The organism is Mycolicibacterium madagascariense, from assembly GCF_010729665.1.
GTDB lineage: Bacteria > Actinomycetota > Actinomycetes > Mycobacteriales > Mycobacteriaceae > Mycobacterium > Mycobacterium madagascariense.
The window spans coordinates 2,049,776-2,105,829 of the sequence record NZ_AP022610.1 but is presented as its reverse complement, the minus strand read 5'-3'; the positions used below and the strand labels follow the sequence as shown (position 1 = coordinate 2,105,829).

At 69.0% G+C, this 56,054-nt stretch carries 56 protein-coding genes (2 of these 56 running past the window's edge); 25 read left to right on the top strand and 31 right to left on the bottom strand.

What is annotated here, in order from left to right:
- A protein-coding gene (locus tag G6N60_RS09980; RefSeq protein ID WP_163736004.1) for a DMT family transporter crosses the window boundary here: on the bottom strand, positions 1–807 show its 5' portion. 105 nt of this gene lie to the left of the window's left edge; only the first 807 of its 912 coding nucleotides appear in the window; the start codon lies at positions 805–807; the stop codon falls past the left edge of the window.
- 155 nt (positions 808–962) lie between these two features.
- Here G6N60_RS09980 and G6N60_RS09975 point away from each other — a divergent pair, with 155 nt between their 5' ends.
- Complete coding sequence (locus G6N60_RS09975; RefSeq protein WP_163736001.1) at positions 963–1,655, top strand: chymotrypsin family serine protease; 693 nt, start codon at positions 963–965, stop codon at positions 1,653–1,655.
- Between the two features lie 74 nt (positions 1,656–1,729).
- Positions 1,730–2,695 carry an agmatinase gene (speB, locus tag G6N60_RS09970; protein WP_163735998.1) on the top strand — a complete coding sequence of 322 codons (966 nt, stop codon included), beginning with the start codon at positions 1,730–1,732 and terminating at the stop codon, positions 2,693–2,695.
- Here speB and nrdF read toward each other — a convergent pair.
- From nrdF to G6N60_RS09955, 3 genes are all read right to left on the bottom strand, one after another.
- Positions 2,692–3,654 carry a class 1b ribonucleoside-diphosphate reductase subunit beta gene (gene nrdF, locus G6N60_RS09965; RefSeq protein ID WP_163743749.1) on the bottom strand — a complete coding sequence of 321 codons (963 nt, stop codon included), beginning with the start codon at positions 3,652–3,654 and terminating at the stop codon, positions 2,692–2,694. The two genes, speB and nrdF, sit on opposite strands and share 4 nt — an antisense overlap.
- Before the next feature lie 111 nt (positions 3,655–3,765).
- A complete protein-coding gene (locus G6N60_RS09960; protein WP_163735995.1) occupies positions 3,766–5,280 on the bottom strand; it encodes a flavin-containing monooxygenase in 1,515 nt (504 codons plus the stop codon).
- Positions 5,281–5,315: 35 nt separating this feature from the next.
- A complete protein-coding gene (locus tag G6N60_RS09955) occupies positions 5,316–6,056 on the bottom strand; it encodes a TetR/AcrR family transcriptional regulator (RefSeq protein WP_163735992.1) in 741 nt (246 codons plus the stop codon).
- A gap of 130 nt (positions 6,057–6,186) precedes the next feature.
- On the opposite strand from G6N60_RS09955, the gene G6N60_RS09950 reads away from it, so the two are divergent.
- Together G6N60_RS09950 and G6N60_RS09945 are read left to right on the top strand one after the other, a co-directional pair.
- Entirely contained in the window at positions 6,187–7,374 is a 1,188-nt protein-coding gene (locus G6N60_RS09950) for an NAD(P)/FAD-dependent oxidoreductase (protein WP_163735990.1), read from the top strand.
- 346 nt (positions 7,375–7,720) lie between these two features.
- On the top strand, positions 7,721–8,305 hold the full coding sequence (locus G6N60_RS09945) for a DUF732 domain-containing protein (RefSeq protein ID WP_163735987.1): 585 nt from the start codon (positions 7,721–7,723) through the stop codon (positions 8,303–8,305).
- Positions 8,306–8,342: 37 nt separating this feature from the next.
- On the opposite strand, the gene G6N60_RS09940 is transcribed toward G6N60_RS09945, so the two are convergent.
- Positions 8,343–9,182: a GNAT family N-acetyltransferase gene (locus G6N60_RS09940; RefSeq protein WP_163735984.1), complete on the bottom strand. Its 840-nt coding sequence runs from the start codon at positions 9,180–9,182 to the stop codon at positions 8,343–8,345.
- A 164-nt stretch (positions 9,183–9,346) separates the two neighbouring features.
- Positions 9,347–10,054, bottom strand: coding sequence for a LysR substrate-binding domain-containing protein (locus tag G6N60_RS09935; RefSeq protein WP_163735981.1), 708 nt, complete (start codon positions 10,052–10,054; stop codon positions 9,347–9,349).
- A gap of 41 nt (positions 10,055–10,095) precedes the next feature.
- Here G6N60_RS09935 and G6N60_RS09930 point away from each other — a divergent pair, with 41 nt between their 5' ends.
- Together G6N60_RS09930 and G6N60_RS09925 are read left to right on the top strand one after the other, a co-directional pair.
- A complete protein-coding gene (locus G6N60_RS09930) occupies positions 10,096–10,482 on the top strand; it encodes a DUF5997 family protein (RefSeq protein ID WP_163735978.1) in 387 nt (128 codons plus the stop codon).
- Positions 10,483–10,599: 117 nt separating this feature from the next.
- Complete coding sequence (locus G6N60_RS09925) at positions 10,600–10,938, top strand: helix-turn-helix domain-containing protein (RefSeq protein ID WP_163735975.1); 339 nt, start codon at positions 10,600–10,602, stop codon at positions 10,936–10,938.
- On the opposite strand, the gene G6N60_RS28545 is transcribed toward G6N60_RS09925, so the two are convergent.
- From G6N60_RS28545 to G6N60_RS09900, 5 genes are all read right to left on the bottom strand, one after another.
- On the bottom strand, positions 10,935–11,165 hold the full coding sequence (locus tag G6N60_RS28545; protein ID WP_246240534.1) for a hypothetical protein: 231 nt from the start codon (positions 11,163–11,165) through the stop codon (positions 10,935–10,937). The two genes, G6N60_RS09925 and G6N60_RS28545, sit on opposite strands and share 4 nt — an antisense overlap.
- Before the next feature lie 233 nt (positions 11,166–11,398).
- Entirely contained in the window at positions 11,399–13,564 is a 2,166-nt protein-coding gene (gene nrdE, locus G6N60_RS09915; protein WP_163735973.1) for a class 1b ribonucleoside-diphosphate reductase subunit alpha, read from the bottom strand.
- A complete protein-coding gene (gene nrdI / locus G6N60_RS09910) occupies positions 13,534–13,977 on the bottom strand; it encodes a class Ib ribonucleoside-diphosphate reductase assembly flavoprotein NrdI (protein WP_163735969.1) in 444 nt (147 codons plus the stop codon). The genes nrdE and nrdI overlap by 31 nt, the downstream gene beginning before the upstream one ends.
- A gap of 31 nt (positions 13,978–14,008) precedes the next feature.
- Positions 14,009–14,251 (bottom strand): redoxin NrdH, encoded by a 243-nt coding sequence (locus tag G6N60_RS09905; protein WP_163735966.1) that lies wholly within the window; start codon positions 14,249–14,251, stop codon positions 14,009–14,011.
- Between the two features lie 439 nt (positions 14,252–14,690).
- Positions 14,691–15,233 (bottom strand): NADPH-dependent FMN reductase, encoded by a 543-nt coding sequence (locus G6N60_RS09900; protein ID WP_163735963.1) that lies wholly within the window; start codon positions 15,231–15,233, stop codon positions 14,691–14,693.
- Positions 15,234–15,322: 89 nt separating this feature from the next.
- Between G6N60_RS09900 and G6N60_RS09895 the strand changes: the two genes are divergently transcribed.
- The 14 genes from G6N60_RS09895 to G6N60_RS09830 all read left to right on the top strand — a co-directional run bounded on the left by G6N60_RS09895 (position 15,323) and on the right by G6N60_RS09830 (position 31,654).
- Positions 15,323–15,931, top strand: coding sequence for a TetR/AcrR family transcriptional regulator (locus G6N60_RS09895; RefSeq protein WP_372511071.1), 609 nt, complete (start codon positions 15,323–15,325; stop codon positions 15,929–15,931).
- 10 nt (positions 15,932–15,941) lie between these two features.
- Entirely contained in the window at positions 15,942–17,015 is a 1,074-nt protein-coding gene (locus tag G6N60_RS09890; protein WP_163735960.1) for a DNA polymerase IV, read from the top strand.
- Positions 17,016–17,069: 54 nt separating this feature from the next.
- A complete protein-coding gene (locus G6N60_RS09885; RefSeq protein WP_163735957.1) occupies positions 17,070–17,789 on the top strand; it encodes a GAF domain-containing protein in 720 nt (239 codons plus the stop codon).
- A gap of 143 nt (positions 17,790–17,932) precedes the next feature.
- Positions 17,933–19,426, top strand: coding sequence for a sugar transferase (locus G6N60_RS09880; RefSeq protein ID WP_246240532.1), 1,494 nt, complete (start codon positions 17,933–17,935; stop codon positions 19,424–19,426).
- A 43-nt stretch (positions 19,427–19,469) separates the two neighbouring features.
- Positions 19,470–20,840, top strand: a complete 1,371-nt coding sequence (locus G6N60_RS09875; protein ID WP_163735952.1) for an O-antigen ligase family protein — start codon at positions 19,470–19,472, stop codon at positions 20,838–20,840.
- Positions 20,741–21,796, top strand: a complete 1,056-nt coding sequence (locus tag G6N60_RS09870; protein ID WP_163735949.1) for a glycosyltransferase family 4 protein — start codon at positions 20,741–20,743, stop codon at positions 21,794–21,796. Before G6N60_RS09875 ends, G6N60_RS09870 begins: the two co-directional genes overlap by 100 nt.
- Complete coding sequence (locus G6N60_RS09865; RefSeq protein ID WP_163735946.1) at positions 21,793–23,298, top strand: flippase; 1,506 nt, start codon at positions 21,793–21,795, stop codon at positions 23,296–23,298. Before G6N60_RS09870 ends, G6N60_RS09865 begins: the two co-directional genes overlap by 4 nt.
- Positions 23,295–24,383, top strand: coding sequence for a glycosyltransferase family 4 protein (locus G6N60_RS09860; RefSeq protein ID WP_163735943.1), 1,089 nt, complete (start codon positions 23,295–23,297; stop codon positions 24,381–24,383). The genes G6N60_RS09865 and G6N60_RS09860 overlap by 4 nt, the downstream gene beginning before the upstream one ends.
- Before the next feature lie 32 nt (positions 24,384–24,415).
- Entirely contained in the window at positions 24,416–25,507 is a 1,092-nt protein-coding gene (locus tag G6N60_RS09855) for a cellulase family glycosylhydrolase (protein ID WP_246240528.1), read from the top strand.
- A 132-nt stretch (positions 25,508–25,639) separates the two neighbouring features.
- Positions 25,640–26,902 (top strand): YveK family protein, encoded by a 1,263-nt coding sequence (locus tag G6N60_RS09850; RefSeq protein WP_163735935.1) that lies wholly within the window; start codon positions 25,640–25,642, stop codon positions 26,900–26,902.
- Positions 26,892–28,001, top strand: a complete 1,110-nt coding sequence (locus G6N60_RS09845) for a glycosyltransferase (RefSeq protein WP_163735932.1) — start codon at positions 26,892–26,894, stop codon at positions 27,999–28,001. The genes G6N60_RS09850 and G6N60_RS09845 overlap by 11 nt, the downstream gene beginning before the upstream one ends.
- A complete protein-coding gene (locus G6N60_RS09840) occupies positions 27,988–29,259 on the top strand; it encodes a hypothetical protein (protein ID WP_163735930.1) in 1,272 nt (423 codons plus the stop codon). The genes G6N60_RS09845 and G6N60_RS09840 overlap by 14 nt, the downstream gene beginning before the upstream one ends.
- Positions 29,256–30,458, top strand: coding sequence for an alpha/beta hydrolase (locus G6N60_RS09835; protein ID WP_163735927.1), 1,203 nt, complete (start codon positions 29,256–29,258; stop codon positions 30,456–30,458). Before G6N60_RS09840 ends, G6N60_RS09835 begins: the two co-directional genes overlap by 4 nt.
- 35 nt (positions 30,459–30,493) lie before the next feature.
- Entirely contained in the window at positions 30,494–31,654 is a 1,161-nt protein-coding gene (locus G6N60_RS09830; RefSeq protein ID WP_163735925.1) for an AAA family ATPase, read from the top strand.
- 2 nt (positions 31,655–31,656) lie between these two features.
- On the opposite strand, the gene G6N60_RS09825 is transcribed toward G6N60_RS09830, so the two are convergent.
- Positions 31,657–32,511: an SDR family oxidoreductase gene (locus G6N60_RS09825; RefSeq protein ID WP_163735922.1), complete on the bottom strand. Its 855-nt coding sequence runs from the start codon at positions 32,509–32,511 to the stop codon at positions 31,657–31,659.
- Positions 32,512–32,533: 22 nt separating this feature from the next.
- Complete coding sequence (locus tag G6N60_RS09820; protein ID WP_163735919.1) at positions 32,534–33,166, bottom strand: TetR/AcrR family transcriptional regulator; 633 nt, start codon at positions 33,164–33,166, stop codon at positions 32,534–32,536.
- 119 nt (positions 33,167–33,285) lie between these two features.
- On the opposite strand from G6N60_RS09820, the gene G6N60_RS09815 reads away from it, so the two are divergent.
- A complete protein-coding gene (locus G6N60_RS09815; protein WP_163735917.1) occupies positions 33,286–34,767 on the top strand; it encodes a cytochrome P450 in 1,482 nt (493 codons plus the stop codon).
- Positions 34,768–34,770: 3 nt separating this feature from the next.
- Here the strand turns inward: G6N60_RS09815 and G6N60_RS09810 are convergent, their stop codons facing one another.
- From G6N60_RS09810 to G6N60_RS09800, 3 genes are all read right to left on the bottom strand, one after another.
- Entirely contained in the window at positions 34,771–35,340 is a 570-nt protein-coding gene (locus G6N60_RS09810) for a DUF308 domain-containing protein (RefSeq protein WP_163735914.1), read from the bottom strand.
- A gap of 72 nt (positions 35,341–35,412) precedes the next feature.
- Entirely contained in the window at positions 35,413–35,988 is a 576-nt protein-coding gene (locus tag G6N60_RS09805; protein WP_163735910.1) for a TetR/AcrR family transcriptional regulator, read from the bottom strand.
- A gap of 187 nt (positions 35,989–36,175) precedes the next feature.
- Positions 36,176–36,667: a 2-isopropylmalate synthase gene (locus G6N60_RS09800; RefSeq protein ID WP_163735907.1), complete on the bottom strand. Its 492-nt coding sequence runs from the start codon at positions 36,665–36,667 to the stop codon at positions 36,176–36,178.
- A gap of 187 nt (positions 36,668–36,854) precedes the next feature.
- On the opposite strand from G6N60_RS09800, the gene G6N60_RS09795 reads away from it, so the two are divergent.
- Positions 36,855–37,607 (top strand): sulfite exporter TauE/SafE family protein, encoded by a 753-nt coding sequence (locus G6N60_RS09795; protein WP_179969667.1) that lies wholly within the window; start codon positions 36,855–36,857, stop codon positions 37,605–37,607.
- Here the strand turns inward: G6N60_RS09795 and G6N60_RS09790 are convergent.
- The 9 genes from G6N60_RS09790 to G6N60_RS09750 all read right to left on the bottom strand — a co-directional run bounded on the left by G6N60_RS09790 (position 37,604) and on the right by G6N60_RS09750 (position 46,456).
- Complete coding sequence (locus tag G6N60_RS09790) at positions 37,604–38,659, bottom strand: phosphotransferase family protein (protein WP_163735903.1); 1,056 nt, start codon at positions 38,657–38,659, stop codon at positions 37,604–37,606. The two genes, G6N60_RS09795 and G6N60_RS09790, sit on opposite strands and share 4 nt — an antisense overlap.
- A gap of 59 nt (positions 38,660–38,718) precedes the next feature.
- Positions 38,719–39,138: a nuclear transport factor 2 family protein gene (locus G6N60_RS09785; RefSeq protein WP_163735900.1), complete on the bottom strand. Its 420-nt coding sequence runs from the start codon at positions 39,136–39,138 to the stop codon at positions 38,719–38,721.
- Between the two features lie 33 nt (positions 39,139–39,171).
- Positions 39,172–39,852: a cutinase family protein gene (locus G6N60_RS09780; RefSeq protein WP_163735897.1), complete on the bottom strand. Its 681-nt coding sequence runs from the start codon at positions 39,850–39,852 to the stop codon at positions 39,172–39,174.
- Positions 39,853–39,941: 89 nt separating this feature from the next.
- Positions 39,942–41,678: a ubiquinone-dependent pyruvate dehydrogenase gene (gene poxB / locus G6N60_RS09775; RefSeq protein ID WP_163735894.1), complete on the bottom strand. Its 1,737-nt coding sequence runs from the start codon at positions 41,676–41,678 to the stop codon at positions 39,942–39,944.
- A 207-nt stretch (positions 41,679–41,885) separates the two neighbouring features.
- Positions 41,886–42,896: a VWA domain-containing protein gene (locus tag G6N60_RS09770; protein ID WP_163735892.1), complete on the bottom strand. Its 1,011-nt coding sequence runs from the start codon at positions 42,894–42,896 to the stop codon at positions 41,886–41,888.
- Complete coding sequence (locus G6N60_RS09765) at positions 42,893–43,906, bottom strand: VWA domain-containing protein (protein WP_163743740.1); 1,014 nt, start codon at positions 43,904–43,906, stop codon at positions 42,893–42,895. The genes G6N60_RS09770 and G6N60_RS09765 overlap by 4 nt, the downstream gene beginning before the upstream one ends.
- Positions 43,907–44,073: 167 nt before the next feature.
- Positions 44,074–44,970 (bottom strand): ferredoxin family protein, encoded by an 897-nt coding sequence (locus G6N60_RS09760; protein ID WP_163735888.1) that lies wholly within the window; start codon positions 44,968–44,970, stop codon positions 44,074–44,076.
- Positions 44,971–44,977: 7 nt separating this feature from the next.
- Positions 44,978–46,204, bottom strand: a complete 1,227-nt coding sequence (locus tag G6N60_RS09755) for a cupin domain-containing protein (protein WP_163735885.1) — start codon at positions 46,202–46,204, stop codon at positions 44,978–44,980.
- Between the two features lie 9 nt (positions 46,205–46,213).
- A complete protein-coding gene (locus G6N60_RS09750; RefSeq protein WP_163735883.1) occupies positions 46,214–46,456 on the bottom strand; it encodes a BatC protein in 243 nt (80 codons plus the stop codon).
- 116 nt (positions 46,457–46,572) lie between these two features.
- Between G6N60_RS09750 and G6N60_RS09745 the strand changes: the two genes are divergently transcribed.
- The 3 genes from G6N60_RS09745 to G6N60_RS09735 are packed head-to-tail and all read left to right on the top strand — an operon-like array spanning position 46,573 to position 50,622.
- A complete protein-coding gene (locus G6N60_RS09745) occupies positions 46,573–48,141 on the top strand; it encodes an ATP-dependent DNA ligase (protein ID WP_163735880.1) in 1,569 nt (522 codons plus the stop codon).
- 55 nt (positions 48,142–48,196) lie between these two features.
- On the top strand, positions 48,197–50,485 hold the full coding sequence (locus G6N60_RS09740) for a carbon starvation CstA family protein (RefSeq protein WP_163735877.1): 2,289 nt from the start codon (positions 48,197–48,199) through the stop codon (positions 50,483–50,485).
- A complete protein-coding gene (locus tag G6N60_RS09735) occupies positions 50,485–50,622 on the top strand; it encodes a CstA-like transporter-associated (seleno)protein (protein WP_276028493.1) in 138 nt (45 codons plus the stop codon). The genes G6N60_RS09740 and G6N60_RS09735 overlap by 1 nt, the downstream gene beginning before the upstream one ends.
- A 17-nt stretch (positions 50,623–50,639) precedes the next feature.
- Here G6N60_RS09735 and G6N60_RS09730 read toward each other — a convergent pair whose 3' ends face one another.
- The 6 genes from G6N60_RS09730 to G6N60_RS09705 all read right to left on the bottom strand — a co-directional run.
- Entirely contained in the window at positions 50,640–51,677 is a 1,038-nt protein-coding gene (locus G6N60_RS09730) for a TIGR03857 family LLM class F420-dependent oxidoreductase (RefSeq protein WP_163735871.1), read from the bottom strand.
- A gap of 7 nt (positions 51,678–51,684) precedes the next feature.
- Positions 51,685–52,446 carry a crotonase/enoyl-CoA hydratase family protein gene (locus G6N60_RS09725; RefSeq protein WP_163735868.1) on the bottom strand — a complete coding sequence of 254 codons (762 nt, stop codon included), beginning with the start codon at positions 52,444–52,446 and terminating at the stop codon, positions 51,685–51,687.
- A 107-nt stretch (positions 52,447–52,553) separates the two neighbouring features.
- Positions 52,554–53,729 (bottom strand): thiolase family protein, encoded by a 1,176-nt coding sequence (locus tag G6N60_RS09720; protein WP_163735866.1) that lies wholly within the window; start codon positions 53,727–53,729, stop codon positions 52,554–52,556.
- 96 nt (positions 53,730–53,825) lie between these two features.
- A complete protein-coding gene (locus tag G6N60_RS09715) occupies positions 53,826–54,521 on the bottom strand; it encodes a GntR family transcriptional regulator (protein ID WP_163735862.1) in 696 nt (231 codons plus the stop codon).
- Complete coding sequence (locus tag G6N60_RS09710) at positions 54,505–55,698, bottom strand: acyl-CoA dehydrogenase family protein (RefSeq protein WP_163735859.1); 1,194 nt, start codon at positions 55,696–55,698, stop codon at positions 54,505–54,507. Before G6N60_RS09710 ends, G6N60_RS09715 begins: the two co-directional genes overlap by 17 nt.
- A protein-coding gene (locus G6N60_RS09705; protein WP_163735856.1) for an acetyl-CoA C-acetyltransferase crosses the window boundary here: on the bottom strand, positions 55,695–56,054 show its 3' portion. 852 nt of this gene lie beyond the right edge of the window; 360 of the gene's 1,212 nt are visible here — the last part of the coding sequence; the start codon falls outside the window, past its right edge; its stop codon occupies positions 55,695–55,697. The genes G6N60_RS09710 and G6N60_RS09705 overlap by 4 nt, the downstream gene beginning before the upstream one ends.

Sequence of the window (56,054 nt, the reverse complement as noted above, 5' to 3'; positions counted from 1 at the left end):
GGCGGCGATCGCGATCGGCAGGGCCACGTAGCCCACGCCACGGACGGTGAGGTGCTCGCCGAGCACGACGGTGCCCAGCGCCACGGCGACGACGGGCTCGCCGACGAGCATGATCGGCACCGACGCCGACAGCGCTCCGGCCCGAAAGGCCCACTGCTGCATGATCGTCACGACCACCGCCAGTGCGACCAGAACGTAGGGCGCGGGGATGGAGAGCAGATCGCGCCACCCGCCGAGCGCGAATCGGTGGGTGCATATCTTGGTGACCACGGCGATCATCCCGAGCCCCACGGCGACGGCGACGCCCAGTGCGGCCGCCCGGGTGCGCCCCGACGTCCGACGGGCCACCACCACGCAGATCGCGACGATCGGTATCACGCCGGCCATAGCGATCGTCCACGCGGGCACCGGCGGACGATTGTGTCCCTCGCGGGGCTGCCCGACGAGCACGAACACCGCCAGACCCGCGGTCAGCAGCAGTGCCCACCCCCATTCGACCGCTGTCACCCGCCCGCCGGTCCACCACGCGCTCAGCGGGAGGACGAACAGCAGCGACGACACCACCAGCGGCTGCACCAGCAGCACCGAACCGTGCGCCAGCGCGAACGCCTGGAATGCATAACCCGCGGCCGCCGCGATCGTCCCCGCCCACCAGAGCCGGTCGCGCAGGATGACGGTCACCACCGACGGCGCGTCGGAGGCGGAGCGCTGCAGGGCCGCCTGCCGCACGACGATGCCAACCGCCGCGGCCAGCGCCGCCAGCAGCGCCGAACCGATCGCCAGTCCGTGGGATGCGAACCACTCCATGGGGTCGCACATACCCGTTGACGGGTGTGGATTCACCCGATGGTCGCTGTTGCCTTGCTCGTCAGCGGGTTTCGATCTGCCGACGCGCAGGCGGTGCGACCGTCATGGCGACACGGCACACTGTCCGGTGAGCAGCCGACGGAAGGGGAGAAACGATGTGGCGTAGGCGCCTCGTGGGGGCGGCGATGGTGGCACTGCAGCTGTGGCAGGCCCCCGCCGCGTCGGCGTCTCCTCCCCTGTCCTCGGTCGATGCGCTCGGCCCCGGCGTGGGCGTGCTGACGCTGGACGCCGGACTGGCCGACGCGGACACCTGCACGGCGGGCTTCCTGGTGCGGGGCAAGGGCGGTCGCAGCGGAATCCTGATGGCCGATCACTGCGACAAGGGCGGGCCCGTCACCATCAAGCTGGCCGGGACGGACTACACCAGGATCGGCTCGTTCGACGGTGCGCTGCGGCGGGGGGACATCGGGTTCGTGGCCCTGGCGCCGGGGGTGCCGGTCAGCGGTGCCATCGCGGGCGTCGGTCCGGTGAGCGGCGCCACCGATCGGATCGCCATGGGCGACGTGCTGTGCAAGGTCGGCCTCCCCACGGGTCTGCAGTGTGGTCCGGTCACCGGCATCACCCCCGACACCGTCACCTTCGCCGCGACCACGCAGTGCGGGGACTCCGGCGGTCCGGTCTACACCGTCAGGCCCGACGGCAGCCTCGCCGCGGTCGGAATTCTCAGCGCGCAGACGATGGGTGAGGGCACGATCGCGCCGCCGTGCGGTACGCCGTTCACGTTCGCGATCGCGCAGCGGCTGCAACCGTGGCTCCGCGCGACGGCGATGTCCGTCGTCACGACCTGATCGCAGCACGCTCTGGGCTGCCACCCGATTGAACGAGTCACTCCCGAAAGATCCCACCAACCCGAGAGGCCGCCATGCCCGGCACCGACGACCACATCATCGGAGCGATCCCGTCCACGCAGGTGCCCCGCTATGCGGGCAAGGGCACCTTCGCCCGGATCGCCGACATCGCGGAGGTCACGGACTACGACATCGCCATTCTGGGCGTGCCCTTCGACGGCGGGACGTCCTACCGGCCGGGCGCCCGGTTCGGGCCACTCGGCGTCCGGCAGGCCGCGCGCGCCCTGCGGCCCGGGTACCACGTCGAGTTGGGGGTGGCGCCGCTGCAGGAGGTCCAGATCGTCGACGCCGGTGACGTCGCGGTGACGCCCTACGACATCGCCGAGGCGTGCACCCAGATCCAGGACCGCGTCTCCGAGATCGTCGGCGACGGCCGCCGCAGGGTGGTCTCGATCGGCGGCGACCACACCATCGCCCTGCCGAACCTGCGGGCCCTGCATGCCGTCCACGGCCCAATTGCGTTGGTGCACTTCGACGCTCACCTCGATACCTGGGACACCTACTTCGGCGCGCCCGTCACCCACGGCACGATCTTCCGGCGCGCATTCGAAGAGGGCCTCCTGGTCGAGGACCATTCGATCCACATCGGCATCCGCGGTCCGATCTACGACCGGATGGACCTCAACGACGACGCGCGGATGGGCTTTCGCATCATCCGCGCCGGCGACCTCGACGTGATGGGGATCGAGGCCGCCGTCGACGTCATCCGCCGCCGCGTCGGCGATGCGCCGGTCTACCTCTCGGTCGACATCGACGTCCTCGACCCCGCCTTCGCCCCCGGCACGGGAACGCCGGAATCAGGTGGGCTCACCGCTCGCGAACTGCTTCGCATGCTGCGTGCGCTGACCGGCATCGGCATCGTCGGGGCCGACGTCGTCGAAGTGGCCCCGGCCTACGACCACGCGGAGATCACGTCCCTCGCCGCGGCAACCGTCGTCTACGACCTGCTCGGCCTGATGGTCGCGACGCCCGGCGCCTAGAAGTCCCAGTCGTCGTCGGTCGTGTTGACGGCCTTGCCGATGACGTAGCTCGACCCCGACCCGGAGAAGAAGTCGTGATTCTCGTCGGCGTTCGGCGAGAGTGCCGACAGGATCGCCGGGTTGACGTCGGTCTCGTCCTTGGGGAACAGGGCCTCGTACCCCAGGTTCATCAGCGCCTTGTTCGCGTTGTACCGCAGGAACTTCTTGACGTCCTCGGTCAGCCCGACCTCGTCGTACAGGTCCTGGGTGTACTCCACCTCGTTGTCGTAGAGCTCGAACAGCAGCTCGTAGGTGTAGTCCTTCAGCTCGGCCCTGCGCGCCTCGTCGGCCTGGGCCAAACCCTTCTGGAACTTGTAGCCAATGTAGTAGCCGTGCACGGCCTCGTCGCGAATGATCAGCCGGATCATGTCGGCGGTGTTCGTCAGCTTCGCGCGGCTGCTCCAGTACATCGGGAGGTAGAAGCCGGAGTAGAACAGGAAGCTCTCCAACAGCGTGGAGGCCACCTTGCGCTTGAGCGGATCGTCGCCCCGGTAGAAGTTCATGACGATCTCGGCCTTGCGCTGCAGGTTGGGGTTCTCCTCCGACCAGCGAAACGCCTCGTCGATCTCCACCGTCGAGCACAGCGTCGAGAAGATGTTGCTGTAGCTCTTGGCGTGCACCGACTCCATGAACGCGATGTTCGTGTACACCGCTTCCTCGTGCGGGGTGATCGCGTCGGGGATGAGGCTGACCGCGCCGACGGTGCCCTGGATGGTGTCCAGCAGCGTCAGCCCGGTGAAGACCCGCATCGTCAGTTGCTTCTCGTGCTCGTTCAACGTGCCCCACGACGGGATGTCGTTGGACACCGGCACCTTCTCCGGCAACCAGAAGTTGCCGGTCAGACGCTCCCACACCTCGGCGTCCTTCTCGTCCTGAACGCGGTTCCAGTTGATGGCCGAGACGCGGTCGATCAGCTTGATTCCATCAGACACTGTGAACCCCAATTCGAAGCGTGACGATTATTGCCTCGACACTACAACTGGGGTACGACAACACGCGCGAACACAACAACTTGTGTTCCCGTGTCGGGTTCAGCGCCGCAGGAACGCGTACTCCGAGGCCTTGAACCGGCGCAGCGCCAGCCAGTACTGCCAGGTCATGCCGCTCCACAGCGTCCGGTTCACGCCGCGGGAGTCCATGTACCAGCTACGGCAACCTCCGGTGCTCCACACCGTCTTCGCCAGATCGCCCTGCAGCTCGGCGTTGAACGCGTCCTGGGCCGCCCTGGTCGGGGCGACGGCCTGCGCGCGTGCCCGGTCGACCGCGGCGATCGCCTTGGCGACGTAGCGGATCTGCGACTCGATCATGAACACCACCGAGTTGTGGCCGAGGCCGGTGTTGGGGCCGAGCAGGTAGAAGAGGTTGGGCATGTCGGCGACGGCGACGCCGCGGTGCGCCTCGACGCCCTCGCGGTTCCACCGGTCGACGAGGTCCTCGCCACCGGGGCCCTTCACCTCGACGTAGGAGTAGGAGTCGGTGACGTGGAAGCCGGTCGCGAACACCACGACGTCGACGGCATGCTCCACGCCGTCCGCGGTGACGATGCCGTCGCGGGTCATCCGCGCGATGGGCTCGGTGATCACCTGGGTCTTCGGGTTGGCGATGCCGCGATAGTAGGTGTCGGAGTTGAGGATTCGCTTGCAGCCGGCGCGATAGTCGGGAATCAGCTTGCGCCGCAGTGCCTTGTCCTTGACCGAGCGCCGAATGTTCCAAATACCCAGCAGCGTGCCGACTCTCAGCAGCCCCGGCTGTTTGGTCATGCCGAAGCCCACCACTTCGTGCAACCAGTAGATCGCGGCCCTGGTCAGTGCGCGGGCACCGGGCACGTCGGTGAAGATGCGCCGAAGCCATTGCGGCAGAGCGTTGTTCGGGCGGGGCATCACCCACGGCGGCGTGCGTTGGTACACCTGCAGTTCGGCGACGTCCTCCACGATCACCGGAATGAGTTGGATGGCACTGGCCCCGGTGCCGATCACCGCGACCCGCTTGCCGGTGAGGTCGACCGAGTGGTCCCACTGCGCCGAGTGGAACGCCACACCGGCGAACTCGTCACGACCTTCGATGTCCGGCACCAGCGGAATGTGCAGCGCACCAGCGCCGGAGATCAGGAACTGGGCGACGTACTCCTGCCCGCCGTCGGTGAAGACGTGCCACCGCATCTCGGCGTCGTCCCACTGCGCCCGGTCCACGCGGGAGCCGAAGCGCACGTAGCGCCGCAGACCGTACTTGTCGGCGATGCCCTTGAGGTAGCCGAAGATCTCCGGTTGCAGTGACCACATGTGGGTCCAGTCCGGCTTCGGCTCGAACGAGAACGAGTACATGTGCGACGGGATGTCGCAGGCGCAGCCGGGGTAGGTGTTGTCCCGCCAGGTGCCGCCGATCTCGTCGGCCTTCTCCAGGATCACGAAGTCCGACGGACCGAAGCCCTGCTTCTGCAGCGCGATGGCCATCCCGAGGCCGGAGAATCCGCTGCCGATGATGACGGCTCGGGTATGGACGGGATCTTCGTGCGCCGTGACGGCGCCTGCCTCCTGGGCGACGGTCATGCGATCACGATACCTGGGAACACGGGTACCGGGTATTACAGGACGGGCTCCCGGCGACGCACCCCGTCGTGCAGCGGCACGTCGGGATCGATCTTGATGCCCAGGAGTTCGCACGTGCCGTAGATCGAACTCAGCATGATCGTCGTCATGTGCACCATGAACTCCTTCGGCGGCATTCGCCGGGGGCTGTCGGTGCTCGGCCCCAGCCACCACTCGGTGGCGGCCGCAGCCGAACCGAACGTCGTGAACGCGGCCAGCTCGATCGCGGCGCCGTCGAGCTCCATCTCACGGAGCTCCTCGTTGAACATCGCCGCCATCGCCAGCGTGATGTCGCGACCCTCGTTCAGTGCCCGCATCGTCGACTCGCTCTGCTCGGCGAAGCGCCCCTGGATGAGGAAGCGGCAGACGTTGGGATGTTGGTCGACGAGGTCGACGTACTTCTCCACCGAACGCCGGATCACCTCGCGGGCGGGGTCGGCCGTGATGTCGATGGCGGGAAAGATGGCCGCCCACAACATGTCTCGCAGTCGTTCACCGATCGCCTGGAACAGGTCGGACTTGTCGGTGAAGTGCCGGTAGATCTTCGGCTTGGCGGTCCCGGCCTCCTCGGCGATCTCCCGCAACGAGAGTTCGGGCCCCAGCTTGTCGATCGCGCGGAAGGCGGCGTCCACGATTTCCGCACGCACCTTCTTGCGGTGCTCGCGCCAGCGTTCGCTGCGGGCGTCGACCTTCGCCCCCGGCGGGGAGCCCGAGTGGGCGCGAGACGGTCGATGCACCCAACCACTGTACCGGCTGAGCGCGGTTGACCTGGTACGACCGCGCCGGGCCACCGATCGCCGACGCCAGTGCCCGCCGCCTGCCCGGTACCATCTGTGCCGACATGGACCCCTACCCGAGACGAGACGCATGACGCAGCGATACGACGTCGTCGTCGCCGGCGGAGGGCCCTCCGGCGCCGCCGCGGCGTGGCAGGCAGCGCGGACCGGCGCCAAGGTGCTCGTCCTCGACAAGGCCGAGTTCCCCCGCGACAAGCCCTGTGGCGACGGCCTGACCGCCAGAGCGGTGAGCTACCTGCAGAAGATGGGCCTGGCCAAGGAGGTCGCAGCGTTCCACCGCGTCAACCGGGTGACGGTGTTCAGCCCCTCGCAGTGGGAGTTGTCGTTCCCCAAGCGGCCCGGCATGCCCGACCACGGCTACGTCGCGCCCCGCCCCGTGCTGGACACGCTGCTGCTCGAGCACGCCGGGGCCGCGGGAGCCGAGGTCCGGCAGTCCTGCGAGGTCGCCGGTCCCGAGGTCGACTCGGCAGGTCGCGTCGTCGGCGTCGTGCTGAAGAGCGGCGAGAAGGTCCTCGGCGACGCCGTCATCGCGGCCGACGGCGCCTACTCGCCGATCAAGCGGGCGTTGCAGATCGACTCGGAGTACAACGGCTACTCCGCAATCGCGATCCGCGCGGAGATGGCCGCCAACAAACCGGACTCCGACTCCCTGGACATCTATCTGAACCTCGCGTTCCGCGGTGACCAGCTGCCGGGGTACGCCTGGGTGTTCCCCTTCGGTGGCGGCCGGATCAACATCGGCCTCGGCTACGTCAACAGCTACAAGAACTGGCAGCAGATCAACGCCACCCAATTCCTGGGCGACTTCATGCGCACGCTCCCGCCCGAGTGGGGCCTGCCCGCGATCGACGAGCTGAAGAAGGACAGGCTGGTTCGAGCCTGGCGGTTGCCGATGGGCTTCACCGCGTGGCCGCCGTGGCGCCCCGGCGTGCTGTTCACCGGCGACTCGCTCGGTGCAGGCAAACCGGCGTCGGGCGCGGGCATCTCCAAGGCGCTCGAGTCGGGACTGGCCGCCGGTGAATGCGCCGTCGCCGCGCTGACCAACAGTGGACCCGACGACTTCACGAACTACGCGCAGCGGATGGAAGCCGCCTGGGGCAAGGAGTACCGCCGCGGCCGCTACTTCCACAAGCTGGCGGGCATACCGGCCGTGGCGAACAACGGCATCAAGCTGATCGACAACGCGTTCTTCCGGGATCGGATGCTGAAGGCGTTGTACAAGAAGGAGCAGGGACCCCAGCACCGCGTGTCGCGATAGTTTCGCGACACGCGGCGTGTCGCCTTGACGCGGCTCGTGCCCGAGTTCGGGCGCTTTCGGTTCGGGCGCCGGTGAGCTTCGGCCGGGTCCGCTCGCCGGCGTGGCAGTCCTATTCGGTTGTCCGACAACGGCTTTCGCGGGGTGCGCTGACTGCGAATCACACGCTCGTGCTTTGACGACGAAAAGTCGCTGAGTGTCGCATTGGAGTCATTGAGACAACGGTAAGAAAACGCCGCTGTTGCGAACCTTGACCGTTCCGTGTTGTTCCTGTGACATTTGTAGCCCATCGTTACCAAAGTGAAATGAGTGCAACGAGGCATTCTGACGGGCGAACCGGGAGCTCTCGATGACGTCAATGACTTTGTACCGACCGTGGACGCAGCCATCCCTGCGCAACGCGATGGTGGTCCGCCAACGGATCGACTGGGCGAACTATCTCAACGCCGTGACCCTGATCTTCCGGCCCGTCGTGGTGACGCTCGGCATCGCCACCGCGGCGGTCATGTGGCCCGCCCACGCGCACGCCGACGTCGGCACCGACGCGGGCACGAGCGCCTTGAACGGCCTCGGGATCGGCAACAACGGTGCGGTCAGCTCGGCCATCGCCGGGGCAGGTCAGTCGATCTGCCCGATGCTGGTGCAGCCCGGTAGCCAGCTCGCCTCGATGGCCACCCAGATGACGGGGCACGGCGGCCTGGCCCCGACCATCGCCGGCTGGGTGGCGACCATGGTCATCCAGTCGCAGTGCCCGGGCTGGATGACGTCGATCGCCAACGGCCAGATGCCCGCGGGCCTCAGCGCGGTGACCGGATTGGCCGGCCCCGCCCTGGGCTTGCCGAGCGCCGGCGCCACCTCCGGCCTGCCGTTCGCCCTACCGGGGGCCGCTCCCGCCACCCCGTCGACCGGTCTGCAGATCCCCGGCCTGTCGTGAACGTGCTTGCATCGCTTCGCATTCGACGTCGTCGGACTCACGCTCGCGGCGTGAACGCGTACTGCACGCTCTCCCCAACGGGGAGGAACCCCAGCCGCCGGTAGACCCCGTTCGACGTCGGGTTGGCGTCGTCGGCGAACAGGACCACGTCGCGGGCCCCCATCCCGCGGGCCTGGCGCGCGGCCTCGGCGGTGACGGCGGCGCCGTAGCCCCGCGCTCGATGCGCCGGGGGCGTGTAGACCGGCCCGATCCGCGACATGCCCAGCAGGCAGCCGTGCACCCGCGCCATCGCGACCGGCTCGTCGCCCACGGTCCACAGCACGACGCGTCCCCCGGCGCCGGGAATGCCGGCCACCAGCGCTCGGCTCGCATGCGGATTCGACACGGAGCCGAACGCCTCGACGTAGAACGCGTCGAACCACCCGGCGAGTAACTCCTCGTCGCGGGGTCCGGCGAGCCGCGGCGCGCCCGCAACGTCGGCCGGGGCCGTCAGGACGCCGAGGCGGTACAGCGTCTCCTCGAAGGCCACGGACGCCTCGGTGCCCGTGGCCTCCGTCCATGCCTGCGCGAAAGACGTTGCCGTCGAATGTGTTCCGCGCACCGCCGCGAGATCGCTCCGTGTGGGCGCAAGCGAGAGCGCCGTCTCCTTCGCCATCGACGGCGGCAGGCCGTTGACGAGCAGCACGCCGTCGGCCATCTGCATGGCCGCACCGACCACCCCGTCGCCGTCGTAGGCCGCCACCAGTAGCCGATCCGATGGCCACGGCGAGGTGCGCAGCGTGGTGAGCTCGGTCGTGAACGTCACCGGGTCCCGGCGGTAGACCCAGCGCGCGACGGGGCCGAAGCCGTCGGGCGTCTCGAACAACTGAACGTTCACGCCGTCGAGGGTGGGCTACTGCGCCACCGATTTCCACCGATTTATTCGGAGGTGTCGCGTCTTGGGTCGACGATGCCCGATGAGGCGCTACATTCCGCTTTCACGCCACGGTCGTGAATCATCCTCTGCGCAGCGACATCACGACCATGATGCGAAACTCGGCACTAGCGCCGACCGCGCTTGGCCTGCCCCGGTGTGCGGGCGACCTTTCCTGCCGCCGCGCGGGCGGCTTGCTTGGCCAACGTCTTCTCCCGTGCCGTGCGTTTCGGCGCCGGCTCACCCTGCCCGCGCGACGAGCTGGGAGTGCGACCGCGCACGATGCCGATGAATTCTTCGACCGGTTCGGGGTGCGGTCCCGCCGGGACGGCGAGGGACACGGGACACGTCGGCGCGTCGGTGATCGCGCGATGGGTCAGATCCTTGCGGTGGTGCAGCCGAGCCAGCGACTGGGGCACGATCAGCACTCCCAGCCCCGCTGCCACCAATTCGATTGCGTCCCTTGTGGTCTCGGGGCGGTGCTCGAGCTGCCTACCCGCCGTCCATGCCACGACGTCGTCGAGCGGGACCAGTACCGGTTCGTCGGCGAGGTCGGATGCGGTGACGGCGTCGGCGGCGGTGAGCAGGTGATCGTTCGGCACCACGACGACCGTGGTCTCCTCGTACAGCGGGATGAGGGCCATCTCCGACGTGTCGGCCGACGGGCGAAGCAATGCCACGTCGACCGTGCCGGCCCGCAACGCGTCGGCAGCCTCGGCCGCCGCGACGGCGGACAGATCGAGCGGGATGTCGCGGTGGCGGTCGGCCCAGGTGCGAGCCCACTTCGCCGGAGTGACTCCGGGGACGTACCCGACGGTGAGGCGGAGCGGGGTCACGGCATCAGGCTACCGATGCGCCGACCGATAAGCTCTGCACCATGAGCAGGCCGAATACACAGTCGATGAAATCCGCCACGGCGGCGAAGAAGCTGGACGTGTATCTACCCGCCACCCCCGCCGAATTCCAGGCCAACCCGATCACCCGCGCCGAGCTCGCCGCGCTGCAGGCAGACCCGCCGCAGTGGCTCAAGGACCTCCGGAAGAACGGACCCCACCCCAAGAATCTCGTCGCGGCGAAGCTCGGCGTCTCGATCGCCGGCCTGGCGCGGGGCGGCGTCACCGAGGCACTCACCACCAACGAGATCAACCAGCTGCTCGACGACAAGCCCGAATGGCTTGTCGCAGAACGCGAGAGCTACCAGAGTGTGCTGCGCGAGGAGCGACGGTTGAAGGCGTTGCACGACGACCGCGCTCGCGAGGGCTGATCGCCTGAAACCCTTTCCGAGTAATCGGATCTCCACGAAATCCCACGTTGCAGGACATGCGCTACCGGGCGTAACATATATGCCACAGCGCAGCCTTACGGCCCAAAGGAGTCGACGATGTCGGAAGCCTTCAACAACATGCTCGAGCGGCGCCTTGCCGACCCGGAGCGTGCACGGGCGTTCGCTGCCGAGCTGGCGCACATCCAGGCCATCGACTCGATAGTCAGCCAGCTCGACGCTGCCCGCCAGGACGCACATATGAGCAAGGCTGAGCTTGCCCGCTCAGCGGGTGCGGAGCCGAGTGCGGTCCGCCGACTGTTGTCCGCGCAGTCGGTCAACCCCACATTGAGCACGATCGCCGAACTCGCAGCTGCCGTGGGACTCAAGCTCACGCTCGTTCCGATGACCGAGGATGAGCGCGCCCACATCACGGACGCGATGGTGGCCGCAGGCTAGGCAGCCAGCCAGCATCGCGGGTTTCGCCGCCGATACTCGTCTCCGAGGTTTCGCACGCCGCTGTAGTCGGATTCGGTGAACGTCGTCCTCAAGGCCTTGCTCATCCCCGTGACGACGACCAAGGCCGGGCGGTCCGCCCCCTGCGCCTCGGTGTCCAGCAGGCAGAACAGTCGGTAGTGGCGTCGCGGCTTACCGCCGTCGACGCGTACCTCGTGCCACCCAGTCATCAAGTCGTGCATGGCTTCCCAGTACCCGCCCCCGGCAAATCGCTTCGGCGGCGCTTCGGCGACTGCCTTGAGGACGGCGAGCATCTTGTCGCCGACCTTGTCCGGGCATGCCTCGATGAACTCATAGCCCGGTGCGGATCGTGCTGGATCGTCCGCACGGTGACGCTGAAAGAACTGAACGCTGTGCGGCGCATCCGACGACAAGCGATGCGAACTGCCGCCCTTACGGCCAGTCACAGCATGCAGCTGACGCAGCCCTCCACCTCAGTGCCCTCCAGCGCCATCTGGCGTAGGCGGATGTAGTACAGCGTCTTGATGCCCTTGCGCCAGGCGTAGATCTGCGCCTTGTTGACCTCGCGTGTGGTCGCGGTGTCCTTGAAGAACAGCGTCAGGCTCAACCCCTGGTCGACGTGCTGAGTGGCCGCGGCATAGGTGTCGATGATCTTCTCGTAACCGATCTCGTACGCATCCTGGTAGTACTCCAGGTTGTCGTTCGTCAGGTACGGCGCCGGGTAGTAGACGCGGCCGATCTTGCCTTCCTTGCGGATTTCGATCTTGCTGGCGACCGGGTGGATCGAGCTCGTCGAGTGGTTGATGTAGGAGATCGACCCCGTCGGCGGCACGGCCTGCAGGTTCTGGTTGTAGATGCCGTGCGTCTGCACCGACTCCTTCAACCGCAGCCAATCCTCTTGCGTCGGAATGCGAATGCCCGCGTCGGCGAACAACTGCTTGACGCGCTCGGTCGCCGGCGCCCACTCCCGCTCGGTGTACTTGTCGAAGAACTCCCCCGACTTGTACTTGGAGCGCTCGAAACCGCCGAAGTGCGAACCCCGCTCGATCGCGATGCGGTTGCTCGCGCGCAGCGCGTGGTAGAGCACCGTGTAGAAGTAGATGTTCGTGAAGTCGACGCCCTCCTCCGAACCGTAGAAGATGCGCTCGCGAGCAAGGTAGCCATGCAGGTTCATCTGCCCGAGACCGATCGCGTGAGAAGCGTTGTTGCCCTGCTCGATCGAGGGCACCGACCAGATGTGGGTCTGATCGCTGACGGCGGTCAGCGCGCGGATCGCCACCTCGATGGTCTGCGCGAAGTCCGGCGAGTCCATGGCCTTGGCGATGTTCAGCGAACCGAGATTGCACGAGATGTCCTTGCCCACCTTGGCGTAGGACAGGTCTTCGTTGAACAGCGACGGGGTCGACACCTGCAGGATCTCCGAGCACAGGTTGCTGTGGGTGATCTTGCCCTCGATCGGGTTCGCCCGGTTCACCGTGTCCTCGTACATGATGTACGGGTAGCCCGACTCGAACTGCAGCTCGGCCAGCGTCTGGAAGAACTCGCGCGCCTTGATCTTCGTCTTGCGGATGCGGGCGTCGTCGACCATCTCGTAGTACTTCTCGGTCACCGAGATGTCGGCGAAGGGCGTGCCGTAGACCCGTTCCACGTCGTAGGGCGAGAAGAGGTACATGTCCTCGTTCTTCTTCGCCAGCTCGAACGTGATGTCCGGGATGACCACGCCGAGGGACAGCGTCTTGATGCGGATCTTCTCGTCGGCGTTCTCGCGCTTGGTGTCCAGGAAGCGGTAGATGTCGGGGTGGTGGGCATGCAGGTACACCGCACCCGCACCCTGCCGGGCGCCCAACTGGTTCGCATAGGAGAACGAGTCCTCCAGCAGCTTCATGATCGGGATGACGCCCGAACTCTGGTTCTCGATGTTCTTGATCGGTGCGCCGTGTTCTCGAATGTTGCTCAGTAGCAACGCAACTCCACCGCCGCGCTTGGACAGCTGCAGTGCGGAGTTGATGGAGCGCCCGATGGACTCCATGTTGTCCTCGATGCGCAGCAGGAAGCAGCTGACGGGCTCGCCGCGCTGCTTCTTGCCCGAGTTGAGGAACGTCGGCGTGGCCGGCTGGAAACGGCCGTCGATGATCTCGTCGACCAGCTTCTCGGCCAGCGCCGTGTCACCCGACGCGAGCGTCAGCGACACCATGACCACGCGGTCCTCGAAGCGCTCGAGGTAGCGCTTCCCGTCGAACGTCTTCAGCGTGTAGGACGTGTAGTACTTGAAGGCGCCGAGGAACGTCGGGAAGCGGAACTTCTTGGCGTAGGCGCGATCCAGCAGCGTCTTGACGAAGTTGCGGGAGTACTGGTCGAGCACCTCGCGCTCGTAGTACTCGTTCTGCACCAGGTAGTCGAGCTTCTCGTCCTGGTTGTGGAAGAACACCGTGTTCTGGTTGACGTGCTGCAGGAAGTACTGATTCGCCGCTTCGCGATCCTTGTCGAACTGGATCTTGCCGTCCTTGTCGTACAGGTTCAGCATCGCGTTGAGCGCGTGGTAGTCCGTCTCACCCGGAAGGGCGTGGACTCCCGTGGTTACAGGTTCTGCAGTGACGGTTGGTGACACGTCTGGTCCTTCCAGAAGTCGGCAAGCCCCGCGCGGACGGCGAAGACGTCGTCCGTGGTGCCCATCAGTTCGAAGCGGTAGAGGTATGGCACGCCGCACTTGCGGGATACGACGTCACCCGCATAGCCGAATTCGGCGCCGAAGTTGCTGTTGCCCGCGGCGATGACGCCGCGGATCAACGACCGGTTGCGTTCGTCGTTGAGGAACGCGATGACTTGCTTGGGGACGTAGCCCCCGGCATCGGGATCGGGCCCGTTGGCGTGCCCTCCTCCATAGGTGGGCAGCACCAGCACGTACGGACGATGGACCACGATGCGTTCGCGCAGCGGGATCCGGATGGCGGGCAGCTCCAGCTTCTCGACGAAGCGGTGGGTGTTCTCCGAGACGCTGGAGAAGTAGACGAGATCGCTCATCACGCCTTCCTTCCTGTCCGCCGAACGTCCGCTAGGCCGTGACGGCGACCGCTCCGGAGAGCGACTTGATGCGGTCCGGGCGGAAGCCCGACCAGTGGTCGTTACCGGCTACCACGACCGGGGCCTGCAGGTAGCCCAGTGCCATGACGTAGTCGCGGGCCTCCGGGACCTCGGTGATGTCGATGACGTCATAGTCGATGCCCTGCTTGTCGAGGGCCTTGTACGTGGCGTTGCACTGGACGCAGGCGGGCTTGGTGTAGACGGTGACGGTCATCGTGGGCACGGCTCCTCTGTCGATCTGGTCTGACTGGCTACTGCTATTCATGGATGTTCAGCGACCTGGAGACCCGTGAAATTCCTGTCCCCCGATGCCTCCCGACCGGTGGCCGGGAAGACCCGACGTGCCGGATTCGTGAGCCCCGACCGGCCCGTGGTGGTGCGAGTGACGATGGGGTCTGTCGGTCTGCAAGACACTACACCTAGTGGCCGACATTGAGAACGGATACAAGATGTTCTGAAGCACATCGATGAAATTCCCTGGTCGTAAGCCCTGGAACGCGTCTCGTTCCGGCGTGTCGCACATCACGCCAGCGCCGTGTCGTGCTATCCGTAGCTCTACCACCACCCACCGACACGTCATCCACAGGTGTCATCCACAGCAAAGCCGCCGACGAACCCTGCCCAGGGCACGCCGGCGGCTCGTCCGCGGAGGGTCAGCCGATCTCGGCGACCAACGTGCCGACCGCATCCCGGACCTGCTGCACGACGTCGGCGTTCTCGCGGGGATGCCTGCCCTCGAAGACCGTCCCCGGGATCGACAGCGTGACGTCCTCGATGACCCGGGGACCCGCGACGCCGAAGGACTTGCGCGTCTCGTCGGTGCCCCAGACCCCGCCGTAGCGCCCCATCGAGGTGCCGATGACCGCGAGCGGCTTGCCCTTGAGCGCGCCATCTCCGAACGGCCGCGACAACCAGTCGATCGCGTTCTTGAGCACTCCCGGGATGCTGCCGTTGTACTCCGGCGTGACGACCAGCGCGGCGTCGGCCTCGGCCGCGGCCGACCGCAAGGCCCGCACGGGTTCCGCCACGGCGTCGCCGTCGTCGTCCTCGTTGTAGAAGGGCAACTCCCCCAGCCGGTCGAACAGCCGAAGGGACACCCCGGCGGGTGCCGTCTCGGCGGCCACCGCGGCCAGCTGACGGTTCGTCGAGGCGGCGCGCAAGCTGCCCACCAGCACCATGATCGTCGGATCCGCCATGTCTCAGTCCCCTCTCACTCGTATCGCGTTCGTCGACCAGCATAACCGGACCGCAGTCCGAATGATTCCAGCTGGGCTAAGGTACGGGAATGAGCATGGGCGATGAGCTGGTGGGGCTCCCGTTCACCGACTCCGCACCCACGGAGCGGGGCGACGCCGCGCGCAACCGCCTGCTCCTGCTGTCGGCCGCCCGCCGGCTTCTCGCCGAGCGGGGTGCCGACGCCATCACCATGGACGACGTGGCCGCCGCCGCGGGCGTCGGCAAGGGCACGCTGTTCCGCCGCTTCGGCAGTCGCGCCGGTCTGATGATCGTGCTGCTCGACGAGGACGAGAAGGTCGAGCAACGGGCGTTCATGTTCGGTCCACCACCGCTGGGGCCCGGCGCACCGCCGCTGGAACGCCTCCTCGCCTACGGGCGAGAACGGTTCCGCTTCGTCTGGGAGCATCGCGCGCTGCTGTCCGATGCCGGCCGCGACCCCCAGACCCGCTTCAACGCTCCCGCCACGCTGCACCGCACCCACGTCAGGATGCTGCTCGAGACCGCGGGCACCACCGGTGACCTCGAGGCGCAGGCCGACGCGCTGCTGGCGTTGCTGGACGCGGACTACGTCACGCACCAGGTCGACGAGGTCGGCCGCGACCTCGAGCAGCAAGCCCGGGCGTGGGAAGACCTGGCGCGCAAGCTGTGTGGGCGCTAGGGCGACCCTGATGTGGGTCCTGCACGTCGACCTCGACCAGTTCCTCGCCTCGGTCGAGCTGCGGCGTCGGCCCGACCTCGTCGGTCTTCCCGTCATCGTCGGCGGCAACGGCGACCCCGGTGAGCCACGCAAGGTGGTGACGTGCGCCTCCTACGAAGCACGCGCGTTCGGCGTACACGCCGGGATGCCGCTGCGCGCCGCGGCCCGCAAGTGCCCGGACGCCACCTTCCTCCCGTCCGACCCGGAGGCCTACGACGCGGCGTCTGAACAGGTGATGGGTCTGCTGCGGGATCTCGGCCACCCGCTGGAGGTGTGGGGGTGGGACGAGGCCTATCTCGGCGCCGACGTGGCCGACCCCTACGCCCTCGCCCAGCGCGTCCGCGACGTCGTCGCGACCGAGACCGGGTTGGCGTGCTCGGTGGGCATCAGCGACAACAAGCAGCGCGCGAAGGTGGCGACGGGTTTCGCGAAGCCATCCCGTGAACCGGAGACCGGCGAGGGCATCGGCGTCTACCGGTTGACCGACGACAACTGGATGGCCGTGATGGGTGATCGCAGCGTGGACGCGCTCTGGGGCGTCGGCCCCAAGACCGCCAAACGCCTTGCCGCACTGGGCATCACGACCATCGCCGACCTGGCGGCCACCGATGCGCAGGTGTTGACGTCGGCGTTCGGACCGACCACCGGGTTGTGGATCCTGTTGTTGGCCAAGGGCGGTGGTGACGCCGAGGTCAGCGCCGAACCCTGGACGCCGCGGTCGCGCAGTCACGTGATCACGTTCCCCGTGGATCTGACCGATCGCGCCGAGATGGAGGCGGCCGTGACGCGACTCGCGCGGCAGACCCTCGCCGAGGTCGTCGACGCGGACCGCACGGTCACCCGGGTCGCGGTGACCGTGCGCACGAAGACCTTCTTCACCAGGACCAAGATTCGCAAGCTGCCGATCGCCGGTACCGACGCGGGGGCGATCGTCGACACCGCGCTGCAGTTGCTGGGCCAGTTCGATCTGGACCGTCCGGTGCGCCTGCTCGGGGTGCGCCTCGAACTGGCGATGCCGGAGGCTCCCGCCCCTGCGGCGAACTGATGGCCCACGACGCCATGTCTTTGCTCATGACCCCGTCGCCTATATCGTGCAGCCATGACGTCGTCAGTCCCAGGCTTCGATGAATGGCTCGTGCAGGCACTGGAGGAAGAAGCGGCCGCCGTAGGCGAGACCGTGGACACCTTCATCGGCCGTGCCGTCGCGGCCCGGTTGATCGCCGCGCACGAGAGCCGCGACGGCGGTCGGACGGAGGAACTCCTCGGTGGGGTCGAGCGGGCCGGACTCGCCGCGGCCGGCCCGCTCGAGGACCCGTGCACGTCACGTCTCGAGGATCCGGAACGACTGCGCGCGCTCTATTCGACGGGCCTGCTCGACGCCGATCCGGACGCCGCGTACGACCGGTTGGTGGGAGTGGCGGCCGAAGCGCTCGCCGTACCGACCGCCGCGGTGTCCCTCGTCGACCACGACCGGCAGTTCCTGTTCAGCGCAGTGGGGCTCACCGGCGAACTCGCAGAAACTCGGCAAACGCCCATTGACCAATCCGTCTGCCAGTATGTGGTCAACTCTGGCGAACCACTCATCGTCGAGGACGCCCGCGCCCACCCGCTGCTCAAGGATCATCCGACCGTGCTGAGCGAGGCGCTCCTCGCCTACGCCGGGATGCCGCTGACCGATCCGTCCGGACACACCATCGGCACGCTGTGCGTGTGGGACAAGCAGCCCAGGCAGTGGAGCACCGGACACGTCCAGATCCTGCACGACCTGTCGACCTTGGTCCGCGAACGCGTCTTCGACGGGGCGGACGTCGCGGACTAGCGCTACGCCCGTCCGCGGCCCGTGTCGACCACCCGGTGATTCAGTAGGTCGGTGGCAAACGTATAAATGTGCGACAAAGACCTCGTGAGCCTGTCCGCCGGAGTACGCTAGCAACATGTATTCGACCTGTGATGCAGATCACTATGTCAGTCGGTACTGAACTCGCCCGACTGAGCACCCCGGGGTCGGCCGTCGCCACCCCGGCGGCCACGAGGAACACTCTCGCCGATCGCCTCCGCCGAGATCCACTGCACACGACCGTGACGGTGATACTCGACCTCGCCGCGGCGATCGCCTCGGTCGCACTCGCCGAATGGTGGGGTGCGGACGTCGCGTCGCAATCCGACATCGGCGGGCTGCTGTGGCTGTTCGTCCCCCTGCTGCTGCTGATGCTGGCGGCAGCGTCGATGTACCGGCGACCGCTGCGACGCAACTTCCTCGACGAGATTGGACCCGTCGAGACGGCGGTCGCGCTCGCCGCACTCGTCCTGCTCTCCTGGCTGCTGCTCGACCCCGAGAACGTCCGACCGGGAGCGGCCGTCATCCGCGTCTGGGTCCTGGCCACCGTCCTCGTGCCGACGGTCCGCATGGCTCGCGTGCTGATCCAGCGCTACCTGCGCAACCACCTGGGATCGGCATCGCCGACGCTCGTCGTCGGTGACGACCGTTACGCGCATCAACTGATCACCCGGATGATCGAGTTGCCGGAGTACGGGCTTCGACCGGTCGGCATCGTGGCATCGGCCGACTCGGGCGACGGGGACGCCCCGCCGCCCAGGCTGCACCCCAACGTGCCGCACCTCGGCACGCTGTCCGACTTCCCCGCCGTCGCCGCCGCGACCCGGGCGGAGGATCTGATCCTGTCGCAGTGCGACGCGTCCGACGACGAATTGGTGACGATCATCCGGTCCGCCCACGCCCTCGGCATGCGCGTGTGGGTGCTGCCGCGCGTTCACGACGTGATCGGTGCGCACGCACGCATCGAACATCTCGGCGGACTACCGCTTCTGGTGCTCCCCAAGGTGAATCCCCGCGGCTGGCAGTTCGCCGTCAAGCATGCGTTGGGACGGGTCATCACCGCGTTCGGCCTCCTGCTCATCTCACCGCTCTTCCTCGGTCTCGCGCTGCTCGTCCGTCTGAGCTCACCGGGTCCGATCTTCTTCCGCCAGAAGCGCGTTGGCCGCGACGGAGTGGTGTTCGACTGCTTGAAGTTCCGCTCCATGCGCCCGCCGTCGGAGTCCGACGCCGCCTTCGAACTGACCGAGGGCGCCGCCCCCGGCGGTGTGGAGGGCGTCGACCGGCGCACGCGGATCGGCAAGATCATGCGTCAGACCTCACTCGACGAGCTGCCGCAGCTGCTCAACGTCCTGCGCGGGGACATGAGCCTGGTGGGTCCGCGGCCGGAACGGCCCGAGTTCGTCGAACTGTTCGAGATGCAGATCCGACGCTACGGTGAACGCCACCGGGTGAAGGCAGGACTCACGGGATGGGCTCAGGTACACGGATTGCGGGGGCAGACGTCCATCGCCGATCGGGCGGAATGGGACAACTACTACATCGAGAATTGGTCTCTGTGGCTCGACGTCAAGATCCTGTTCCTCACCGTGCTGGCCGTCCTCAAGCGGGCCGAGGACTGACGCCCGTCGGTGCACCGACCGATCGATGGCGGGCGGACGAGTGATGACCGTCCTGTTCGTCGGCGCCGCCGTGTTCGTCGCGCTGGTCGCGGTCGCGGCGATGGTGTCGATCTACCGCAGGCCTCAGCGTGGTCTGCTCCTCCTCGCGGCGCTGGTGCCGCTGCACGGCGTCCTCGCCATCCTTCCCCTGCCCGGTTTCGTCACCGCGTGGAAGGAGGGGCTGCTCCTGTTCGTGCTGATCTGCGCGTGGCTCAGGCGAACTCGCACCCCGCACTGGCGCAGGCCGTCCCTCCACCTGCCGTGGTGGCCCGCCGTCGCACTCTGGGTGGTGGTCGGAAGCATCTCCGCCGTGGCGACGATCGGGCTCCTCGGCTTCGTCGCCATCAAGGTGACGTTCTTCTACCTCCTCATCATCGCCGTGCTGTGGCTGGCGCCATTCGACGACCGCGACCGCGACGACCTGGTGAGCGTTCTCATGGGCATGGGCGCGCTCGTCTCGTTCGTGGGGATCGCCCAAATCATCGTCGGCCCAGCCTTCTTGATCCGACTCGGTTACGAGTACGGGCGACAGGTGCGGACCTCCGGGGGCTTCCTCCGCACCTTCAGCACCTTCGTCAACCCCTTCCCGTTCGGCCTGTACGTGATGATCGCCCTGCTCGTCGGCGGCGCGGTGGCACTCGCCGAGCCGTCGCGGCGACGCAATCTCGGCTTTCTCTGTCTGTCGCCAATCATGGTCGTGGCCATGGCGAGTTCCATCGTCCGCGCCGCGATCCTCGGCCTCGTGATCGGCATGATCTGGCTGGCGATCCTGCGGTTCCGGGCGCTCCTGCTCCCGCTCGGCCTCGGTGCCGTGACCCTGGCCGCGGTGTTCCCCTTCGTGCCCGAGCTGTCCAAGGTCTTCTTGTCCTCGAACAGCCTGGGAGAACGTGGCGCCGGCTGGAGTGACGTCATCAGCAGCATCCTGGTGCATCCGATCGGTCGCGGTCTGGGCACCAGCGGCTCTGCGGCCGACCGCATCTCGACCGCCGAGGGCGTCCACATCGGAGGCGTGTCGACGAATTATCAACCCGACAACTACTACGTCAAGATGCTTCTCGAGCTGGGGCCGGTCGGGCTGTGGCTGGTGCTGCTGTGGCTCGTCGTCGCTCTGGTCTGGACGACGCGGTTGGGACGCGCGCTGCCGGGCCGAGATGGCGCACTGGCGTTGGGAGTCAGCGCGTCCATCGTGGCGGCGATGGCGGCCAGTCTGGTCGCCACCTACTTCGAGATCTTTCCAATCGACGTCTATTTCTGGTTACTCCTGGGGGTGGTGGGATGCGCAGCGGCGCAACGCGGATCACGTTTGGAGCACTCGCCCTACGGCCTGGCGGTAGCGGCGTCCAAACCTACATCCGTGAACTCCTCAGGGAGCTGAACGGACTGCTGCCGGACGCGGAACTGTCGGCCGTCGTCCAGCGCGACGCCGTCGGCGAGCTTCCCCGCGGCATGGCGGCTCAGACCCGGCCGGTGTCCAGCGGGGCGATCCGCGCACTCCACGGCGCGCTCGCGGGCCGCACCTGCGAGCTGTTCCACGGCTTGGACGTGGACCTGCCCCTGGCGACGCCCGCGTTCACCGTCGCCACCGTCCACGACGTGTCCGTCTACGACATGCCGTCGGCGTCGAGCCGCTTCCGGGCATTCGGCGAGCGCCGACTGGTCGCCTACACACTGCGCAAAGCCGATCTGCTGCTTGCCGTTTCGGAGTTCACGGCCGAACGCATCCACGCCATCAGCGGGCGGACGGCGACGGTCGTCGAGCTGGCGCCCGCATCGTGGGCGCGCCCTCCGAGCGAGGACGACGTCGCCAGGACCCGAAGGAAGTACGGCCTGCCCGACCGCTTCGTCATCCAGGTGGGCACCGTGGAGCCCCGCAAGAACGTGCACCTGGTCGCAGACGCCGCCGAGTCGATCGGGTTGCCCTGCGTGCTGGCGGGCGCGGGTTCGCAGGGGCCCGCCGCCCCCCGCACCGCGATCGGCCTCGGGTACATCGACGTCGCGGACCTACCGTCGCTGTATGCGGCCGCCACGGTGACCGCCTATGCCTCGCACTACGAGGGTTACGGGCTGCCGCCCGTCGAGGCGATGGCGTGTGGCGGGGCCGTCGTGGCCAGCGCGGTCGGCGCACTCCCCCAGGTGGTCTCCAACGGCGCCGTGCTGGTGGATTCCGCCGAGACCGAGGACTGGTCGAAGGCGTTGCGCACCATCGCCTTCGACGAGGCCGCCCGCAGTGAGCTGGTGACAAACGCACTCGCGGTCGCGGGTGCCCTGACGTGGCGGCGCACGGCGGAGCAGACCGTGCAGGCCTACCGTGACGCGGGCGTCGTGCCATGAGCGAGGATCCCGCGTTCGACGGCATCGAGGCGCCCCCCGACTACCGCGAGGTCGCCGCGGATCCGAGGGCCGCCGCGCGCGCCACGCTGACGGTGCTCGTCAGCCGGGTCGTCGTCGCCGCACTGGGGTGGGTCGGCAGCATCATCGTCGCGCGGTCGCTGTCGGCCGACGAGTGGGGCCGCTTCAGCTTCGTCTTCGCCCTGCTCGGCGTGATGGCCATCGTGACCGACCTCGGTGTCGGACGGGTCGTGCTCGCCAGGTTGATCGACGGCGACCCCGACGAGATCGCCCGCACCGCATCGTCGTTCATCGCCCTGCGCACCGTGCTGGGTGTGGTGGGCTACGCCCTGGCGGTCGGCTACGTCGTCGTCCTCGGGTACCCGGGACAGGTCGTCGCCGCCACGGCCCTCGCCGGCCTGGTGGTCGTCTTCGCCACGCCGGGTCACGCCCTGTCCGTGCTCTACCAGAGCCGCCACCGGCTCCTGCTGGTCGCCGTGGCCGAGAGTCTCGGCCAGGTCGTGCAATTGGCGGTCACGGTCCTCGCGGCTGTCTTCGCCCCCACGCTGCTGATCTTCGTGCTGCCCGCGGTTCTCAACGAGGTCTTTCGGTTGACGGCCAAGGGCATTGGGCTCCGCAACCGGTCGTTGGGACTGCGACCGTCGCGCCATCTCGACGTGCGCCGGTGGGGACCGATGCTCAGGGAGGCGATCCCGTTGGCGATCGGTCTCGCCCTCACGATCGCGATGATGAAGATCGACGTCCTGATGCTGAGCCTGCTGGACACCTTCGACGCCGTCGGGCAGTACTCGGTCGGATACAAGTTCTCCGACATCATCGATACGTTCTCCCTGGCGGCCGCGGCACCGGTGAGCACCCTGCTGGTCGCCGCATGGCCCACCAAGCTCGACGTCTTCCGGCAGCGATCCCGTTCGGCCGCAATGACGTTCGCGGTCGCGGGAGCGATCTGCGTCGTCGCGTTCTGGCCGTCGGCGGACCCGATCATCCGGCTGCTCTACGGGGAGCGCTTCGCGGTGGCGGCGCCCGCGGCGCGGCTGCTCGTGGTCGGCGCGGCGGTGATGTCCTTGATCGTGCTCGGCATCTTCCTCGTGACGTCGGCGGGCAAGCAGCGCTACTACCCCGCCATCGCGCTGCTCGGACTGGCGCTCAACGTCGGACTCAACCTGGTGCTGATCCCCCGGCTTTCCTACGACGGCGCCGCCATCTCGACCGTGGTCACCTGGGTGGTCACCGTCGTGCTGCTCTGGGCCGTCATCGAGCGGATCATGCCCGTCAAGGGGCTGCTGCCCGTCGCGCCGATCGCCGCGCTGGTGGTCACGACGGCGGCGATCGCCGCGGCGGGCCAGCGCGTCGTCGCGGTGTGGCCCTGGTCGTGGCCCGTGGTGTCGGTGGTGGCGGTGCTCGCGCTGCTTCCGTTCGTCTACGTTGTCCGCATGGTCGGCAGAGCGGACGAGACGTCGCACCCGGACGCGGTGTCGCCGTGACCGACGTCTCGACCCTGCTGTTCGTCGCCCAGACGGGGCAACTCTCCGGCGCCGAGAAGGTGCTGCTGGATCTCGTCGGCGAGGCGCTGGCCCAGGGATACGCCGCGATCGTGGCCTGCCCGGCGGGACCCCTGGTCGACGCGCTGCCCGCGGCGTCGACCCACGTGCCCATCCCCGCACTGGGCATGGGCGGTGAACGCTCGTTCGCACGGCTGCTCGGCGCGGCCCAGCTCGCCGCGAGATGGCGGGCCGCCGCCCGGATCCTGGCTCCCCTCGCGAGGACGCCAGGCACCGAGACGATCGTCAACTCGCTCTTCGCGCTCCCCGCGGTCCGCATGGCACGGCCGCCACGCGGGGCGGGCTGGCTGGTGCACGACACGATCACCAGCACCAAGCAGCGGGCCGCCACGCGCCTCGGCGCGCCCGCGGTGCGGGTGGCGGTCGCCGTCTCGGAGGCCACCGCACGGCCGCTGCGCGCGTTCGGGTTCCCGGTTCGGGTCGCGCACAACGGCGTTCGTTGGCCCGTGCCCCGACTGACGGGAGCAGACCTGCATGACCCGCCCGTCGTCGGCATGCTGGCGCTCCTCACGCCCTGGAAGGGGCACCGCGTGCTGCTGGACGCGGTGGCGCGACTGCCCGGCGTCCAGGTCGAGCTGGCAGGCGGCAGCTTCCCCGGCGACGTCGGGTACGTCGCCGAACTGCATGCTCGGGCCGCCCGACCGGATCTGGCGGGACGGGTGCGCTTCCTGGGCCACGTCGACGCCTGCGCGGCGCTCCGCCGGTGGGACGTCGCGGTGTCGGCGAGCATCTCGCCGGAGGCGGGCCCGCTCTCGGTCCTGGAGGCGATGTCCCACGGGTTGCCCGTGATCGGCACCGATCACGGCGGCACGACCGAATTCCTCAGTGGCGGAGCAGGTTTCCTGGTCCCTCCCGGTGACGAGGTCGCCCTGGCCGACGCCATCGCCACCGTTCTGCGCGACGACGACGTGCGCAGCGCGCTCAGCACCACGGCGCGACGACGCGTCGCCGAGCACCACGACCTCCGTACGACGCTGCCCGCGATGCTGCGGACCCTGCTCGGCTGAGGCCGGGACCGCTCATGACCTTCCCTCGCACCGTGCGTACGACGTTGCTCCTCGCCCTGGTGATCGTCCTCCTGGCGACCGGCGGCGTCGCGGCGACCCTGTTGGCCAGGGGCGTGCTCGCCGAGCCGACCACGCCGCTCTGCGAGGGCGCGTCCGCCAAGGGCCGGGTCGGGGTGTCCGACGGCACCGACCTGCTCGACATGTCGGACGACGACCTCGAGCGCACGCTGCGCGCCGCACACGACGCGGGAGTCTGGGCGGTACGGGTCGACGTCGACTGGTCTCACGTCGAAGCCGAACGGGGACGGCAGGACTGGTCACGCGTCGACCGGGTGGTCCACGCGGTGCGGGCCCTCGGAATGTGCGCCCACGGCCTGCTGGCCTATGCGCCGGCGTGGGCCGCGGACCCGGCGGAACGGCCGGTGGGGAGTTACTTCGCCCCTCGACCAGAAACGTTCGCCACCTTTGCCCGTGCGACCGCGACGCGGTACCGGGACGAGGTGTCGGTCTGGGAGATCTGGAATGAGCCCAATACCATCAGGTTCTTCAAGCCACGGCCCGACGCCGCGACCTATGGCGCGTTGCTGGCCGCGGCCCACGACGCCATCAAGGCCGTCAGCCCCGATCTGACCGTGGTGTCCGGTGGGCTGGCCCCCGCCGAGGACAACGGCAGCGACATCGCGCCGACCACGTTCCTGAAGGGTCTGTACCGGGCGGGCGCCAACCGCTACTTCGACGCCTTCGGCATCCACCCCTACACCTATCCCGCGCTGCCCAACGACCTCTCGACCAGCTCGTGGAACACCGCACTGCGGCTGCGGGACATGCACGACACGATGGTCGACGGCGGCGATCCCCTCAAGCGCGTCTGGATCACCGAGTGCGGGGCCCCGACGGGGACGGCCAAGGTCGCCGTCAGCGACGCCGTGCAGGCCGACTCGATCCGCATCATGTTGCGCGCCGCGCGCGACGTGGCATGGCTCGGACCCGCCTTCGTCTACAGCCTCCGCGACAGTGGAACCGACGTCTCGGACCCCGAGCAGAACTTCGGAATCCTGCGCCACGACCTCTCCCCGAAGCCGTCGTACGCGGTGGTGCGCAGCTTCGCCTCCGGGGCGGGCTGACACGTCGTCAGCGAATATCATCAGTTAGCTCGTGACATCGCGGGGCGGCCGATATCATCGGATCTCGCCACGTCTGTCTCACGAGACCGGCCGCCAGTTCGGGCAGCGGTCCCTGCCGAGAAGGAGCTCTGGTTGTCCACGGTCGACGATCCGGCGCATCGCGGCGACGTTCCCTCGATCGATCTCGCCGGACACTTTCGCGAGCTCGGTCGCGCTCTGCTGCCCGCACTCGTCGTCGCCCTGGTGGTCGGCGGGGCGGTGTTCGGAGTGCGGACCCTGCTGGTGCCCAAGGAATACGGCGCCACCGTCGTCGGCCAGATCACCCCCGCGCAGACACTGGTTCCCGGTGATGCGTTCGTCGAACAGATGCGCGCCCCGTTCATGGGCCTCGCCCAGGACACCAACGTCCTCAATCAGGTGCTCTCCGAAGTCGACACCGGCTGGGACGTGAACACCCTGCGCCAGCACGTCCAGCTGTCGGCGGGACCGGCGCCACAGCTGCTGATCTTCACCGCGACGGCCAACTCACCGGAGGTTGCGGCGCAAATCGCCAGGTCGATGCTCGTCACCGTCGCCCAGGCGTCGTTCGCCAACCATGCCCGGGACGTGAGCCGCCAGGCCGACGAGGTCCAGGCGACGATCACCGCCGAGGAGGCCCGCAACGCGACGCTGGCGCCCGACGATCCCGCCAAGGCCGATTCCGACCGCCAACTGTCCGATCTGCGCGCCCAACTCACCACGCTGCAGAAGACCGGTGGCGACCAACTGACGATCCTCTCGACGCCGGAGCAGGACCGCAGCCCCGTCAGCCCGCAGCCGGTGCCCGAGGCTCTGGTCGCCGCACTGGCGACGTGGATCGTCACCGCCGAACTGATCGTCTTCCTGCGCAGCCGTGTCGGGTCGAAGCCCAACCGCGCGTGGGCCCGCCGGGTCGCGCACAGGTATCGCGCGCGCTTCGACGACGACACGACCGCCGACGGCACGCTCTCCCCCGTCGCGGCCGCGGTCCTGGCCCAGAACCAACGCGACGGGCGCGCGGTGGCGGTTTTGCTGGGCGACAAAGTCGCAAGCCCGAGATCGACCGTCGCACCCGACGGGACCGGCAGCGTTCCGCACCCCATCCTGCGACCCATGTCGCTGGCGGACGAGTGGTGGCAGACCGTGGATCTCGGACGGGTGGCGGCGGCCGTCGTCATCGTCACGGTGGCCGGGAGCGACCGCAAGGCGGCCGAGCGCGCGCTGCGTCGACTCCACGACCTCGGCATCCCCACGCACCTGGTTCTGCAGCCGATGCGACGCACCCGGCACAACGGGTCGACTCCTCCCCCGCCACCGAAGGAGGCGAAGACGTCCGCCGCGCAGCCGTCCCTACCACTCGACGACCATGCCCGTTAGCCGGATCGCCATCGTCCACGAGCGGCTCACCGAGGTGGCCGGCTCCGAACACGTCGTCGAGCAGCTCGCGCTGCAGTGGCCCGAAGCCGAGGTGCACACGTCGATCGCTCGTCCGGAGGGCATTCCGGGTGGCCTCACCCGGCCGCCGCGGACCACCCGCCTCGACGCCCTCTACCACGGCGTGCTGCACGAGAAGTCCTATGCGCCCCTGATGCCGCTGATGCCACATGCGTTCCGCCACGTGCGATTCGGCGAGGTGGACGCGGTCATCGCGAGCCATCACGCATTCGCGACGCAGGCGGCCCTCGCGACCACCGTTCCGGTCATCGCGTACGTGCACAGTCCGGCGAGGTGGGCGTGGGACCCCTCGCTGCGGGCCGGAGAGGGTGGCGGCCGAGCGGGTGAGGCCATCCTGACGATGCTGTCGGTGATCGCCAAGCGCGGGGAGACCAGGGCCGCGCCACGACTGCGGACGATCGTCGCCAACTCCACCGCGGTGGCGCGTCGCATCACCGACTGGTGGCACCGCGACGCCGTGGTCGTGCCGCCGCCGGTCGACACCGAGGGTTTCACCCCCGACCCGTCGATCGACCGGGAGGACTTCTTCCTGCTGGCCGGGCGACTGGTTCCGTACAAGCGGCCCGATCTGGCCATCCGGGCCGCGGCCGCCGCCGACGTGCCGCTCGTCGTCGCGGGTGACGGTCGTTCGATGAAGCAGTGTCGCGAGGTCGCCGGGCCGAAGACGACGTTCCTCGGTCGCGTCGCCCACGATGAGTTGCTGTCGCTGCACCGCCGGACGCGGGCACTGCTGATGCCCGGTGTCGAGGACTTCGGCATCGTGCCGGTGGAGTCCATGGCGACGGGCACCCCGGTCATCGCCCTGGGTCAGGGCGGTGCGATCGACTCGGTCATTCCGGGCACGACCGGCCTGCACGTCGCGTTCGGCAGCGACCAGGAGATCGTCGACGGATTCGCCGCCGCGATGCGGTCGTTCGACGCGGCACGGTTCGACCCCGTGGCCATCCGACAATGGGCAGAAGGCTTCTCCAGGGCCAACTTTCGGCGACGCATGCAAGAAGTCGTCGATGCCGCCGTCTGACGCCGCGCCGCGGTACCGACCGACCGCTCTGGACCGGGCCCTGGCCGGGGAACGCACCGTCGCCGTCGTCGGACCGGTCGCGGGCCTCGACGAGGACCGCGTCGCGGCCAACCTGCGGGCCATCCTGGCCGCGGCGCCCGACGCCCGTCCCGCCCTGTGGCCCGACCGCGAAAGTCGTTCGTGGTCATACCCATCCGGTGTCGACGACCGTGCGATCGTGCAGCGCTGGGACGGCACCGCCGATATCGGCCGCCTGCTCACCGACACCGGGGGTCGGCCCCTCCCACCCTTCGGCCAGGGCCCGCTCAACGTGCTCATCAGCGGGGACTATCTAGCGGTGGACTACTCCCACGGCATGGGCGACGGCCAGCTCGGCGTGACGATGCTGGCCGCGCTGTCCGCCGAACCCGATGCCGTCCGGGCGAGCGCGCTGGCGCGGGGACTGCCGCGCACGGCCGTGTGGTCCGCCCTGCGACGGCACTACCGGGCGCATCCGCGTGCCGCGCGAGACCTCCTGCGGCTGCGCCGGCGCCACGGACGGGCCGGCGACGACGAGGCCGTGGGCACGCGCGTCGTCGACCCGTCGAATCTCGACAAGCAGAGCCGCACCGCCTACATGCCACCGCAGTGCGTCACCGCGTTGCGCACGTGGGCGCGCGAGCACGCCGGCGGCGCGAGCCCTGCGGCGGTCACGGTCGCGTCCTGGATGGCGGCGCTGCGCGCGGCCGGGGCGGTGGTCGACGACCGCATCACCGTGCTGGTCAACTGCCGCCGCTACCTGGACCCCCGTCATCGATTCGACCAGGGCAACTTCGCCGTCGCCCTTCCGCTGTGGGTCCCGCGGCCTCAGACGCCCGCCGTCGTCGGTGACACGATCCGCGAGGTGATCGACTCCGGCTGGCCCATCGCGATCCTCGGCATGGCCGAGCTGAAGGCGGCGGTGCCCGCCCGCGTCGGTGCGGACGAACCGGCCACCACGGTGACGGTGCCCGACCGCCTCAGGGTCGCGGTGAGCGACCTCGGCCGCCTCGGGATGTTCGGCGACACCGTCTGGGCGCCGGGGGCTCCCCCACAGCTCGCGGCCTATCTCGAACCCGCGGGGCCCGACGCGGTGTCCCTCCTGGTGAGCGAGCTGGCGGGCGGACGGACGTTCACGGCATCGTTCTGCGGCGCGATGGTCGAGCCGGCGGTGGTGGCACGTGCCCTGAACATGATGTGCGACGACCCGGTCGCGACCCTGCAGACCCCGTCGCGGTGACGCGTTCTCCGGCGAGGGCGACGTGGCCGCGTCGACTCCTCGCAGGCGTCGCCGCCGTCGTCGTCGCGTGGGCTCCGGTGGCCTGCTCGTCGACGGCCGGCCATTCATCAGGTGCCCCAACCACTTTCGCCCCGGGCCGATTGGCCGAGGAGCCGATCCCCCTGGCCACCTACTCGGTGGTGCAGCAGGTCGCCGACCGTGCCGTGAAGATCCGTTACGGCTCGACGTCGGGCATCGACGGATCGCCCACCACGGTGTCCGGGGTCCTCTTCGTGCCGAAGGGCACTGCGCCGCAGGGTGGTTGGCCGATCGCATCCATCGGACACCCGACCGTCGGCCTGGACAGCGAGTGCGCGCCGTCGTCCTATCCGGGGTTGATGGGCAACGCGGGCACCATCGCCCAATTCCTCACCTTCGGCTACGTCGTCGTCATGACCGACTACCAGGGTCTCGGAACCCCGGGCCCGCACCCCTACCTCGACCCGACCACCGAGGCCAACGACGTCATCGACGCCGTGCGGGCAGCGCGGGCGGTGGTGCCGGAGACCTCCGATACCTGGGTCGGGTACGGCGTATCCCAAGGTGGACAGGCGGTCTGGGCCGCCAACGAAGAGGCGGCCGAGTACGGCCGAGGGCTGCGGCTGGTCGGCACGATGAGCATCGCCCCGGCCACGGACCTGCGTCCGCTGGTGGACGCCATGCAGGCGGGCACTCTCACCGTCGAACAGAAGGTCCTCGTGCCGATGGTCCTGAAGGGCCTTCAGGTGCGGCACCCCGAGCTCGATCTCGACGACTATCTGCACGGAGTCATGGCGCGCAGCGTCGACGCCTTCATCGGCTGCGAGGGCGAGAACTCCTCGCAGCGCGGCATCATCGCCCAGGGCGCACCGGCATCGGACTTCATGCCGTCGTCCCCGCAGGCGGCCGACCGACTGCGGCAGTGGTTCGGCGCCGACGTGCTACCCCGCCGGCCGGCGTCGGCCCCGATGCTGGTCGGTTACGGCGACGCCGATCCGATCGTGCTGCCGCAATGGACGGCGACGGCCGTCGCACGCGCCTGCGCGCTCGGCGACGTCATCGACGCACACGTGGCACCCGGGCAGGGCCACGGCACCCTCGACCTCGGCAGTGCACTGTTCGACTGGGTCAGCGGCCGGGTCGCGGGGACGCCGCCGCCGAACACGTGCCCACCCGCCTGAGTCGGCCCGTCGGTATGGGGCAATAGCCTCGTCTCGTGTTGCACACCATCGCCATCCGCGGATACCGGTCGCTGCGCGAGGTCGTCGTGCCCCTGACGGGCTTGACCGTCGTCACCGGCGCCAACGGCACGGGCAAGTCGTCGGTGTACCGCGCACTGCGGCTCATCGCCGACTGTGGCCGCGGGGAGGTCATCGGCTCGCTGGCGCGTGAGGGTGGGCTTCGATCGGTGCTGTGGGCCGGGCCCGAGAACACCAGCGGCGCGCGTCGCACCGGCCGCAGCGAGGGCACCACGCGGACCGGCCCCGTCGCCCTCGAACTCGGCTTCGCCTCGGACGACTTCGGCTACCTCATCGACCTCGGCCTGCCGCAGGACGCCGGCCTCGGCTCGCTGTTCGCGCTCGATCCGGAGATCAAGCGCGAGGCGGTGTTCGCGGGTCCGCGGCTGCGCCCCAGCGCGACGTTGGTCCACCGCGTGCGCGACTACGCCGAGGTCGCGTCGGCGTCGGGCCGTGGGTTCGACGAGCTCACCAGGTCACTGCCCGCGTACCGCAGCGTGCTGGCCGAGTACGCGCACCCCGACGCCCTGCCCGAGCTGGCCGCCGTGCGAGATCGGTTGCGCGACTGGCGCTTCTACGACGGGTTCCGGGTCGACGCCGACGCGCCCGCCCGGCGGGCGAGCATCGGCACCCGCACTCCGGTGCTGTCCGACGACGGCGCCGACCTGGCCGCGGCGATCCAGACCATCGTCGAGTCCGGGTTCGACGACCTGGCCAGGGCCGTCGCGGCGGCCTTCGACGGCGCCGAGGTGTCGGTGGCGGTGCGCGACGGCCTCTTCGAGTTGCAGCTGAGCCAGCGCGGCATGCTGCGACCGCTGCGGGCCGCCGAATTGTCCGACGGCACACTGCGATTCCTGCTGTGGGGCGCCGCCCTGCTGAGCCCGCGCCCGCCGTCGCTCATGGTGGTGAACGAGCCGGAGACCTCGCTGCACCCCGACCTGGTGGCGCCCCTGGCGGCGATGGTCCTGGCGGCCGCGGCGCGCACCCAGGTGGTGGTCGTGACCCATTCGCAGGCCATGCGCGACCATCTCGCGAACGACACCACCAGCGACGTCGAGCTGTACAAGGAATGGGGTGAGACCAGGGTGGCCGGTCAGACCATGCTGACCGTCCCGCCGTGGGACTGGGGTTCGCGCTGAGCTCAGCCGGTCTTGGACGGCCGCAACGCGCGCGTGAAGATCACGTTCACCTGACGCATCGCCACGCTGTACGGCCACCAGGCGAATCGCTTGAACGCATACAGCGCCCGGATGTCGTGGGAGGTGTAGACGAGGTAGCGGTTGCGGGTGACGCCGCGAAGGATCTTGTCGGCCACCAGTTCCGGCGAGACGGCATGCCCGCTGAACCGGTCCACCCATTTGCGGACCTGCGGGTGTTCGCGTTCGACGCCGGCGATTTCGACGGTCTGGACGAGCGGCGTCTTGACCGCACCGGGCACGACCACCGACACCCCGATGCCGTGCCTGGCGAGGTCGAAGCGCAACACCTCCGACAGGCCGCGCAGGCCGTACTTGCTCGCGCTGTAGGCCGCGTGCCACGGCAGCGCGACCAGGCCCGCCGCCGACGACACGTTCACCAGGTGGCCGCCGTTGCCCGCGAGAACCATTGGGGGAACGAAGTTCTCGATGACGTGGATGGGTCCCATCAGATTGATCGAGACCATGGACTCCCACTGCCGATGGCTCAGGTGACTGACCGTGCCCCATGCCGAGACCCCGGCGATGTTCATCACCACGTCCATGGCGGGGTGGGCGCTGTGGATGTCGGCCGCGAACGCAGCCACCTCGTCGTAGTCCGAGACGTCGAGCACCCGGTGCGCGCTGACGACGCCGCCGAGGGCCCGCACGTCGGCGACCGTCTGGGCCAGACCGTCGGCGTTGCGGTCGGTGAGGAACAGTTCGGCGCCCTCGGCGGCCAGTTTCAGCGCCGTGGCCCGTCCGATTCCGCTGGCGGCGCCGGTGAGGAAACACCGCTTGCCCGCAAACTCCCGCACCATGACGGTGACCCTACCGGGCGAGTTACGCGCCGGGATCGCTCCCGCCCCACAGGGCGTTCAGCCACAACCGCTCGAGTACCTCGACGGCGCGGGCGGGATCCGTGCCGCGACCGACGAAGGCGGGATCGTGGGACAGCGTGACCGCCGTCGTCGCCGTCAGCATGCGGACCAGTGCGGGCACGTCGTCGGTGATGGGCCGGGCGCCCGAGTCCTGCCGGACGAGGCCGACGATCTTGTCGATCACGGTGTCGGAGTAGTCGTTCATGATCTCGCGGATTTGGGCGTCGGTGTTCTGGGCGAGCGTGCACGCCTGCATGATCGGGTCGTGGTGCGCGAAGACCGCGGCCGCACTGCCCACCATGCGCTTGGCGAACTCCGACGGCGTCTCACCCGGCTCGCGGGGGGCGAAGTCGTGGGTCAGCTTGTCGAGTTCCTCCATGGCGTCGGCGACGATCACCGCGAGCACCGCGTACTTGGAGTCGAAGTAGAAGTAGAACCCCGACCGCGCGACGCCGGCCCGCTCGCTGATCAGGCTGACGGAGAGGTCCGCGAACGACTTGTGCTCGAGCAGTTCGCGGACGGCGCCGACGATGGCCTCACGCTGACGGTCGCCGCGACTGCGGCGGGTCTCGCTGGGGACGGATTCGGCGGTCATCGTGGTCAACCTTCCCACCAGCGACACGGCACGACAAAACTTGACATGCGTCAAGTGGGGACTACAGGATGGTGGCAACGAGTGAGTTCGACCACACCTCCCAGCCCAGGAGATTGCCGATGGCGACAATCAGCACCCCCGACTACCTGATCGACCAGGCCAAGCGGCGCTTCACGCCGTCGATCAACAACTTCCCCGGCATGGGCGCGCTCGAGCGCAAACTGCTGCGCACCGACTTCCCGCAGCGGGTGCTGGCCGAACCGCCGGCGGGCAGCGGCCTCAAGCCGGTGATGGGCGATGCGGGCCTGCCCGTCCTGGGCCACATGATCGAGATGTTCCGTGGCGGCCCCGAATACCTGATGCACCTCTACACGACGAAGGGACCGGTCTACTACGCCGACTCGCCGGTGCTGCCCGCCGTGACGGCGCTGGGACCCGACGCCGCCCAGGTCATCTACTCCAACCGCAACAAGGACTACTCCCAGCAGGGGTGGACGCCCGTCATCGGTCCGTTCTTCCATCGCGGCCTCATGCTGCTCGACTTCGACGAGCACATGTTCCACCGGCGCATCATGCAGGAGGCGTTCGTTCGCACCCGCCTCGTCGGCTACACCGAGCAGGTCGACACCGTGGTGTCCAAGGTCATTGCCAACGACTGGGTCGCCGACGACCCGCGGTTCCTGCTCTACCCCGCGATGAAGCAGATGACCCTCGACATCGCCTCGATGGTGTTCATGGGCCACGAGCCGGGCACCGACCACGAGCTGGTGACCAAGGTGAACAACGCCTTCACGACCACCGTCCGCGCGGGCAATGCGATCATCAGGACCGGGGTGCCGCCGTTCACGTGGTGGCGCGGCCTGCAGGCCCGCAAATTGCTGGAGAACTACTTCCAGGCGCGGGTCAAGGAACAGCGGGCGTCGCAGGGCAACGATCTGCTGTCGGTGCTGTGCCAGACCGAGGACGAGGACGGCAACAAGTTCTCCGACGCGGACATCGTGAACCACATGATCTTCCTGATGATGGCCGCGCACGACACGTCGACCTCGACGGCGACCACCATGGCCTACTACCTCGCCGAGAACCCGCAGTGGCAGCAGCGGTGCCGCGACGAGTCCGACCGCCTGGGCGACGGACCGGTCGACATCGAGTCGCTCGAGAAGCTCGAATCCCTCGACCTCGTCATGAACGAGTCGATCCGATTGGTCACGCCCGTGCAGTGGGCGATGCGGCGGGCCGTGCGCGACACCGATCTCCTGGGCTACCACATCCCCGAGGGCACCAACGTGATCGCGTATCCCGGTCTCAATCACCGGCTTCCGGAGTTCTGGACCGATCCGATGACGTTCGACCCCGACCGTTTCGCCGAGCCGCGCAGCGAGCACAAGAAGCACCGGTTCGCGTTCACGCCGTTCGGCGGAGGCTCGCACAAGTGCATCGGCATGATGTTCGGCCAGCTCGAGGTGAAGGTCATCATGCACCGGCTGCTGCGCAAGTACCGGCTCGAGCCGGCGCGTCCCGGGTACCAGGAGAAGTGGGACTACGGTGGCATGCCCGTCCCCATGGACGGTCTGCCAATCATCTTGCGTCCCTTGCGCTGAGGCCTAGCGGCGTCGCCGGTCGGCCACGACCAACCACAGCGCCGACACCAGGAAGTAGAACGCCCCGAGGGCGGCATACGGCGCGATGTCGGTGATGCTGGGCGTGGCCGCACCGTAGGCCTTGGCGACGAACGTCACGCCGACGACCGCGGATTGCGCCCCGCTGAGCGCCATCGCCCACTGCGCCCCGACGCTGCGCCAGCGACGGATCGCCGTGGCGAGCTGAAACAGGCCCGACAGGCTGGCCCACACGCCGAAGACCCCGAGCACCGCGAACATGCTCTGGCTGAGCGCGACCGCCACGGCTGCCGTCGTCACGGTGCTGACGACGGCGTTGAGCGTCTGCGTCGGATTGCGCCGCAACCCGCCATTGCGTTGGGCGTCAACGACATTGGCGAGCGCATCCCACGCCGGGTAGGCGACCAGGAGCACCCCGGCGAGCGTGGGCAGGTCCTTCGCGAAGGTGAACGCGATGGCGACCCAGACGAGCGACACCCCCGCCCTGGTGAAGTAGTAGGTCTTCAGCCAGCTGCGACTCTGAGTCTTGATCTCGGCGGGCAGTGTGTCGGTCATCGTGCGCTCCTTCTTCCATGCGGGATCGACCCAGGCGCCGGGTGCGGGCTGGGTGGGGTCGGGTGGGCCGGGTCAGGCGGTGATGGCCTCGAGCAGTGGGTCGGTGACGAGCGTGAAGACCGCGGGGTCGGAGTAGGCGCGGGCGGACAGCATCGCGCCGTGCACGGCGGCCATGAACTTCTCGGCCTCCGTCTGCGCGGTGCCGGAGAACGTGAATCGTCCTTGCTCGCGGCCGTTTTCGAGAACGGCGGCCAGCCACGTCGACAGCACCTGGAAGTACGCCTTGACCTCGGTCACCACTTCCGGCGGGAGCACCGGGATCTGGGTGGCGAGCAGGGCGCACAGGCAGAAGGTGTTGGTGCCGTCGAGGATGCAGTCCGCCCAGAACCCGATGTAGGCACGCAGCTGATCCACCGGCTCCGGGTGCCGCCGCGTCATCTCGGCGAATCCGGCGTCGGCCTCCTCGCGGTAGCGCGCCACCAGCGCTCTGACCAGGTCGACCTTGGTCGGGTAGTAGTAGTGGATGCTCGCCTTGCGGATGCCGACGGCCGCCGCGATGTCGGCATAGCTGAAGCCGTTGTAGCCGCCGTCGATGAGCAGCGATCGGGCACAGCGGAGGATCTCGTCGTCGGTGGTCGTCGCGGGCATGACGTCAATCTACCTTCTAGTAGGTAGGTGGTCAACGGGACGCTTCACTCTGCGCTGACGGTGACCTTTTCCCGTCGGTACTCACACTTTCCCGCCACCAGCGCAGAGTCGATGACTCCTAGTCGATCGCTCAGCGGGGTACACCGACGCGTTGAAGGCAATGGCAGCAAGATGCTGGAGTTCAGCCCTACTCACTGAGCCGGTTGGCGCAGGCGATCACCGCGCGCAAGGCCGACTGCGCCACGTCGTCGGCCCAGCCCATCGCCCATGCCGAACGCACTCCGTCGGAGCCGCGGATGAAGGTCGCGGTGCCGCCGTCGCCGGTCAGCTGGTGAAACGCGGCGATCTCGACGGGCACCCCGCGGTCGTGCAGCATCGCCGTCAGCGCCGCGACCGGTCCGCTCGCCGCCGCCGTCGACGTGCCGATGCGATCCCCCACCGCGATGGTCGCCTGGTAATTGCGGGCCTGCGGTCCCCACCTGGTCGCGGGCCGGTCGGCATCGGTGCACTGCCACGCGCCGAGCCGCACCGGACCCGAGGACGGGGTGTACCTCGCGAGGAACGCGTCGGTGGACAGCGTGTGGGCGTCGGTGCGCAACTCCCGTGGCAGTGGCCGGTCGAATCGAGCCGCAAAGGACGGGGTCGCCGCGGAGGAATGCTGCTGATGAGTGGAGATCATGTGCCGGTCTTCTCTAGCCAGAGGAATCGACCGACGGTGTAGCAACGACCCACAGCGAGGGGTCGGCCTGGATCAGACCCCGCTGTGGGTTGCTACTACGAGTCGCTTCGGCACGTAGGCGATGCTAGGCCTCCCCCGACGCCGGATGCAAACCTGCCGTTCCGCTAGGTTCATCGCCGATGACGACATGAGTTGGCTCGACGTGGCACTGCTCTTCGTCGCGGGCATCGGTGGCGGCCTGACGGGCAGCATCGCCGGCCTCGCGTCGCTCACCACCTACCCCGCCCTCCTGGTGATCGGACTCCCGCCCGTCGCGGCGAACGTCACCAACACCGTCGCGCTGGTATTCAACGGGATCGGGTCGGTCTCGGCGTCGCTACCGGAATTGCGCGGGCAGCGCGCGGCGCTGGTGCGGTTGGTGCCCATCGCCGCGGTCGGTGGCGCCGCGGGTGGGGCCCTGCTGCTGACGATCCCCGCACGCGGCTTCGAGAACGTCGTGCCGGTCCTGCTGGCCGCGTCGGCAGTGGCGATCGCCCTGCCCCAGCGCGCTCGCGTCGCGCCACCCCGACCGTCGGCCGCCAGGACCGCGCTGGTGGGCATCGCCGTACTGGCGATCTGCCTCTACGGGGGATTCTTCGGGGCGGCGGCCGGAGTGCTGATGCTGGCGCTCTTCCTCCGCACCGGCAGCGCGTCGATGGCGTACGCCAACGCCACCAAGAACGTCGTGCTGGGAACGGCGAATGGCGTGGCGGCAATCATCTTCGCCGTATTCGCCCCCGTCGACTGGACCGCGGTCGTCCCGTTGGGCGTCGGCTGTCTGCTCGGCTCGCGCATCGGTCCGGCCATCGTGCGGCGGGTGCCGGGCACTCCCCTGCGACTGGCGATCGCCGCGGCGGGCATCGCGCTCGCCGTCAAACTCGGCATCGACACCTACCGCTAGCCGAAGGGGTTGTCGCCCTTGGTCACTCGCGTGCCCAGCCCGATCAGAGAGGTGGCCGACGCGTGCAGGCGCTCACCCGCCTCCCGACTGGCACGGCCGGCCAAGTAGCGCGACCACGTGCCCTCGATGACGATGCCGAGCTTGAAACAGGCCAGCGCCACGTACCAGTCGAGGTGCCTCGTCGACCGGCCGCCCGCTGCCACGTAGGCGTCGAGCAGTTCGCGTCGGTCGGCCAGACCGCCGAGCGCGGCCAGCTGCGAACCGGCGTCGATCGTGTTCGGCTCGGTCGGCCAGCACACCAGCATCCAGCCCAGGTCGAGCAGGGGGTCACCGATGGTGCACATCTCCCAGTCGATGAACGCCGCCAGCTCGGGGCGGTCGCGCCGCAGCAGCACGTTGTTCAGGTGGGCATCGCCGTGCATGATTCCCGGCGTGCCGTCGGGCGGCCGATTGTCCTCGAGCCACTGCGCCAGTGCGGCGACGGCGGGCAGGGAGCCGGGATCGTAGGCATCGTGGCGATAGCTTTCGAGCAGGCCGAGGAACTGCGGAACCTGGCGCGCCAGAAAGGAACCCGGGCGGCGCAGCTCCGCCAGCGGACTGCCCTCCCACGCGACGTCGGCGAGCCGGGCCAGGCTCGCGGCGTACACCGGGCCGACGTCGTGTCGCAGGGTCGCGTCGTCGACGTAGGCCTGCGCCATCTCGTTGCCGGGGTTGAACCCGTCGACGTCCTCCATGAGGTAGAACACGACCCCGAGCACGTCGCGATCGGTGCATCCCGCGATGAACTCCGGATGCGGGACCGCACTGCCCGCCAGAGTCTGCAACACCGCGATCTCGCGCAGCATCGTCTTGTCACTCGTCGGCCGCGGGTGTTGCGGAGGGCGCCGCAGCACCGCGGGTCTGCCGTCGATGCGCAAGCGCACCACGATGTTCTGACTGCCCCCGGTCAGCGGCTCGACGTCGGTCACCGCCGTACCGAGCCCCTGCGCACCGACCCAGCGCCGCAGCGCCTCCTGGTCGTGGTCGGTCAGCGTCGGGACGTCATCGGCCATGGGTGACATCGTCGCGCCCCATCCCTCGGCGTGGAGGCGGTTCTCCCGAAGTGGTTCGATCAGGTGGTCTGGGGACCCATCGGGGCCAGCCGCACCGGGGTGAACGTGCGGCGGGCGATGCGCCAGCCGACGTCCAACCTGACGAGCTCGTCGTCGTAGATCCCGATCGCGTTGACGCCGGATCCGTTGTCGCCGAACGTGATCAGACCGTCCACGTAGGTGCGGGCCACGGCGGCGTCGCCGTCGACCGTGATCGCCTGGTTGGTCAGCCGGTGCATCGTGGGGCCCGCCATCGCGTGCGACTGCTCCATGAAGTCGGTGATCGCGTCGACACCGCGCCACGTGCCGATCTGGCCGTAGTCGACGTCGCAGTCGTCGGTGAAGGCGGTACGAAACAGCGCCCAGTCACGACGGTCGATCCCCGTGGCGTAGCGCAGCAGTACCTCTGAGATGTCCTGCCGATCCTCGCGTTCGGTCACCAGAGCCTCCTCGACGGCTGAAGCCGGCGTGCCCTAGACGGCCGCGGGCGCCGCGCCCTTGACCAGGTTGGCCGCGAAGTCGGCGCCCTGGCTCACCATCCCCGTCTCGACGTAGAGGCTGTGGGCCGCGCGGTCGTCGCCGGGTGAGCAGACCGGGTCGGCGCCGTTGCAGAGGTCGATGGACTTGGCTCCGTAGAGCGGACTCAACTCGGTGAGCGGACGGCCGATCTTGTCCGACGGATTGCCGAAGACCGCAACGGCCGCAACGTGATCCGCGGCCTCGGGCGGCAGGACGTCGTTGAAGTCGAACAGCGGTCCCGGTGCGGCGGTGATGAAGTCGACGACCGCCGCGCCCTGGGAGTACCCGCCCAGCACGATCTTGGTGTTCGGACACGTGGCGATGGTCTGCTGAACGTGGGCGCTGGCATCGTTGGCGCCGTCGGTGGCCTGCAGGAAGTCATAGGACGCCGCGTAGTCGACCGCGTAGACGCCGACGCTGCGCCCCTTGAGGTCCTTCTTGAGCGCGTCGACGAACGCCTGGCCCTCCCGACCCAGACCGACGGGCTCGGCAGTGCCCCTGGCGAACACCACTTCGACGTCCGAGCAGCCGGCCGCCGACGCGATCGGCGCGCCGAGGCCGATGGCGCCGGCGGCGACGAGACCGCCGGTGGCCAGGCCCGCCAGCACGGTGTGGAACGCAGACTGAACGAACATGGGCGACGGCTCCTCGGGTGGTGGTCCACTTAGCTAGGTGAACTTACCAAAAGGAACGGCCACGGGCCGGTCGGGCGTCGCGTCCGAGATCAATCGAGCAGTCGACGCGACACGTTGGTCGTGACCAGATCGAGCAGCTCGTCGGCACGGCCCGCCATGATCGTGCGAATGGCGTAGAGCGAGAAGCCCTTTGCCTGCTCGACGCTGATGGCCGGCGGAATGGACAGCTCCTGACGGGCGGTCACCACGTCGACGATCGCGGGCCCGTCGTGGGCGAAGGCATCGGTCAGCGCCTGCTCCAACTCGCCGGGATGCTCGACGCGGCGACCGAACGCCCCCAGCGCCCGTCCGACCGCGGCGAAGTCCGGGTTGACCAGGTCGGTGCCGAAGTTGACGATGCCCGCCGCCTTCATCTCCAGCTCCACGAAGTTCAGCGACGAGTTGTTGAACACGATGACCTTGACGGGCAGGCGGTTCTGCATCAGCGTGACGAGCTCGCCGAACAGCATCGTGAGCCCACCGTCGCCCGCCAGCGCGACCACCTGGCGGTCCGGGAACGCGGTCTGCGCGCCGATCGCATGCGGTACCGCGCACGCCATGGTCCCGTGGTTGAACGACCCGATGAGCCGGCGCTTGCCGTTCATCTCCAGATATCTGGCGGCCCAGACGACGGGCGAGCCGACGTCGACGGTGAACACGGCGTCCTCGGCGGCCAACCGATTGGCAAGGCCGGCAACGTATTCGGGACGGATCGGAGTCTTGTCGCGATCGTTGACCGCGAGCCCGTCCATGGACTTGCGGGTCTTGGCGTAGTGCCGCAGCGACCGGTCGAGGTGCTCGCGCGACGACTTCTGCGTCAGCAGCGGCTGCAGAGCCGCGAGCGTGTCGGCGACCGTGCCGACCAGGCCGAGGTCGATCGGCGTGCGGCGACCCAGGTTTCGGCCCCGCACGTCGACCTGCACGATCCGCGCGTCCTGCGGATAGAACTGCTGGTACGGAAAGTCGGTGCCGAGCATCAGCAGGACGTCGGCCTCCCTGATGGCCTTGTAGCCCGATGCGAACCCGAGCAGGCCGGTCATGCCGACGTCGTAGGGGTTGTCGTACTCGATGAACTCCTTGCCGCGCAACGCATGCACGACGGGCGCGTTCAACGTCCCCGCCAACCGCACCAGCGCGTCGTGGGCCCCCTGCACGCCGGCGCCACCGAGGATCGTGACCCGCTCGGCGCCGTTGAGGATGTCGGCTGCCTGGCGCAGGGCCTCGTCGTCGGGGCGCACCACCGACCGGGTCGGCACGATCGGCTTGGTGAGGTAACCGGATTCGACGGCAGGCGCGAGGAAGATCTCACCGGGTACGACCACGACGGCGACGCCGTTCTCCTCGATCGCGGTGCGCATCGCCATCTCGATGATGCGCGGCGCCATCTCGGGAGTGCTGATCAGCTCGCAGTAGACGCTGCACTCGGCGAACAGGTCCTGCGGGTGCGTCTCCTGGAAGTACTCCGAACCGATCTCGCTGCGCGGGATGTGCGCGGCGATCGCCAGCACCGGCACCCGGCTGCGCTGCGCGTCGAAGAGGCCGTTGATCAGATGCAGATTGCCGGGCCCGCAGCTGCCCGCGCACACCGCCAGCCGTCCGGTCAGCGCGGCGTCGGCGGCCGCGGCGAACGCCGCCGTCTCTTCGTGGCGCACGTGCTCCCAGGTGACGTCACCGGAGCGTCTGATGGCGTCGGTGAACCCGTTGAGGCTGTCGCCGGGCAGTCCGTAGACCCGCCGCACACCGCTGGCGGTCAGTGCATCGATGAGTTGCGTGGCGATGGTGGCCATCCGGCGCCCTCCCCCGTGAGTTCGGCGCGGAAACCCGCGCTGGGCGGGTGTTTCCGCGCCAAAGTCACTCTACTTCGGAGCGGAGCGTTGGCCCGCGTCGAGCCGGATGCACTGCCCGTTGAGCATCGCCTGCCGCCCGAGATCTCCAGGCGCGCTCCCCTTCCACGATGACGCCAGACTGCAAAGCACCGAACGTCTGCGGGCGGCTCAGACGGGAACGCGACGGTTGGTCAGCACCGACGCGAGCACTGCGGCGGCCATCAGCACGGCACCCAGGCGCATCCACGCGCCGCTGGCATCGCCGCGGATGGTCTCGTAGCCGATCTGTTGCTGCAGCGTCGTATACACCTGTTTGAGCTGCTCGAGGCTGCCCGCATGGAACGTCTGTCCGCCGGTGATGTCGGTGATCTGCTGCAATGTGGCGTCGTCGACGGGCACGGCGATCTGCTGGCCGCCGATGTCGACGACGCCGTCGGGGGTGCCGAACGAAATCGTCGAGATGGCGACGCCCTGGTCCTTGGCCGCCCTGGCGGCGGTGTACGCACCGCGGGGGTCGTCGGGGTTCCTCGGGACGGTCTCCGCCCCGTCGGATTCCAGGACGATGGTCGCGGGGGCTGGGGTGTCACCGCCACCCATCACCGCGCCGACGCTCGCGATCGCCTGCAGTGCGGTGAAGATGCCCTCGCCGGTCGCGGTCCGCTCCTCGGGCTTGAGGTTGTCGATCGCCGTCGTCATGGCCGCGCGGTTGGTGGTCGGAGCGACCAGCAGCATGGCGCTGCCGCCAAAGGCCACCAGCCCCAGGTTGATTCCCGGCGTGAGCTCGGCGGCGAACTGCTTGCCCGCCTCCTTGGCCGCGGCCAGCCGGTTGGGGGCGACGTCGGTCGACACCATCGACTCGGAGACGTCGATCACCAGCATCACCACCGCCCGGTTGCGCGGGATGCGGACGTCGTGCGTCGGCGCGGCGAGCGCGACCGCCAGGAACGTCAGGGCGACGACCAGCAGGATGGCGGGCACGTGGCGCCATCGACGACTGCCCGCGGCCGGGGCCACCTTCGCCAGCAGATCCATGTTCGCGAACCGCAGGACGCGACGGTGTCTGGCGAACTGGACGATGACGTAGGCCGCGGCCAGCGCGAGGACGATCAGCAGGTACAGGAAGTACCACCCGTGGGCGAAGCCGGAGAGGGCGAGCGGGCCGAGCAGCGGGACGCTCATGCCGGGAGCCGCCGGTTGATGGCGAGGCCGAGGATCGCGGCGGCGGTCGCGGCGAACACCGCCAGCCGCAGCCAGCCGTCGGCCGCGGGTCCCGGCAGCACCTGGTAGCCGATCTGAGCCTGCACCGACTCGTAGTCCCGGTTCAGCTCGTCGACGCTGGTGGCGGTGTAGGTCTGGCCGCCGGACAGCTCGGCGATCTTCGTCATCGTGTCGGTGCCGACCGGCACCGGCAGGCGTTGATCGTTCAGGTCGACGTAGCCGTCCTTGGTGCCGAATGCGATGGTCGAGATCGGCACGCCCTGGTCCTTCGCAGATCGTGCGGCGGTGTACGCGCCGCGGGGGTTGTCGGGGTTGCTCGGCACGTTCTCGTCACCGTCGGAGAGCAGCACGATGCGCGCCGGCGGGGGCGGTGTGTTGCCGTCGTTGCTCAGGACGACGCCGACGGTGTCGATCGACTGCAGCGCGGTGAAGATGGCCTCGCCGGTGGCCGTCTTGTCGGCGGTCTGCAGCTTGTCCAGCGCGGTGATGGTGTCCTGGTGGTTGGGATTGGGCGCGACCAGCAGGTTGGAGTTGCCCGCGAACGCGATCAGGCCGAGGTTGATGCCCGGGGTCAGATGGGCGGCGAACTGCTTGGCCGCCTTCTGCGCGGCGGCCAGTCGGGTGGGTTCGACGTCGGTCGCGTTCATCGACTGCGACACGTCCACCACCAGCATGATGACGGCGCGGTTGCGCGGGATGCGGACGTCGCGGGTGGGACCCGCCAGGGCGACGGTCAACAGCACCAGCCCGATCAGCGTGAGAGCGATCGGGACGTGCCGCCACCGCAGCTGCCGGGACACGGTCGTCTTACGTCCCGGTGCCGCGCCGATGAAGCGTGCCAACCGCTGACGACGACGGATCTGCGCGACGACGTAGAGCACCAGCAGCGCCAGCGGAACCAACGCGAAGAGGAAGAGCCATCGGTGCTCGAAGCCCGACCAGGTGATCGGACCGACGCCCGGCAGTGTCACCACGGTGCCACCGCCCCCCGTGGTGCCCGCGGTGCGGATGTCGTGACCGTCGCCATTGCCTTGCTGATTCGCCCTTCGGGTCCGGTGGTGTGCCGATTGACAGCGAGTGTGGCCGTGCGACCTGTCCGTCTCCTGAGCGAATGCTGGCAGGGCCGTGTGGCGAACGCCTAAGGCGATCCGATGGAGACGAGCGCGAACGTGCGCACCGGACCGGGGATCGACGAATGACACGTGCTACGTAATGGTTCGGTCACCTGCTCGGTGAGGACGACCTCGACCGGTCCGCCGTCGGCGGCCAGCGTGACGTGGACGTCGTGGTCGACGTGGCGCACGGCCAGCGGGGAGAGCGCCGCGATGCGGTCCTCCCCCGACCGCTCCCGCGCGAAGTGCTGGGCGGCCTGCACGGCATGGGGCAGCGAGGTGCGCCCGCGCAGGAACGCATCGTCGAGCCTGCCGTCGAGGTAGAGCCCGATCAACCCGGCCGCGTCGGTGGCGTCGACGCGGCCGTAGCACAGGCCCTCGGGCAGCACCAGCATCGTCGCCGCGAATCGGTCACCGCCCAGGTGCGAACACTCCCAGGTCGCCTCGGGATAGCGCTCGGCGATGGCCTTGGTCGCCGCCCGGCCCCTGACCGCGCAGCACTGGTCGTGCTTGCCGTGGGCACACACCGCAACGAGGGGACCGTCGACGGGTCGGCCGTCGGATCCGTCGATCGCCACGTCGAGGTAGTCCTGCGGGCCGTCCACCTCGCCGTGGTGCAGTGCCTCGGAGCCCTCCTCGGACTGCGCGATGAACCAGCGCCACCGCGGCGTGGCGGATCGTCGCCCCGGTCGCCGGATCGCCGCGATCCGCAGTCCAGCGGTCTCGAAGCGGCGGGCGATGGCGCGTCCGAGAGCGGGATCGAGGACGGCCGGCGAATTCAGGAACGCCGACCGGCCCCACGGTCCGGCCAGTTCGAGCAGCACCCATGACCGGCCTGCCGAGGCCGTGCCGTAGAGCGGGTCGTTGCGGGCCCGGGACTGGTCGCTGCACGGAGGTGGCTTGCTGACATCGTTGGCGCTCATCTCCGGCTCACGGGTTCGATTGTCCCCCTTGGCTTGCCGGCACCAGCACCGCCTCGCGCAGCAGCCGCCGGATGAGCACGGTCGCGTCGGCGCGGTCGAGACCCGGCGTCGCGGTGGCGTCGGTGACGAGCCCGTGGCGGAACGCGTCGACGGCGGGCGCGCACGACGCGGGAAAGGTGATGGTGCGATCCGGCAGCCGCAGCACCACGCGGTCGGCGAAGTGCTCGACGGTGGCGACGAGCCCGCGCCGCCAGCGCACCGTCGTGTGCTCGGCCCGCTCCGCGGCGACCAGGGTGGCCAGCGGCCGGACGGGAACGGGCCGCGTGCGCTCGGCGTGCCGCCGGGCGAGTCGGGCCGCCGCACCGTCGGTCACCTCCGCGGCGCGGTGGCGCATGGCCTCGGCGACCTCGGCCATGATCTTGGTGGCGATGGCCGCCATGGCGCCGCGGTCGGCGGCGTCGACCCCCATCGGCAGCGACGCGCGGAACTCCTGATGGGACGCCAGGCTGTCGACGACGGCGTGCGCCACGTCGACGGGCGTCAGCGGGGCCACCCCGATGGTGACGTGGATCGACGTCGCCTCAAGCGCCTTCGCGGAGTGGATCCACCCCCGCGGTAGGTAGAGCGCGTCGCCGGGGCCGATCACGGCGTCGATGACGGGGTCCTCGGCAACCCGTTCGGCGATCGCGGCGCGGTGATCGGTCCAGGGTTGGGACGGCAGCGGATCCCTGTGCACCGGCGCGTGGACGATCCAGCGCTTGTGGCCCGCGGCCTGCAGGACGAAGACGTCATGGACGTCGTAGTGCGGATCGAATCCGCGGTTGGCCGGTGGCGTGACGTAGGCGTTGGCCTGCGTCGGATGGCCGAGATCGTCGACCATCCCGCGAACGAACTCGATGAGCGGCGGCCAGAGGCGATGCAGTCCCTGCAGCACGATCGTGGCGCCGCCGGCGAACTGCGCGAGCACCTTGGCCGAGTCGATCTGATCGGGCATCTCGGCCCCGAAGCCGGCCGGGCCGAGGTAGCAGTCGCGGGCGAGCAGTTCCCCCTGCGCGGCCATCCTGATGAACGGCGCGCGGACGCCTCGTTCGGCGATCAGCTCGTCGACCGCCGCCTCCGACAGCAGATCGTCGAAATCCCGCGGGAGTGTCTCGGCCCGGCTCAGCAACGGTTCGCGTCCCCAATACCGGGCCGCGAACGACCCTGCATCGGTGGAGACGCAACGGTTCAGCACCAGGGTGCGCTACGCGGTGCCGTCGGCGCCGCCGTCGTGACCCTCCGGGTTCGAGCCGCCGTCGGCCGGACCCTCGCCCGCGGAACCATCGGCGCCGCCGTCGTGACCGCCCGGGTTCGAGCCGCCGTCGGCGGGACCCTCACCCGCAGAACCGTCGGCGCCGCCGTCGTGACCGCCCGGGTTCGAGCCGCCGTCGGCAGGCCCCTCGCCGCCGGCGTCCGAGGTGGAGATGTCCTCGTCATTGAGTGCCATGGTGATTCCTCTTCCTGGTGCGTGGTGGGACGTGCACCAGGGTGTTGCCCATTGCGCGGGCCGGTCAAACGGCTGGTGAGCGCCGCGGTGTCCGACCCCCGTGCCAGGCTGGTGCCGTGCTCCTCGTCGACGTCGCCAACGCCTCCGCCGAGGTCGGTTCGGTCTCGGCCCGGCTGGCCAAGATTCGGCGCATCGCCGACCTGCTGACCGCGGCCGCAGCCGAGGCGGACCCCCAGCTCGTCGCCGTCGTCGTGGCGTGGCTGTCGGGTGAATTGCCGCAGCGTCAGATCGGGGTCGGCTGGGCAACGCTGCGCGCGCTGCCGCCGCCGGCCGTCGAACCGTCGCTGACCGTCGGGGGCGTCGACGCCGCCTTCACCGAGATCGGGGCGGTCTCCGGCAAGGGATCTCAGACCCGCCGGGCGGAGTTGGTGGCGGGCGTGTTCGCCGCGGCCACCGCCGGCGAGCAGACGTTCCTGCGTCGGCTGCTCGGCGGCGAACTGCGCCAGGGCGCCCTCGTCGGCGTGATGGCCGACGCGGTGGCCGGCGCCGCCGGCGTGCCCGCAGTCAAGGTGCGCCGCGCCGCGATGCTGAGCGGCGATCTGCCGACCGTCGCCGCTGCGGTGCTGACCGGGGGCAGCGCCGCACTCAGCGAGTTCACGCTCCAGGTCGGCAGGCCGGTCGGCCCGATGCTCGCGCAGACGGCGACCGGCGTCGCCGACGCACTCCAAAAGCTCGGCGGCACAGCAGTGTTCGAGGCCAAGCTCGACGGCGCCAGGGTCCAGATCCACCGATTCGGCGAGACGGTGTCGATCTACACCCGCAGCCTGGACGACATCACCGCCCGGCTACCCGAGGTCGTCGAAGCAGCCCTCGCGCTTCCCGCCACCGCGTTGATCGCCGACGCCGAGGCCATTGCGCTGCGTCCCGAAGGCCGACCGCACCGCTTCCAGGTGACCGCGTCCCGGTTCGGCCGCGGCGGTGGCCGGGGCGGCCGGGACCGCTCCGCCGACGTCGAGGCCGCCAGGGCAGCGCAACCGCTGTCGGTGTTCTTCTTCGATCTGCTGCACCTCGACGGCACCGATCTGCTCGACCTGCCGACCACCGAGCGTCTGGCGGTCCTCGACGCGCTGATCCCCGACGCGCAGCGCGTCGACCGCCTGCTGACCTCCGACGTCGACGACGCGGCGGACTTCCTGGCGGTGACACTGGCCGCCGGGCACGAGGGCGTGATGGCGAAGTCGCCCGCCGCGCCGTACGAGGCGGGGCGCCGCGGCGCCGGGTGGTTGAAGGTCAAGCCCGTCCACACCCTCGACCTGGTGGTGCTCGCCGTCGAGTGGGGCTCGGGCCGACGGACCGGCAAGCTGTCCAACATCCATCTGGGAGCCCGCGATCCCGCGACGGGCGGGTTCGTCATGCTCGGCAAGACGTTCAAGGGCATGACCGACGAGATGCTGGACTGGCAGACCGGCCGGTTCCTGGAACTGGCCGACGGCCCCACCGACGGTTACGTCGTGACGCTGCGGCCCGAGCAGGTCGTCGAGATCGCTCTCGACGGGGTGCAGACGTCGACCCGCTACCCCGGTGGGATGGCCCTGCGGTTCGCGAGGGTGCTGCGCTATCGCGATGACAAGGGACCGGGCGAGGCCGACACCCTCGATACCGTGCGAACTCTGTACGAACGCTGAACGAATGGTGGCGTTTCCGCCAACCGGTGGGATCGGCGATGAAAGGATCGGGCGCATGGTCACCCCCACCCAACCCGCGCGCGTCGAGGAGACCGACGGCGACGTCACCTACGTCAGGACCTATCCCGACCTTCCCCCGGTGGCCATCGTCGACCGATCCCCGATCACCACCAGGCACAAGGTGGTCTTCGCGGTCATCGCGCTGCTCGGCGCCATCGCCTGGGCGGTCATCGCGTTCTTCCGCGGTGAGACGGTGAACGCGGTCTGGTTCGTGATCGCGGCCGTGTGCACCTACGTCATCGGCTACCGGTTCTACGCCCGGCTCATCGAGATGAAGATCGTCTCGCCCCGCGACGACGACGCCACCCCGGCGGAGGTCTACGAGAACGCCACCGACTACATGCCCACCGACCGCCGGGTGCTGTTCGGCCACCACTTCGCGGCGATTGCGGGCGCCGGTCCCCTCGTCGGTCCCGTCCTGGCCATGCAGATGGGCTATCTGCCGGGCACCATCTGGATCATCGTGGGCGCGGTGTTCGCCGGATGCGTTCAGGACTACCTGGTGCTGGCCATCTCGGTGCGCCGCCGGGGCCGCTCGCTGGGCCAGATGGCCCGTGATGAGCTGGGCGCGGTCGGGGGTGTCGCGGCGATCGTCGGCGTCCTGGTGATCATGGTGATCCTGCTGGCGGTGCTGGCCCTCGTGGTCGTCAACGCTCTCGCCGAGAGCCCCTGGGGCGTGTTCTCCATTGCCATGACGATCCCCATCGCGGTGTTCATGGGGCTCTATCTGCGGTTCCTGCGGCCGGGCCGCGTGTCCGAGGTGTCGCTGATCGGCGTCGCGCTGCTGCTCCTGGCCGTCGTCTCGGGCGGCTGGGTGGCCGAAACCAGCTGGGGGACGGACTGGTTCACGCTGTCGAAGGTCACGCTGTCGTGGTGCATCATCGTCTACGGGCTGGCGGCGTCGATCCTCCCGGTCTGGTTGCTGCTGGCGCCACGCGACTACCTGTCGACGTTCATGAAGGTTGGCACCATCGTCCTGCTGGCCATCGGCATCGTGGTCGCCCGGCCCGTCATGGCGGCGCCGGCGATCTCGAGCTTCGCCTCCAGCGGCACCGGCCCGGTGTTCGCCGGCTCGCTGTTCCCGTTCCTGTTCATCACCATCGCGTGCGGCGCGCTGTCCGGCTTCCATTCGCTCATCTCCTCCGGCACCACGCCCAAGCTGTTGGAGAAGGAGAGCCAGATGCGGCTCATCGGCTACGGGGGCATGCTCACCGAGTCGTTCGTCGCGATCATGGCGCTCATCACCGCGGCCATCCTCAATCAGCACCTGTACTTCGCCATCAACGCACCGACCGCGCAGACCGGCACCACCGCCCAGAGCGCCGCGGACTACGTAAACGGCCTGCGGCTGTCCGGCGCTCCCACCACGGGTGCCGACATCGGGGCCGCGGCCGCGAGCGTCGGCGAGGACTCGATCGTGTCGCGCACCGGCGGCGCCCCGACGCTGGCGTTCGGCATGTCCGAGGTGCTGCACCAGGTCTTCGGCGGGGCGGGGCTCAAGGCGTTCTGGTACCACTTCGCGATCATGTTCGAGGCGCTGTTCATCCTCACCACCGTCGACGCGGGCACGCGGGTCGCCCGCTTCATGCTGTCCGACGGGCTCGCGAATCTCGGTGGGCCACTGGAGAAGTTGCGCAATCCCAGCTGGCGGGTCGGTGCGTGGGCGTGCAGCGTCGTGGTCGTCGCGGCCTGGGGCAGCATCCTGCTGATGGGGGTGACCGATCCGCTGGGTGGGATCAACACGCTCTTCCCGCTGTTCGGCATCGCCAACCAGCTGCTGGCCGCCATCGCCCTGACCGTCGTCACCGTGGTCGTCGTCAAGCGCGGGCTGCTGAAGTGGGCGTGGATCCCGGCGCTCCCGCTGGCGTGGGACCTGATCGTCACGATGAACGCGTCGTGGCAGAAGATCTTCTCGTCCGACCCCAAGGTGGGCTACTGGAGCCAGCACGCCCAGTACGTCGGCGCGAAGGACGCGGGCAAGGCCGCCTTCGGCGCGGCCAAGAACGCCGCTCAGATCGACGCCGTCATCCGCAACACCTTCATCCAGGGCACGCTGTCGGTCGTGTTCGCGATCCTCGTCGTGATCGTGTTCATCGCCGGAATCATCGTGGCGCTCAAGGCGATTCGCGGGTCCGCCACGCCGTCGAGCACCGACGAGCCGGTGCCGTCGCGGATCTTCGCGCCGTCGGGCCTGATTCCGTCTGCCGCCGAGAAGGAGGTGCAACGACAGTGGGACGAATTGCCGCAATCCTCCGCCAGATTGGCTGGTTCTGGGGGGCACTGATGGGCGACGACCACTACCGACGCTACGTCGCGCACCGGGAACGCACCCATCCCGGTGAACCCGTGTGCTCCGAACGGGAGTACTGGCGCACGAGGTACGCGGACGCCGACCGCAACCCCGCCGCCCGCTGCTGCTGACGAGCCCACGCGCCGGGTCAGGACGCGCGGTACGCCGCGATGATGGGCGCGAGTTCCTCCGGGGTGGCGCCGTGCATGATCACCGCGTCGGCGCCGTAGTCGAACTCCTCGCGCACGCGGTCGACGCACTGCTGCGCGGATCCCGTCGCCGACGGTTCCAACCACTCCGCGGGGATCAGCGTCGCGATGTGCTCGATCTGCTCGGCGGTCGCGTGGTGGTCGATGCCGCCACCGATGGACTGCACCACGTGATCGTCCCGGAATCGCTGCAGCACGGCGAGATCCCAGTCGTTGGTCGTCACCAGCAGGTCACCGTAGCCCTGCAGGTAGGTCGCCAATCTGGCGACGGTCTTCTTCAGCCGCACCTCCTCGGGGAGATGATCGCCGACGGTGGCGAGGCACGACCACACCCTGACGTCGCGGGGATCGCGGCCGGCCTGCTCGGCAGCCTCCTTGACCGTCTTGGCCGCCCGCTGCAGCGTCGCCGGCGTGAAGTACGTGTGCAGGACGACGTCGTCGAACAGTCGGCCGCCGAGTGCCAGGGTCTGCGGTCCGAACGCCACGATGGCGAGCCGGATGTCCTCGCGGAAGTCGGGATCGAGGAACAGCAACGGGTACGTCCCGATGGGACCGTCGTGGTCGACGACGACCTCGCCCTGCCACAGCCTGCGCATGACGCGGGCGAAGTCCTCCATCTGCGCGGTGGTCACCGGCGGCACGCCGAAGGCGCCGTAGAGCGCGGCGATCCCGCGTCCGATGCCGAGGGTGAAGCGACCGCCCGAGAGCCGGTGCATCGTGGTCGCCCACGACCCGGTGATGAGCGGATGGCGCGTGTTGTGATTCGTCGCCGCGGTGGCGATGCGCATGCGGCTGGTCACCGCGCACGCCGCCCCGACGAGTGACGAGGCCTCCTTGACGTTCCACCGTTCGGAGATGAACGCCGTGCCGAAGCCGAGCTCCTCGCCGGTGCGCGCTTCGTCCATCAATCCCGCCGGTCCCTCGCCACCCGCACCGGCCAGCAGGTAGAAACCCAGCTCGTCCAGCGGGCGCGTCACGCGCCCGTCACGAACCCGTCCAGTTGGGCGTGCGCTTCTCGGCGAACGCGGTCGCACCCTCCATGGCGTCCTTGGAGGAGAACACCGGCATGATGAGTTCCTGCTGCTTGCGCCACATCTCGTCCTCGCTCCACCCGGCGGACTTCACGATGACCTCCTTGGTCACCGCCACCGCAAGGGGCCCGTTGGCCGAAATGCGTTCTGCGAGAGCCAGAGCGCCGGCCAATGCTTCACCCGGCTCGGTCAGGACGTTGACGAAGCCCCACCCGGCGGCCTGCTCGGCGGTGAAGCTCTCACCGGTCAGTGCCAGCTCGAGGGCCTTCTGATAGGGGATGCGATGCGGGAGCCGCAGCAATCCACCGCCGGCCGCCACCAGACCGCGCTTGACCTCGGGGATGCCGAACTTCGCCACCTTGGAGGCGACCACCAGATCCGTCGCCAGCACGATCTCGGTGCCACCGGCCAACGCGTAGCCCTCGACGGCAGCGATCACCGGCTTGCGCGGCGGACGTTCGGTGAAACCGATGCCGCGGCCGGGGATCGTGGGGACCTCGCCGGCCATGAATGCCTTGAGATCCATTCCGGCGCAGAAGTTTCCGCCTGCCCCGGTCACGATCGCCACGGAGAGTTCGGCGGTGTCGTCGAGTTCGTCCATCGCGTCGGCGAGGCCTTGGGCGACGGCCGTGTTGAAGGCGTTGCGCGCCTCGGGCCGGTTGATGGTGATGACGAGGGTGCGGCCCCGTCGTTCGGTGAGAACTTCGTCGGCCACGTTGCCCCTCTTGCCCGTTCGTCGTCTGGATGCCGTCATCGGCCTGACCCACTATAGGCAGCGGGGCACTCCTGGTCCCCCGAACCCCTCGACCGACCCGGGCCGGACTACACCTCGACGACGACGGCGCCGCCCTGGCCGCCGCCGGCGCACATCGCCGCGACGCCGATGCCGCCACCGCGCCGCTGGAGCTCGTGCACCAGCGTGGTCACCATCCGCGCGCCGGACGCAGCGATGGGATGGCCGAGGCTGCAGCCGCTGCCGGAGTAGTTCACCAGTTCCTCGTCGAGGCCGTACTCCTTGGCCGCGGCGATCGGCACCGATGCGAAGGCCTCGTTGATCTCCCACAGCGCGACGTCCGACGGCGTGAGGCCGGCGCGGTCGAGCACCTTGGCGATGACCTTGACGGCGCCGAGGCCGGTGTCGCGGGGGGCGACCCCGACCGACGCCCACGCCCGCACGGTCGCCATCACCGACAGCCCGGCGCCCGTGGCGTAGTCGCGGTCGACCACGGCCACCGCGGCGCACGCGTCGTTGGTGCCGCTGGCGTTGCCCGCCGTGATCGAGAAGCCCTCGATCTCGGGGTGCAGCACCTTGAGGCCTGCCAGCTTCTCGGCGGTGGTGTCACGACGAGGTTGCTCGTCGACGCTGAAGTCGATGATTGACCCGTCGGGCAGCTCGACCTTGAGCGGGATGATCTCGTCGATGAACGTGCCTGCGTCGATCGCGGCGATGGCCCGCTGATGCGAGCGGACGGCCCAGGCGTCCATCTCCTCGCGCGTGATGCCGTAGGACTGCGCGGTGTTCCATCCGACGGTGATCGACATGTCCTTCGCGGGGGCGTCGGGCGTCTCGACGTGGGTCGGCGGCATCCAGCGCTCCTCGAACTTCAGCTCGGGTCCGGGGATGCGCCAATTCACCAGCGGCGTCATCGACAGCGACTGCACGCCACCGGCGATGATCGCTCGCTCCATGCCCGAGCCGATCTGCGCCGAGGCGTTGCCGATGGCCGTCAGGCTGCCCGCGCAGTGCCGGTTCACCGACTGACCGGGCACGTGCTGCATCCCGGTCGCGTCGGCGGCGTAGCGCGCGAGGTCGCCGCCGCCGTAGTGGGATTCGGCGACGATGACGTCGTCCAGATCGGCCGGATCGATGCCCGACCTGCGGATCACCTCGGGCAGGACCGTCGTGATGAGCGTTTCGGGCGGCGTGTTGACCAGCGTGCCCTTGAAGGAACGGCCGATGGCCGTACGGGCGGCTCCGACGATGACGGGTGTAGGCATATCTCACGACCTCGGACGTAGACGTAGGCGACGTTACAAAACTAGCAGAGACTGTATCGCCGCCGAGATGCGGCGGCCATCCGCGGGCGCGGACCGTCAGACGGCGTTCTCCGCGTCGGCGATGACCCCGAGCTCGGCGAGATGCTCCGTCAGCGGGACCACGCCGACGGTGAAGTGCTCGGCCATCGCACTCCGCGCCCGTGCGCCGTCGCGCTGCTGCAGGGCCGCCACGATGCGCCGGTGGTCTCTGGTCGACTGCGCGGGCCAGCCCGCCAGCGTGGGAAACACCGATTCCGGGGCGTAGCGCGTGATGCCGGACATGAACTGCGTCAGCTTCGCCGAATCCGCCGCGACGTTGATCAGCCGGTGGAACTCGTGGTTGAGGCGCACCATCCGGTCGAGGTCGCTGCTGCCGTAGGCCCGCTCGAGCTCGTCCTGGATGCGCTGCAGTTCCGCGAGTTGCTCGTCGGTGACGTTCTCGGCCGCTCGGGCCGCCAGCTCGCCGCCGATGAACGCCTGCACGTTCGCGACGTCGGCGACGTCGCGGGCCGTCACGGCCAGCACCATGAAGCCGCGCCGCGGCAGCAGTTCCAACAGGCCTTCGGCGCGCAGGTTCAGCAGCGCCTCGCGCACCGGCGTCACGCTGATGCCCAACTCCGCGGCCAACTGATCCAGACGCAGGTACTCCCCCGCCCGGACCGAGCCGTCGAAGATGCGCCTGCGCACGTACCGCGCGACGTCGTCGGCCAGTTGCGGGCGGGCCGAGAAACCGGGCTCAGAGCTGGTATTCACGCAACAGGCTCTTGCTGATGATCGTCTTCTGGATCTCGCTGGTGCCCTCCCCGATGAGGAGGAACGGCGCGTCGCGCATCAGGCGTTCAATCTCGTATTCCTTGGAGTAGCCGTAGCCGCCGTGGATGCGGAAGCTCTGTTCGGTGACCTCCGAACACAATTCGCTCGCCAGGTACTTCGCCATGCCCGCCGCGACGTCGTTGCGTTCACCGGAGTCCTTCAACCGGGCCGCGTTGACCATCATCAGGTGGGCGGCCTCGACCTTGGTGGCCATCTCCGCGAGCTGGAAGGCGATGGCCTGGTGCTCGGCGATCGGCTTGCCGAAACTGGTGCGCTGCTGGGCATATCGGATCGCTAGCTCGAAGGCGCGCAGGCCGACGCCGCAGGCGCGCGCCGCGACGTTGACCCGCCCGACCTCGACGCCGTCCATCATCTGGAAGAAGCCCTGCCCGGGCTGCTCGCCGAGCACGTCGGCGGCCGCGGCGCGATACCCGTCGAAGATCATCTCGGTGGTGTCGATGCCCTTGTACCCGAGCTTGTCGATCTTGCCGGGAATGGTCAGCCCGGGCAGGACCTCGCCGAACCCCGCCGGCTTCTCGATCAGGAACGCCGTCAGGTTGCGATGGGGTTTGTCGGCTCCCTCGTCGGTCTTCACCAGGGCCGCAACGAGTGTCGAGCTGCCGCCGTTGGTCAGCCACATCTTCGCGCCGTCGATCACGTAGTCGCCCGCGGCGTCGCGGACGGCCCTGGTGCGGATGGCGGCGACGTCGGATCCCAGTTCCGGCTCCGACATCGAGAACGCCCCGCGCACCTCGCCGGTCGCCATCCGCGGCAGGAGGCGCCGCTGCTGCTCGTCGGTGCCGTGCTGGCGGATCATATAGGCGACGATGAAGTGGGTGTTGATGACCCCGGAGACGCTCATCCAGCCGCGCGCCAGCTCCTCGACGCACAGGGCGTAGGTCAGCAGCGACTCCCCCAGTCCGCCATGCTCTTCGGGGATCATCAACCCGAACAGCCCCATCTCGCGCATCGCGTCGACGATGTGGTGCGGGTACTCGTCGGCGTGCTCGAGTTCCTGGGCGTTCGGGATGACCTCCCTGTCCACGAACTGGCGCACCGTGGCGACGATCTCGGCCTGCACCTCGGTCAGACCGGCCGTCTGCGCCAGGCGCGTCACGCGACCCGCTCGAACACCGCGGCCAGCCCCTGGCCGCCGCCGATGCACATGGTCTCCAGCCCGTATCGTGCTCCGCGCCGGTGCATTTCGCGCGCCAGCGTCGCGAGCATCCGGCCACCGGTGGCCCCGACGGGATGGCCGAGTGAGATGCCCGAACCGTGCACGTTGGTGCGTGCGCGGTCGGCGTCGGTGAAGCCCCACTCGCGCATGACGGCCAGTGCCTGCGCGGCGAACGCCTCGTTGAGTTCGATGACGTCGACGTCGGCCAGCGTCAGCCCGGCCTTGCTCAGCGCCACTTCGGTGGCGGGCACGGGACCGATGCCCATGACGTTGGGGGCCACACCGGCCACACCCCA

What these genes read in the sequence shown, in the direction of transcription:
- G6N60_RS09975 (WP_163736001.1), top strand. Translation starts at nt 963, where the DNA reads ATGTGGCGTAGGCGCCTCGTGGGGGCGGCGATGGTGGCACTGCAGCTG.
- speB (WP_163735998.1), top strand. Translation starts at nt 1,730, where the DNA reads ATGCCCGGCACCGACGACCACATCATCGGAGCGATCCCGTCCACGCAG.
- G6N60_RS09960 (WP_163735995.1), bottom strand. Translation starts at nt 5,280, where the DNA reads ATGACCGTCGCCCAGGAGGCAGGCGCCGTCACGGCGCACGAAGATCCC.
- G6N60_RS09950 (WP_163735990.1), top strand. Translation starts at nt 6,187, where the DNA reads ATGACGCAGCGATACGACGTCGTCGTCGCCGGCGGAGGGCCCTCCGGC.
- G6N60_RS09945 (WP_163735987.1), top strand. Translation starts at nt 7,721, where the DNA reads ATGACGTCAATGACTTTGTACCGACCGTGGACGCAGCCATCCCTGCGC.
- G6N60_RS09930 (WP_163735978.1), top strand. Translation starts at nt 10,096, where the DNA reads ATGAGCAGGCCGAATACACAGTCGATGAAATCCGCCACGGCGGCGAAG.
- G6N60_RS09925 (WP_163735975.1), top strand. Translation starts at nt 10,600, where the DNA reads ATGTCGGAAGCCTTCAACAACATGCTCGAGCGGCGCCTTGCCGACCCG.
- G6N60_RS28545 (WP_246240534.1), bottom strand. Translation starts at nt 11,165, where the DNA reads ATGACTGGGTGGCACGAGGTACGCGTCGACGGCGGTAAGCCGCGACGC.
- nrdI (WP_163735969.1), bottom strand. Translation starts at nt 13,977, where the DNA reads ATGAGCGATCTCGTCTACTTCTCCAGCGTCTCGGAGAACACCCACCGC.
- G6N60_RS09905 (WP_163735966.1), bottom strand. Translation starts at nt 14,251, where the DNA reads ATGACCGTCACCGTCTACACCAAGCCCGCCTGCGTCCAGTGCAACGCC.
- G6N60_RS09900 (WP_163735963.1), bottom strand. Translation starts at nt 15,233, where the DNA reads ATGGCGGATCCGACGATCATGGTGCTGGTGGGCAGCTTGCGCGCCGCC.
- G6N60_RS09895 (WP_372511071.1), top strand. Translation starts at nt 15,323, where the DNA reads ATGAGCATGGGCGATGAGCTGGTGGGGCTCCCGTTCACCGACTCCGCA.
- G6N60_RS09890 (WP_163735960.1), top strand. Translation starts at nt 15,942, where the DNA reads ATGTGGGTCCTGCACGTCGACCTCGACCAGTTCCTCGCCTCGGTCGAG.
- G6N60_RS09885 (WP_163735957.1), top strand. Translation starts at nt 17,070, where the DNA reads ATGACGTCGTCAGTCCCAGGCTTCGATGAATGGCTCGTGCAGGCACTG.
- G6N60_RS09880 (WP_246240532.1), top strand. Translation starts at nt 17,933, where the DNA reads ATGTCAGTCGGTACTGAACTCGCCCGACTGAGCACCCCGGGGTCGGCC.
- G6N60_RS09875 (WP_163735952.1), top strand. Translation starts at nt 19,470, where the DNA reads ATGACCGTCCTGTTCGTCGGCGCCGCCGTGTTCGTCGCGCTGGTCGCG.
- G6N60_RS09870 (WP_163735949.1), top strand. Translation starts at nt 20,741, where the DNA reads ATGCGCAGCGGCGCAACGCGGATCACGTTTGGAGCACTCGCCCTACGG.
- G6N60_RS09865 (WP_163735946.1), top strand. Translation starts at nt 21,793, where the DNA reads ATGAGCGAGGATCCCGCGTTCGACGGCATCGAGGCGCCCCCCGACTAC.
- G6N60_RS09845 (WP_163735932.1), top strand. Translation starts at nt 26,892, where the DNA reads ATGCCCGTTAGCCGGATCGCCATCGTCCACGAGCGGCTCACCGAGGTG.
- G6N60_RS09840 (WP_163735930.1), top strand. Translation starts at nt 27,988, where the DNA reads ATGCCGCCGTCTGACGCCGCGCCGCGGTACCGACCGACCGCTCTGGAC.
- G6N60_RS09825 (WP_163735922.1), bottom strand. Translation starts at nt 32,511, where the DNA reads ATGGTGCGGGAGTTTGCGGGCAAGCGGTGTTTCCTCACCGGCGCCGCC.
- G6N60_RS09820 (WP_163735919.1), bottom strand. Translation starts at nt 33,166, where the DNA reads ATGACCGCCGAATCCGTCCCCAGCGAGACCCGCCGCAGTCGCGGCGAC.
- G6N60_RS09815 (WP_163735917.1), top strand. Translation starts at nt 33,286, where the DNA reads ATGGCGACAATCAGCACCCCCGACTACCTGATCGACCAGGCCAAGCGG.
- G6N60_RS09810 (WP_163735914.1), bottom strand. Translation starts at nt 35,340, where the DNA reads ATGACCGACACACTGCCCGCCGAGATCAAGACTCAGAGTCGCAGCTGG.
- G6N60_RS09805 (WP_163735910.1), bottom strand. Translation starts at nt 35,988, where the DNA reads ATGCCCGCGACGACCACCGACGACGAGATCCTCCGCTGTGCCCGATCG.
- G6N60_RS09800 (WP_163735907.1), bottom strand. Translation starts at nt 36,667, where the DNA reads ATGATCTCCACTCATCAGCAGCATTCCTCCGCGGCGACCCCGTCCTTT.
- G6N60_RS09795 (WP_179969667.1), top strand. Translation starts at nt 36,855, where the DNA reads ATGAGTTGGCTCGACGTGGCACTGCTCTTCGTCGCGGGCATCGGTGGC.
- G6N60_RS09790 (WP_163735903.1), bottom strand. Translation starts at nt 38,659, where the DNA reads ATGGCCGATGACGTCCCGACGCTGACCGACCACGACCAGGAGGCGCTG.
- G6N60_RS09780 (WP_163735897.1), bottom strand. Translation starts at nt 39,852, where the DNA reads ATGTTCGTTCAGTCTGCGTTCCACACCGTGCTGGCGGGCCTGGCCACC.
- poxB (WP_163735894.1), bottom strand. Translation starts at nt 41,678, where the DNA reads ATGGCCACCATCGCCACGCAACTCATCGATGCACTGACCGCCAGCGGT.
- G6N60_RS09770 (WP_163735892.1), bottom strand. Translation starts at nt 42,896, where the DNA reads ATGAGCGTCCCGCTGCTCGGCCCGCTCGCCCTCTCCGGCTTCGCCCAC.
- G6N60_RS09760 (WP_163735888.1), bottom strand. Translation starts at nt 44,970, where the DNA reads ATGAGCGCCAACGATGTCAGCAAGCCACCTCCGTGCAGCGACCAGTCC.
- G6N60_RS09750 (WP_163735883.1), bottom strand. Translation starts at nt 46,456, where the DNA reads ATGGCACTCAATGACGAGGACATCTCCACCTCGGACGCCGGCGGCGAG.
- G6N60_RS09740 (WP_163735877.1), top strand. Translation starts at nt 48,197, where the DNA reads ATGGTCACCCCCACCCAACCCGCGCGCGTCGAGGAGACCGACGGCGAC.
- G6N60_RS09735 (WP_276028493.1), top strand. Translation starts at nt 50,485, where the DNA reads ATGGGCGACGACCACTACCGACGCTACGTCGCGCACCGGGAACGCACC.
- G6N60_RS09720 (WP_163735866.1), bottom strand. Translation starts at nt 53,729, where the DNA reads ATGCCTACACCCGTCATCGTCGGAGCCGCCCGTACGGCCATCGGCCGT.